The organism is Pseudomonas sp. MWU318 (assembly GCF_016756945.1).
Taxonomy (GTDB): domain Bacteria; phylum Pseudomonadota; class Gammaproteobacteria; order Pseudomonadales; family Pseudomonadaceae; genus Aquipseudomonas; species Aquipseudomonas putida_A.
Genome location: NZ_JAESJL010000012.1, coordinates 1 through 56832, shown reverse-complemented (window position 1 = coordinate 56832; position 56832 = coordinate 1). Strand labels below are relative to the sequence as shown.

General features: G+C 60.0%; 52 protein-coding genes (1 of these 52 only partly in view). 25 read left to right on the top strand and 27 right to left on the bottom strand.

All coding sequences use genetic code 11. From position 1 onward, the window contains the following. From JN524_RS24095 to rpsU, 4 genes are all read right to left on the bottom strand, one after another. On the bottom strand, positions 1-220 hold the beginning of the coding sequence (locus tag JN524_RS24095) for a bifunctional diguanylate cyclase/phosphodiesterase (protein WP_202370956.1). 3527 nt of this gene lie to the left of the window's left edge; only the first 220 of its 3747 coding nucleotides appear in the window; it begins with the start codon at positions 218-220; its stop codon lies beyond the left edge, outside the window. A 126-nt stretch (positions 221-346) separates the two neighbouring features. After that, positions 347-2194: an RNA polymerase sigma factor RpoD gene (rpoD, locus tag JN524_RS24090; RefSeq protein ID WP_202370955.1), complete on the bottom strand. Its 1848-nt coding sequence runs from the start codon at positions 2192-2194 to the stop codon at positions 347-349. A gap of 67 nt (positions 2195-2261) precedes the next feature. After that, a complete protein-coding gene (dnaG, locus tag JN524_RS24085) occupies positions 2262-4226 on the bottom strand; it encodes a DNA primase (RefSeq protein ID WP_007966496.1) in 1965 nt (654 codons plus the stop codon). Positions 4227-4707: 481 nt separating this feature from the next. Then, positions 4708-4923: a 30S ribosomal protein S21 gene (gene rpsU / locus JN524_RS24080; protein WP_002551877.1), complete on the bottom strand. Its 216-nt coding sequence runs from the start codon at positions 4921-4923 to the stop codon at positions 4708-4710. A gap of 199 nt (positions 4924-5122) precedes the next feature. Here rpsU and tsaD point away from each other — a divergent pair, with 199 nt between their 5' ends. Continuing rightward, the gene (gene tsaD, locus JN524_RS24075; protein WP_202370954.1) at positions 5123-6148 is read left to right on the top strand and encodes a tRNA (adenosine(37)-N6)-threonylcarbamoyltransferase complex transferase subunit TsaD; all 1026 of its coding nucleotides are present in this window, start codon (positions 5123-5125) and stop codon (positions 6146-6148) included. 35 nt (positions 6149-6183) lie between these two features. Here tsaD and plsY read toward each other — a convergent pair whose 3' ends face one another. Then, positions 6184-6753: a glycerol-3-phosphate 1-O-acyltransferase PlsY gene (gene plsY / locus JN524_RS24070; protein ID WP_027610711.1), complete on the bottom strand. Its 570-nt coding sequence runs from the start codon at positions 6751-6753 to the stop codon at positions 6184-6186. Positions 6754-6827: 74 nt separating this feature from the next. Here plsY and folB point away from each other — a divergent pair, with 74 nt between their 5' ends. Together folB and folK are read left to right on the top strand one after the other, a co-directional pair. Then, complete coding sequence (folB, locus tag JN524_RS24065) at positions 6828-7184, top strand: dihydroneopterin aldolase (protein WP_103521083.1); 357 nt, start codon at positions 6828-6830, stop codon at positions 7182-7184. Next, positions 7175-7690: a 2-amino-4-hydroxy-6-hydroxymethyldihydropteridine diphosphokinase gene (folK, locus tag JN524_RS24060; RefSeq protein ID WP_202370953.1), complete on the top strand. Its 516-nt coding sequence runs from the start codon at positions 7175-7177 to the stop codon at positions 7688-7690. Before folB ends, folK begins: the two co-directional genes overlap by 10 nt. Positions 7691-7769: 79 nt before the next feature. Here folK and JN524_RS24055 read toward each other — a convergent pair whose 3' ends face one another. The 11 genes from JN524_RS24055 to JN524_RS24005 form a co-directional block, all read right to left on the bottom strand. Next, positions 7770-8993, bottom strand: a complete 1224-nt coding sequence (locus JN524_RS24055; protein WP_202370952.1) for a multifunctional CCA addition/repair protein — start codon at positions 8991-8993, stop codon at positions 7770-7772. A 64-nt stretch (positions 8994-9057) separates the two neighbouring features. After that, positions 9058-10620, bottom strand: a complete 1563-nt coding sequence (locus tag JN524_RS24050) for a SpoVR family protein (protein ID WP_003228850.1) — start codon at positions 10618-10620, stop codon at positions 9058-9060. Then, entirely contained in the window at positions 10617-11888 is a 1272-nt protein-coding gene (locus tag JN524_RS24045; RefSeq protein ID WP_003228849.1) for a YeaH/YhbH family protein, read from the bottom strand. Before JN524_RS24045 ends, JN524_RS24050 begins: the two co-directional genes overlap by 4 nt. A gap of 107 nt (positions 11889-11995) precedes the next feature. Beyond that, positions 11996-13918, bottom strand: a complete 1923-nt coding sequence (locus JN524_RS24040; protein ID WP_003228848.1) for a PrkA family serine protein kinase — start codon at positions 13916-13918, stop codon at positions 11996-11998. A gap of 294 nt (positions 13919-14212) precedes the next feature. Beyond that, positions 14213-14542, bottom strand: a complete 330-nt coding sequence (glpE, locus tag JN524_RS24035) for a thiosulfate sulfurtransferase GlpE (RefSeq protein WP_202370951.1) — start codon at positions 14540-14542, stop codon at positions 14213-14215. 33 nt (positions 14543-14575) lie between these two features. Beyond that, positions 14576-15457 (bottom strand): symmetrical bis(5'-nucleosyl)-tetraphosphatase, encoded by an 882-nt coding sequence (locus JN524_RS24030; protein WP_202370950.1) that lies wholly within the window; start codon positions 15455-15457, stop codon positions 14576-14578. Then, positions 15457-15837, bottom strand: coding sequence for a Co2+/Mg2+ efflux protein ApaG (gene apaG, locus JN524_RS24025; protein WP_134787470.1), 381 nt, complete (start codon positions 15835-15837; stop codon positions 15457-15459). The genes JN524_RS24030 and apaG overlap by 1 nt, the downstream gene beginning before the upstream one ends. 114 nt (positions 15838-15951) lie before the next feature. Next, positions 15952-16770, bottom strand: coding sequence for a 16S rRNA (adenine(1518)-N(6)/adenine(1519)-N(6))-dimethyltransferase RsmA (rsmA, locus tag JN524_RS24020; protein WP_202370949.1), 819 nt, complete (start codon positions 16768-16770; stop codon positions 15952-15954). Further along, entirely contained in the window at positions 16767-17756 is a 990-nt protein-coding gene (gene pdxA / locus JN524_RS24015; RefSeq protein WP_202370948.1) for a 4-hydroxythreonine-4-phosphate dehydrogenase PdxA, read from the bottom strand. Before pdxA ends, rsmA begins: the two co-directional genes overlap by 4 nt. Then, positions 17753-19069 (bottom strand): peptidylprolyl isomerase SurA, encoded by a 1317-nt coding sequence (gene surA / locus JN524_RS24010; RefSeq protein WP_202370947.1) that lies wholly within the window; start codon positions 19067-19069, stop codon positions 17753-17755. Before surA ends, pdxA begins: the two co-directional genes overlap by 4 nt. Beyond that, positions 19050-21851, bottom strand: a complete 2802-nt coding sequence (locus tag JN524_RS24005; RefSeq protein ID WP_202370946.1) for an LPS-assembly protein LptD — start codon at positions 21849-21851, stop codon at positions 19050-19052. The genes surA and JN524_RS24005 overlap by 20 nt, the downstream gene beginning before the upstream one ends. 130 nt (positions 21852-21981) lie before the next feature. On the opposite strand from JN524_RS24005, the gene JN524_RS24000 reads away from it, so the two are divergent. From JN524_RS24000 to JN524_RS23990, 3 genes are read left to right on the top strand one after another with little or no spacing between them, the layout of a single operon-like run. After that, positions 21982-23001 (top strand): aminoglycoside phosphotransferase family protein, encoded by a 1020-nt coding sequence (locus JN524_RS24000; protein ID WP_202370945.1) that lies wholly within the window; start codon positions 21982-21984, stop codon positions 22999-23001. Then, positions 22998-23669, top strand: a complete 672-nt coding sequence (gene murU, locus JN524_RS23995) for an N-acetylmuramate alpha-1-phosphate uridylyltransferase MurU (protein WP_135296680.1) — start codon at positions 22998-23000, stop codon at positions 23667-23669. The genes JN524_RS24000 and murU overlap by 4 nt, the downstream gene beginning before the upstream one ends. A gap of 1 nt (position 23670) precedes the next feature. After that, positions 23671-24438: a TerB family tellurite resistance protein gene (locus JN524_RS23990; protein WP_027610724.1), complete on the top strand. Its 768-nt coding sequence runs from the start codon at positions 23671-23673 to the stop codon at positions 24436-24438. A gap of 101 nt (positions 24439-24539) precedes the next feature. Here JN524_RS23990 and JN524_RS23985 read toward each other — a convergent pair whose 3' ends face one another. Then, a complete protein-coding gene (locus JN524_RS23985) occupies positions 24540-25529 on the bottom strand; it encodes an alpha/beta hydrolase family protein (protein ID WP_202370944.1) in 990 nt (329 codons plus the stop codon). A 74-nt stretch (positions 25530-25603) separates the two neighbouring features. Here JN524_RS23985 and JN524_RS23980 point away from each other — a divergent pair, with 74 nt between their 5' ends. The 10 genes from JN524_RS23980 to trpE all read left to right on the top strand — a co-directional run bounded on the left by JN524_RS23980 (position 25604) and on the right by trpE (position 38099). After that, on the top strand, positions 25604-28000 hold the full coding sequence (locus JN524_RS23980) for a PAS domain-containing sensor histidine kinase (RefSeq protein WP_202370943.1): 2397 nt from the start codon (positions 25604-25606) through the stop codon (positions 27998-28000). A gap of 127 nt (positions 28001-28127) precedes the next feature. After that, complete coding sequence (locus JN524_RS23975) at positions 28128-28757, top strand: response regulator (RefSeq protein ID WP_003228820.1); 630 nt, start codon at positions 28128-28130, stop codon at positions 28755-28757. Between the two features lie 311 nt (positions 28758-29068). Continuing rightward, positions 29069-30193: an ABC transporter ATP-binding protein gene (locus JN524_RS23970; RefSeq protein ID WP_007966453.1), complete on the top strand. Its 1125-nt coding sequence runs from the start codon at positions 29069-29071 to the stop codon at positions 30191-30193. 48 nt (positions 30194-30241) lie between these two features. Next, on the top strand, positions 30242-31285 hold the full coding sequence (locus JN524_RS23965; protein WP_027610727.1) for an ABC transporter substrate-binding protein: 1044 nt from the start codon (positions 30242-30244) through the stop codon (positions 31283-31285). 180 nt (positions 31286-31465) lie between these two features. Beyond that, the gene (locus JN524_RS23960; protein WP_202370942.1) at positions 31466-32713 is read left to right on the top strand and encodes an ABC transporter permease; all 1248 of its coding nucleotides are present in this window, start codon (positions 31466-31468) and stop codon (positions 32711-32713) included. Positions 32714-32725: 12 nt separating this feature from the next. Further along, complete coding sequence (locus tag JN524_RS23955; protein ID WP_041070101.1) at positions 32726-33550, top strand: ABC transporter permease; 825 nt, start codon at positions 32726-32728, stop codon at positions 33548-33550. A 277-nt stretch (positions 33551-33827) separates the two neighbouring features. Next, positions 33828-34976: an iron-containing alcohol dehydrogenase gene (locus JN524_RS23950; RefSeq protein WP_202370941.1), complete on the top strand. Its 1149-nt coding sequence runs from the start codon at positions 33828-33830 to the stop codon at positions 34974-34976. A gap of 80 nt (positions 34977-35056) precedes the next feature. After that, positions 35057-35731, top strand: coding sequence for a ribulose-phosphate 3-epimerase (gene rpe / locus JN524_RS23945; RefSeq protein ID WP_003228808.1), 675 nt, complete (start codon positions 35057-35059; stop codon positions 35729-35731). Further along, the gene (locus tag JN524_RS23940; protein WP_202370940.1) at positions 35728-36546 is read left to right on the top strand and encodes a phosphoglycolate phosphatase; all 819 of its coding nucleotides are present in this window, start codon (positions 35728-35730) and stop codon (positions 36544-36546) included. The genes rpe and JN524_RS23940 overlap by 4 nt, the downstream gene beginning before the upstream one ends. A 71-nt stretch (positions 36547-36617) precedes the next feature. Continuing rightward, complete coding sequence (gene trpE, locus JN524_RS23935; RefSeq protein ID WP_202370939.1) at positions 36618-38099, top strand: anthranilate synthase component I; 1482 nt, start codon at positions 36618-36620, stop codon at positions 38097-38099. Positions 38100-38315: 216 nt separating this feature from the next. Here trpE and estP read toward each other — a convergent pair whose 3' ends face one another. Then, positions 38316-40226, bottom strand: a complete 1911-nt coding sequence (gene estP / locus JN524_RS23930; RefSeq protein WP_202370938.1) for an esterase EstP — start codon at positions 40224-40226, stop codon at positions 38316-38318. A gap of 407 nt (positions 40227-40633) precedes the next feature. Between estP and JN524_RS23925 the strand changes: the two genes are divergently transcribed. The 4 genes from JN524_RS23925 (at position 40634) to JN524_RS23910 (ending at position 43952) form a co-directional block, all read left to right on the top strand. Beyond that, a complete protein-coding gene (locus tag JN524_RS23925) occupies positions 40634-41227 on the top strand; it encodes an aminodeoxychorismate/anthranilate synthase component II (protein ID WP_202370937.1) in 594 nt (197 codons plus the stop codon). 9 nt (positions 41228-41236) lie between these two features. After that, entirely contained in the window at positions 41237-42286 is a 1050-nt protein-coding gene (gene trpD, locus JN524_RS23920; RefSeq protein WP_003228800.1) for an anthranilate phosphoribosyltransferase, read from the top strand. Next, positions 42283-43119, top strand: coding sequence for an indole-3-glycerol phosphate synthase TrpC (gene trpC / locus JN524_RS23915; RefSeq protein WP_096796642.1), 837 nt, complete (start codon positions 42283-42285; stop codon positions 43117-43119). Before trpD ends, trpC begins: the two co-directional genes overlap by 4 nt. 134 nt (positions 43120-43253) lie before the next feature. After that, complete coding sequence (locus tag JN524_RS23910; protein WP_202370936.1) at positions 43254-43952, top strand: lipoate--protein ligase family protein; 699 nt, start codon at positions 43254-43256, stop codon at positions 43950-43952. A 10-nt stretch (positions 43953-43962) separates the two neighbouring features. Here JN524_RS23910 and crp read toward each other — a convergent pair whose 3' ends face one another. Further along, positions 43963-44607: a cAMP-activated global transcriptional regulator CRP gene (gene crp / locus JN524_RS23905; RefSeq protein ID WP_007966430.1), complete on the bottom strand. Its 645-nt coding sequence runs from the start codon at positions 44605-44607 to the stop codon at positions 43963-43965. Between the two features lie 239 nt (positions 44608-44846). Here crp and JN524_RS23900 point away from each other — a divergent pair, with 239 nt between their 5' ends. Further along, the gene (locus tag JN524_RS23900) at positions 44847-45269 is read left to right on the top strand and encodes an OsmC family protein (protein ID WP_003228794.1); all 423 of its coding nucleotides are present in this window, start codon (positions 44847-44849) and stop codon (positions 45267-45269) included. A 237-nt stretch (positions 45270-45506) separates the two neighbouring features. Beyond that, positions 45507-46301, top strand: a complete 795-nt coding sequence (speD, locus tag JN524_RS23895) for an adenosylmethionine decarboxylase (RefSeq protein WP_027610737.1) — start codon at positions 45507-45509, stop codon at positions 46299-46301. Positions 46302-46417: 116 nt separating this feature from the next. Here the strand turns inward: speD and coq7 are convergent, their stop codons facing one another. The 6 genes from coq7 to hemJ form a co-directional block, all read right to left on the bottom strand. Next, positions 46418-47065 carry a 2-polyprenyl-3-methyl-6-methoxy-1,4-benzoquinone monooxygenase gene (gene coq7 / locus JN524_RS23890; RefSeq protein ID WP_202370935.1) on the bottom strand — a complete coding sequence of 216 codons (648 nt, stop codon included), beginning with the start codon at positions 47063-47065 and terminating at the stop codon, positions 46418-46420. 201 nt (positions 47066-47266) lie between these two features. Further along, on the bottom strand, positions 47267-47605 hold the full coding sequence (locus JN524_RS23885; protein ID WP_122594836.1) for a histidine triad nucleotide-binding protein: 339 nt from the start codon (positions 47603-47605) through the stop codon (positions 47267-47269). A gap of 80 nt (positions 47606-47685) precedes the next feature. After that, positions 47686-48474 carry an SDR family NAD(P)-dependent oxidoreductase gene (locus tag JN524_RS23880; protein WP_027610739.1) on the bottom strand — a complete coding sequence of 263 codons (789 nt, stop codon included), beginning with the start codon at positions 48472-48474 and terminating at the stop codon, positions 47686-47688. Positions 48475-48535: 61 nt separating this feature from the next. After that, positions 48536-49483: a DUF805 domain-containing protein gene (locus tag JN524_RS23875; protein WP_202370934.1), complete on the bottom strand. Its 948-nt coding sequence runs from the start codon at positions 49481-49483 to the stop codon at positions 48536-48538. Between the two features lie 79 nt (positions 49484-49562). After that, complete coding sequence (locus tag JN524_RS23870; protein ID WP_047296944.1) at positions 49563-50531, bottom strand: NAD(P)H-dependent flavin oxidoreductase; 969 nt, start codon at positions 50529-50531, stop codon at positions 49563-49565. 35 nt (positions 50532-50566) lie between these two features. After that, positions 50567-50995, bottom strand: a complete 429-nt coding sequence (gene hemJ / locus JN524_RS23865) for a protoporphyrinogen oxidase HemJ (protein WP_202370933.1) — start codon at positions 50993-50995, stop codon at positions 50567-50569. Positions 50996-51129: 134 nt separating this feature from the next. On the opposite strand from hemJ, the gene argC reads away from it, so the two are divergent. Then, entirely contained in the window at positions 51130-52164 is a 1035-nt protein-coding gene (gene argC, locus JN524_RS23860; RefSeq protein WP_202370932.1) for an N-acetyl-gamma-glutamyl-phosphate reductase, read from the top strand. A 168-nt stretch (positions 52165-52332) separates the two neighbouring features. Then, positions 52333-52683, top strand: a complete 351-nt coding sequence (gene erpA, locus JN524_RS23855) for an iron-sulfur cluster insertion protein ErpA (protein ID WP_003228776.1) — start codon at positions 52333-52335, stop codon at positions 52681-52683. 75 nt (positions 52684-52758) lie between these two features. On the opposite strand, the gene JN524_RS23850 is transcribed toward erpA, so the two are convergent. Beyond that, complete coding sequence (locus tag JN524_RS23850) at positions 52759-53850, bottom strand: anhydro-N-acetylmuramic acid kinase (RefSeq protein WP_202370931.1); 1092 nt, start codon at positions 53848-53850, stop codon at positions 52759-52761. 3 nt (positions 53851-53853) lie between these two features. Further along, positions 53854-55278: a peptidoglycan DD-metalloendopeptidase family protein gene (locus tag JN524_RS23845; RefSeq protein WP_202370930.1), complete on the bottom strand. Its 1425-nt coding sequence runs from the start codon at positions 55276-55278 to the stop codon at positions 53854-53856. A gap of 212 nt (positions 55279-55490) precedes the next feature. Between JN524_RS23845 and tyrS the strand changes: the two genes are divergently transcribed. Beyond that, the gene (tyrS, locus tag JN524_RS23840; protein WP_096796636.1) at positions 55491-56690 is read left to right on the top strand and encodes a tyrosine--tRNA ligase; all 1200 of its coding nucleotides are present in this window, start codon (positions 55491-55493) and stop codon (positions 56688-56690) included. Positions 56691-56832 lie beyond the last annotated feature (142 nt).

The window sequence follows — 56832 nt, the reverse complement described above, 5'->3', positions numbered from 1 at the left end:
GGCGCTGGCGGATCACGTCGATGTAGTCGGCGGCCAGGCCCTGATAGCGATTCTGTTCATCGCGGAATTCGAACGGCGGCCACGACGCATCGACACCCAGGCGCAAGTCCGGGTGAGCCGCCAGCCAGCTACGTTCTTCATCGGTCAGAGTCAGCGCGTCAGCCGTTGCGGTCCAGATCATCAGTGACAGCAAGAAAAGCACGGGCGCCAGTCTGGGCATAACCGTCTCGTTATGGCACGGGATTCATTGTTTCGAGTGTAGACGGGGTATGCCGGGGAGGGGTGGTGCGAGGGATTTAATCTGCCGCATAAACAAAACCCCCGGCCTGGGCCGGGGGTTCTGGTGTCACTCGTCGAGGAAGGAGCGCAGATGCTCGCTTCGCGTCGGGTGGCGCAGCTTGCGCAGCGCTTTGGCTTCGATCTGACGGATCCGCTCACGCGTTACGTCAAACTGTTTGCCCACTTCTTCGAGTGTGTGGTCGGTGTTCATGTCGATACCGAAGCGCATGCGCAGAACCTTGGCTTCACGGGCAGTGAGGCCGGACAGCACTTCGCGAGTCGCTTCTTTCAGGCTTTCAACGGTTGCAACATCGATTGGCGACTGCATGGTCGAGTCTTCGATGAAGTCACCCAGATGAGAGTCTTCGTCATCACCGATCGGGGTCTCCATGGAGATCGGCTCTTTAGCGATCTTCAATACCTTGCGAATCTTGTCCTCAGGCATTTCCATGCGTTCGCCCAGCTCTTCCGGGGTCGGTTCGCGACCCATTTCCTGCAGCATCTGGCGGGAAATGCGGTTGAGCTTGTTGATCGTCTCGATCATGTGCACCGGAATACGGATGGTGCGGGCCTGGTCGGCGATCGAGCGAGTGATCGCCTGACGGATCCACCAGGTGGCATAAGTCGAGAACTTGTAACCACGACGGTATTCGAACTTGTCCACCGCTTTCATCAGACCGATGTTGCCTTCCTGGATCAGATCGAGGAATTGCAGACCGCGGTTGGTGTACTTCTTGGCGATCGAGATCACCAGACGCAAGTTGGCTTCAACCATCTCTTTCTTCGCGCGGCGGGCCTTGGCCTCACCGATCGACATGCGACGGTTGATGTCCTTGATTTCAGCGATGGTCAGACCGGTCTCGGTTTCCAGCGCGATCAGCTTCTGCTGGCAACGGATGATGTCCGGCTGCACGCGACCAATGGCTTCGGCGTATTTGCTCTTGCCTTTGGCCAGCGCGTCGGACCAGCTTTCGTCGACTTCATTGCCCGGGAACTGACGCAGGAAATCGGCGCGTGGCATACGAGCATCACGTACACACAGTTGCATGATCGCGCGCTCTTGCTGACGCAGACGATCCAAGGCACTGCGAACACGCTCGACCAGGGCTTCGAATTGCTTCGGCACCAGTTTGATCGGCATGAACAACTCGGCCAGGGCCAGCAACTCGGCAATCGCTGCCTTGTTGTGACGACCGTGCTTTTTCAGGGCCTTGCGGGTGATTTCCATCTGGTCGGACACAGCGCCAAAACGCTGGGCAGCGATGACCGGATCCGGACCGCTTTCGGCTTCTTCTTCGTCATCCGAAGCTTCGGCTTCATCGTCATCGGTATCGTCGTCAGCCTTGGCGGCTTTCGCGTCGATCGGCGGTGGCACTTCGGCAGCCGGCGGCGCGATGCCGTCGTCCGGGTCGATGTAACCGCTCAGAACGTCGGACAGGCGACCACCCTCGGTGGTGACGCGAGTGTACTCGGAGAGAATGTGGTCAACCGTGCCAGGGAAGTGCGCGATCGCGCTCATCACTTCACGGATGCCTTCTTCGATACGTTTGGCGATTTCGATTTCGCCTTCACGAGTCAGAAGCTCGACCGTACCCATTTCACGCATGTACATGCGCACCGGGTCAGTGGTGCGACCGATATCGGTCTCCACCGCTGCCAACGCAGCGGCTGCTTCTTCCGCAGCGGCCTCGTCGGTATCGGCGTCGGCCAACATAAGGGCGTCCGCATCCGGAGCACTCTCGTGTACGGGGATCCCCATGTCGTTAATCATGCGGATGATGTCTTCCACCTGCTCCGGATCTGAAATATCCTCGGGCAGGTGGTCGTTGACCTCGGCGTAAGTCAGATACTTCTGCTCACGACCCAGTTTGATCAACTCAATAATACGAGACTGCTGTTGCGCTTTTCCGGACATAACACCCTATCCACTGAAGGTCTTGGCGGGCAAAAAACAAGCCGAGGATTATACCTGAGCTATGACCTCACGCGCCAGTTGAGGTCGGGTTTGATGCGGAAACATTGCGACTTAAAAGGTCGCGCAGTTGATTTTTCTCTTCGGCGCTCAGTTCGCTTTGACGCGCTTTCCTGAGCAACTGTTCCAGATTTCGCTCGCGTTGGCGGGCTGACAAGCTAGTAATGGTGTCGAAAAACTGTTGTTCAAGGTTTTCTCCGTCAATCAGCCACTCCTTTTCCGCCAGCGCTTTCAACAAGCGACCCTGTTCAGTGCCGTGCCATCGCGCGATCAACTGAAATGAGTTTAGCTTGGGATTCTTCTGTACGGCTTCGAGCAGCGCCACAAGCAACTGTGCGTTGGTCTGATTTTCGTCCGCAATGTGCCCGGCGTCTTCGACGCGCTCTGCCAGTTGCGGGTGGTGCAGCAATGTACGCAGTGCGGTAAGAGTTGGCGATTCGACGCCAATCGGCGTGCGCGGGCGTTGTTGATCGCGATCGCCGCCACGCTTGCCATTCTTGTCCCAGGGCTTCTTGTCCCATTTCTTGCCGCCGGCGCCGGGTTTCTTCGGCGTCCACTCCTGTTGCGGCACATACATGTCCTGTGCCTGCGGCTGATGGTAGTCGCTGTAATCCGGCATTGCGTCGTAATCGATGCCCGGATCGTAGGCGGGCGGCGCTTCCTGCGGCGCGCTTTGCGCCAGCTGGCTGACGGTTTCGCTGCTCAGACCGGTAATTTCGGTCAGGCGCTGGCGCATCAGGATGCGCAGGTTGGCGCCCGGAACTTTGTCGATCAGCGGTGCGGCGAGGGTGGCCATATGGGCCTTGCCTTCGAGCGAGCGCGGATCGGCTTCCTCGGTCAGTTGCTGGAAGAAATAATCGGCCAGCGGCTGCGCATGTTGGTTGATTCGGGCCTTGAAGGCATCAGTGCCTTCGGCGCGAACCAGGGTGTCCGGGTCTTCGCCTTCGGGCAGGAACAGGAAGCGCGCACGGCGACCGTCCTGCAGGCACGGCAGTGTCGCTTCCAGGGCGCGCCATGCCGCATTGCGGCCGGCCTGGTCTCCGTCGAAACAGAACAAGACGTTGGGCACGACACGAAACAGGCGCTTGAGGTGCTCTTCGCTGGTCGCTGTGCCCAAGGTTGCGACGGCATTACGCAAACCCTGCTGGGCGAGGGCGATGACGTCCATGTAACCCTCGACGACAATGATTTCGTCGAGGTTGCGGTTGTTCTTGCGTGCTTCATAGAGGCCGTAGAGTTCCTGGCCTTTGTGAAATACCGGGGTTTCCGGCGAGTTCAGATATTTCGGCTTGTCGTCACCCAGTACCCGGCCACCGAAAGCGATGATGCGGCCGCGGGTATCGCGAATCGGGAACATCACGCGATCGCGGAAGCGGTCGTAGCGTTTACCGGTTTCGGCGTTCTCGATCAGCAGGCCGGCGTCGATCATGGCCTTCTGCTGCAAAGTGTCGCTGCTCAAGTGCTTGAACAGATTGTCCCAGCCCGGCGGCGCGAAACCGAGACCGAAGTCCCGGGCGATCTCGCCGGTCAGGCCGCGGCCCTTGAGGTAATCCACGGCGGCTTTGCGCGCCGGATGGCTCTTGAGTGCCTGGCGGTAGAAGTCGGCGGCGGCGGTGAGCAGCGGGTACAGCGGCGAATCGGTTGGCTGTCGCGGTTTGTGCGGGCGGCCGCTTTCTTCGCGGGGGATTTCCATGCCGGCGGCTTTGGCCAGGTCCTCGACGGCCTGAGGGAAATCCAGGTTGTCGTGGTCCATGAGAAAGCCGAGGGCATTGCCGCCGGCGCCGCAGCCGAAGCAGTAATAGAACTGCTTGTCCGGGCTGACGCTGAACGACGGGGTTTTCTCTTTATGGAACGGGCAGCAGGCGGTGTAGTTCTTGCCGGCCTTTTTCAGTTGCACACGCGAGCTGACCACGTCGACGATGTCGGTGCGGTTCAGGAGGTCGTCAATAAAGCTCTGGGGAATCAGCCCGGCCATGGCGTTCTCGTCTGCGCTGTAATGAGTCCGATGCGAAGGGCGGCCGGACGCAGGTCTTGAGTGAGGCGCACAAAATGGGCGGCTCGACCGGGTTCGGTTGCGTGATCGCTGTCGGGAAGTGTATCTGCCGAAAAACCACTGACGTTAGTACTCATCAGTTTTCGACTATTTGAAAGTGTTGCGCTGAATCCGCTGACGGCCGATAAATGGCCTCGGATAGCTCAATAAAGCGGGCACGCATGCAGGTGCCTTGGGCTGATCGTCGTAAGAGGAATCAGTGGGTGTGCTCGTCAGTAGCCTTGAAAGGCTCGTCAGAAAAGACGTGCACCGCTGGCAAAAGAGCCAGGTCTGACGCGTGAAGCAGGTTTGTCTCGGTCGCGTGTGCGGCTTCGACGGTGAAGCATCAAGCGTTTTACGCAAATGCCATTAGCCCGGCTGAGGGCCGGGCTTAGGCAAGAAGCTTGCTACGATCGTCTGTGTATTAGTACAGACGAACGGCGCGGCGCTGTTCGCGCTGAACTTTCTTGGCGTGACGCTTAACAGCGGCTGCTGCTTTGCGCTTACGCTCAGAAGTTGGCTTCTCGTAAAATTCGCGGCTACGAACTTCAGCCAGTACACCGGCTTTTTCGCAGGAGCGCTTGAAACGACGCAGAGCTACGTCGAAGGGTTCGTTCTCTTTAACTTTGACGGCTGGCATCCAGAGCTACCTTCATTCATTACCGGGGTCAACATCCTCGCGGCAAAAGAGCACTTGAAGACGTCGGTTTTTAAGGGTTGCGGATGTTAACCCCTCATCGCTCGGAATGCAAAGCCTCTGATCGAAAACCGCTAGTCGGGGCATCGCATGGCGACTATTATGCGCGCCTTCGAATTCAGCCTAAACAAGGCGCAAACCCATGCTAGTACTGGGATTAGAAACCTCCTGCGACGAGACCGGCGTCGCATTATACGACAGTGAACACGGCCTGCTGGCCGACGCGCTGTTCAGCCAGATCGACCTGCACCGCGTCTATGGCGGCGTGGTGCCGGAGCTGGCCTCGCGTGACCATGTCAAACGCATGCTGCCCTTGATTCGTCAGGTGTTGGCCGAGGCCGACTGCGTGCCGACCGAGATTGATGCGATCGCCTACACCGCGGGCCCGGGCCTGGTCGGGGCGCTGCTGGTCGGTGCCTCGTGCGCTCAGGCGCTGGCATTTGCCTGGGGCATTCCGGCACTCGGTGTGCACCATATGGAAGGCCACTTGCTGGCGCCGATGCTGGAGCCAAAACCGCCGGAATTCCCGTTCGTCGCTTTGTTGGTTTCCGGGGGGCATACGCAGCTGGTTCAGGTCGATGGTATTGGCCAATACAGCCTGCTCGGCGAGACCCTCGACGATGCTGCCGGCGAAGCGTTCGACAAAACCGCGAAAATGATGGGCCTCAATTATCCGGGCGGGCCGGAAATCGCCAAGCTGGCCGAGAAGGGCGTCGCAGGACGTTTCACCTTCCCGCGTCCGATGTGTGATCGCCCGGGTCTGGATTTCAGCTTCAGCGGCTTGAAGACCTTTGCTCTCAATACCTGGCAGCAATGCGTCAACGCCGGGGACGACAGCGAGCAAGCCCGTTGCGACATCGCGCTGGCGTTCCAACAGGCCGTGGTGGAGACTTTGACCATCAAGTGCAAGCGCGCCCTGAAACACGCGGGCATGAAGCGTCTGGTGATCGCTGGCGGCGTCAGCGCCAACAAGGCCTTGCGCGCTTCGCTGGAAAAGATGCTCGGCGACATGCAGGGCGATGTGTTCTACGCCCGCCCGGAGTTCTGCACCGACAATGGCGCGATGATCGCGTTTGCCGGTTGTCAGCGTTTGCAGGCCGGTCAGCAGGAAAGTCTGGCGATCAGCGTGCAGGCACGCTGGCCGATGGAGCAGCTGTCGGCACTGTGATTGGCGGTGCGATTGGTGGTGTCGGTGAGCGGTATTTAAAAATGCCGTTCGCGCCCGGCAAACAGGTCGCGTAGATTGCCGCGGTGGCGCCAGACGATCAGCAATGTCAATGCGCTCATCGGCAGCAGCGCTTCCGGTTCTTGCCACGCGAGTAAGGGCAAGGTCAGGGGCGTGGCGATCAGCGCCGCCAGCGAGCTGGTACGGGTCAGGTAGAACGTCAGCAGCCAGGCGCACACTGCCAGCAGTGCAGCGGGTGGATACAGGCCCAGCAGCATGCCGGCAGCCGTGGCGACGCCTTTGCCGCCGCGAAAACGGAAATACAGCGGGAACAGGTGACCGATAACGGCGCACACGCCGATCCAGGCCTGATCCTGCAACGAAAGGCCAGCGGCCGCTGCGATCAGCACCGGTACCAGGCCTTTGCAGAGATCACCGAGCAGGGTCAGGATCGCCAGTTTGCGACCGACCAGGCGCAGCATGTTGGTGGCGCCGGCATTACCCGAGCCACTCATTCGCGGATCCGGGTTTCCGGTCAGGCGGCTGAGCAAAATGGCGAAGGACAGAGAGCCGAGCAGGTAGGCGAGAGTCGCCAGTAACCAAAACATGCTAACTATTCCGGGCGAGGACGCCCTGATTCTAACGGCGCATTGCGCCCTTGTCGTGCAGCGGAGAAAAGTGCTTGGACAGAGTGTTTATCGAGGGCCTGGAAGTCGACACCGTGATCGGTGCTTACGACTGGGAGCGCGGCATTCGACAGTGCCTGCGTCTTGATCTGAGCTTCGCCTGGGACAATCGCCCGGCTGCGGCCGGTGACGACCTGACCCTGGCGCTCGATTACGCCAGTGTTTCCACGCGCATCCAGGCGTTTGCCGAGCAAGCGCAATATCAACTGGTCGAGACCTTTGCCGAGCGTCTGGTCGAAGTGCTGATGGCCGAATTCAAGATCACCTGGGTTCGCCTGAAGCTGACCAAGCCGGGCGCCGTGCCGGCCGCCAAGGGTGGCGTGGGTGTGGAGATCGAGCGCGGATGTCGCTGACTCAGGTGTACCTCGGGCTCGGTAGCAATATCGAGCGCGAAACCCATTTGCGCGCCGGACTCGACGCATTGGCGACGTTTCTGGTGGATATCCGCTGTTCGGCGGTGTTCGAGAGTCAGCCGGTGGGGATCAAGAGCGGGCCTTTCTTCAATTTCGTGGTCTCGGCGCTTACCGATCTGCCCTTGATGGAGCTGGATCGGCGCCTGAAATTCATCGAGGCCGATAACGGTCGCTATGCACCGGATCGCAAGGGTTTACCGCTGGATATCGACGTGCTGTTGTACGGCGATCTGACCGGTAACTTCGACGGCTTGATTCTGCCGCGTGCCGAAATCTTGAAAAACGCCTTTGTGCTGTGGCCGCTGTCGCTGATCGCGCCGGATCGAGTGCATCCAGGTGTGGGAAAAAGCTTCGCGACGTTGTGGGCCGAGGCGCAAATTGATCAGGTGTTGGCGCCGGTTGGATTTGAATGGCGTGGCGAACAGCTCACGCCTTTGAACCTTTGAGAGCAAAAGATCGCAGCCTGCACGGGGACGCGCGTTTCCATGTAGGCGCTGCCGCAGGCTGCGATCTTTTGATGTTGCTTTAGCGGTTTTCCTTGTACGCCTTCAACGCCTTGAGGCGCTCACGCTTGAGCGCCTCGCCCAGCTCCGGGCCTTTGAATCCCTTCTCCAGTAAAGGCTGCACTGCCACGCCACGCGCCACGCTGGCCGCACCACGCAGATAATCCGCCTGTGGATAACTGCGCTGCTCGAGGCCCTTGCGCCCGCGGGCATCCATCTCGCAGGCGACAACGAATTCCTCAAAACGCTGCGGTCGGCGATATACGTCAAAGCTCTGCAATAGCTCCAGCAAAGTTGACGCCTTCAGCTCCAGGGCGCGGTGGCCATGGGTGTGGTACTGACCCACCAGCAACGCCAGTTCCTGACAGTCCTTCGGCGCCTTGAAGCGCTCGTTGACCGCTTTGATCAGCTTCAGACCGGTGTGCTCGTGAGCGATGTGCCTTGGCCATTCTTCTTCCGGCGTCAGGCCTTTGCCGAGGTCATGCAGCAGGCAGGCCCAGCGGACCGTCAGCGGCTGTTGGTGCAATGCCGCTTGTTCGAGCACGCTCAAGGTGTGGATGCCGCTGTCGATTTCCGGGTGATGAGCCTCCGGTTGCGGTACACCGAACAGTGCGTCGACTTCCGGCATCAGTTCTTTCAGGGCGCCGCAGTCGCGCAGCACCTGGATGAACACTTGCGGCTGATCTTCCATCAGTGCGCGGGAGATTTCCTTCCAGCTGCGTTCGGCAGTCAGCGCCTGCAGTTCACCAGACTCGCTGAGCTGGCGCATTAGTTCCAGAGTCTCCGTTGCGACAGTGAAGCCAAGTCCGGCATAACGGGCGGCGAAGCGCGCAACGCGCAGAACTCTGAGCGGATCTTCAGCGAATGCAGGGGAAACGTGGCGCAGGATGCGCGCTTCGAGGTCGCGCTGGCCATGATACGGATCGGTGAGGTTCTGCTGGTCGTCCTCGGCCATAGCATTGATGGTCAGGTCACGGCGAATCAGGTCTTCTTCAAGAGTGACGTCAGGGCTGGCGTGAAAAGTGAACCCGCCATAACCACGACCGCTTTTGCGTTCGGTGCGGGCGAGGGCATATTCCTCGCCGGTCTTGGGGTGAAGGAATACCGGAAAATCCGCGCCAACCGGGCGATAACCCTTGGCGAGCATTTCGTCCGCCGTAGCGCCGACCACTACCCAATCAATATCGGTCACCGGTAAGCCGAGCAAGCGATCGCGTACCGCACCGCCAACCTTGAAAATCTGCATAAAAAACCTCCGTTAGCCCAACAGGATAACCCTTGCGTCGGACTTTCGGAGGTCAGAGCCGCTTCTAAAGATGAATCACGGCCAGATCGAGCCGCCCGTAATCGCCTTCGCTGTGTTCACTTCGCGGCGGTACGTGGTGGGTTTTCATGATCTGGTCGCCCTGCAGGGTTTCCAGGTGAATGTCGAAGCCCCACAGGCGGTGCAGATGTTTCAGTACCTCGTCGGTGGAATCGCCCAAGGGTTTGCGGTCGTGTTGTTGATGACGCAGGGTCAGCGAGCGGTCGCCGCGCCGGTCAATGCTGTAGATCTGCACGTTTGGCTCGCGGTTGCCGAGGTTGTACTGCGCGGCCAAGGTTTCGCGGATGATCCTGTAACCGGTTTCGTCGTGGATCGCCGGAACCAGCAAATCGTCCTTCTGATCGTCATCGAGAATGCTGAACAGCTTGAGGTCGCGGATCACTTTTGGTGACAGGTACTGGAGGATGAAGCTCTCATCCTTGAAGCTGCTCATGGCAAACTTGATGCTCGACAGCCAGTCGGATCCGGCGATGTCCGGGAACCAGCGCCGGTCTTCCTCGGTGGGGTTTTCGCACATGCGGCGGATGTCGCGATACATCGCGAAGCCCAGTGCGTAAGGGTTGATCCCGTTGTAGTAAGGGCTGTCGAAGCCTGGCTGGAACACTACGCTGGTATGCGAGGTGAGGAATTCCATCATGAACCCGTCAGTCACCAGGCCCTCGTCGTACAGGTCGTTCATCAGGGTGTAGTGCCAGAACGTGGCCCAGCCTTCGTTCATCACCTGAGTCTGACGCTGGGGATAAAAATACTGGGCGATCTTGCGCACGATCCGCACGATCTCCCGTTGCCACGGCTCCAGCAACGGCGCGTGCTTCTCGATGAAATACAGGATGTTTTCCTGCGGTTCGGCCGGGAACCTGGCGTTGTCCTTGTCGCTGTACTTGTCCGCGCCTTTGGGGATGGTGCGCCACAGATCGTTGATCTGCTTCTGCATGTGTTCTTCGCGATCCTTCTGCCGCCGGCGTTCTTCCTCGGCGGAAATCGGGTAGGGACGTTTGTAGCGGTCGACCCCGTAATTCATCAGCGCATGGCAGGAGTCGAGCAGGTCTTCCACCGCATCGATACCGTGGCGCTCCTCGCATTGCATGATGTACTGCTTGGCGAACACCAGGTAGTCGATGATCGAACTCGCATCGGTCCAGGTGCGGAACAGGTAATTGCCCTTGAAGAAACTGTTGTGGCCATAGCACGCGTGCGCCACCACCAGCGCCTGCATGCAGATGGTGTTTTCCTCCATCAGGTAGGCGATGCACGGATCCGAGTTGATCACGATCTCGTAGGCCAGCCCCATCTGGCCGCGGCTGTAGGATTTCTCGGTGCTGAGGAAGTGTTTGCCGTAGGACCAGTGGTGATAGCCCAGTGGCATGCCGACCGAGGCATAGGCATCCATCATCTGTTCGGCGGTGATCACTTCGATCTGGTTGGGATAGGTGTCCAAGGCATAGCCGGCCGCAATCCGGGCGATTTCGCGGTCGTAGGCCTGGATCAGCTCGAACGTCCATTCGGAGCCGGTGGAAATGGGTTGGCGTTTCTGCTCTTTGGCGGTCATGTCACTAACCTGCGCTGGAAGAGTTCACGGAAGACCGGATAGATATCCCCGGCCGAGACCAGTTGCTGCTGGGCAAACGTGTCGGAAAAGGCTTCGGCGATGCGTTCGTATTCGTACCAGAGGGCCTGGTGTTCGCGCGGGGTGATCTCCACATAAGTGTAGTACTGCACAAACGGCATGATCTGATTGATCAGGATGTCGCGGCAGATCGGCGAGTCATCGTTCCAGTTGTCGCCGTCGGAAGCCTGCGCGGCGTAGATGTTCCATTCGTTGCTCGGGTAGCGCTCGGCCATGATCTCCTGCATCAGCTTCAGGGCGCTGGAGACGATGGTGCCGCCGGTTTCCCGTGAATAGAAAAACTCTTCCTCGTCCACTTCCCGAGCGCTGGTGTGATGGCGGATGAACACCACATCGATCTTGTCGTAGTTCCGCTTGAGGAACAGGTACAACAGGATGAAAAAGCGTTTGGCGATGTCCTTGGTCGCCTGGGTCATCGAGCCGGACACGTCCATCAGGCAGAACATCACCGCCTTCGAGCTGGGGTTGGGTTGCTTGATCAGCAGGTTGTATTTGAGATCGAACGTATCGAGGAACGGCACGCGATGGATGCGCGCGCTGAGTTTTTCGATTTCTGCTTCGAGTTCCTGAATATCACCGAAGTTGTCCGGCTCTTCGCGCTTTAATCGCGCCAGTTCCTCTTTGGCTTCGCGCAGTTTGGCCCGGCTGCTGCCGGACAGCGCAATGCGCCGGGCGTGGGCCGAACGCAGGGTGCGGATGATGTTGATCCGCGATGGGTTGCCCTCGTTGCTGATCCCGGCGCGCACGGTCTTGAACGTGTCGGTACCACTGAGGTTGCGTTTAACCAGGTTCGGCAGTTCGAGGTCCTCGAACATGAATTCAAGGAATTCTTCCTGAGTGATCTGGAAGACGAATTCGTCCATGCCCTCGCCGGAATTGCCAGCCTTGCCGGGACCGCGTCCACCGCCGCCCCCCGGAGGCCTGGCGATATGTTCGCCGGCAGTGAATTCCTTGTTGCCGGGGTGAACCACGGTCTGCTTGCCGCCGCGACCGTGGTGAAGCACCGGTTCGTCGATATCGCGACCGGGAATACTGATCTGTTCGCCGTGTTCCATGTCGGTAATGGAACGGCGGCTGACCGCCTCTTCGACAGCCTTCTTGATGTGATCACGGTAACGCCGCAGAAAGCGCTGGCGGTTTACCGTGCTCTTGTTCTTGCCATTGAGACGTCGGTCGATCACATAGCTCATACGTGGCCCTCCGGGCAGCTTCAAGTTGTGAGCCGCGAGCCGCAAGTAGAAGCACAGGGTTCACATGCTTTTTTCTTGCAGCTCGTAGCTTGAAGCTTGTAGCTGTTTTACTGCGATTTCCGGACCCGTAGGTACCATTCGGACAGAAGTCTTACCTGTTTGTCGGTGTAGCCGCGTTCGACCATTCGAGTGACGAAGTCGTTGTGTTTCTGTTGATCCTCTTTGCTGGCCTTGGCATTGAAGCTGATGACTGGCAGCAGGTCTTCGGTGTTCGAGAACATTTTCTTCTCGATGACCACCCGCAGTTTCTCGTAGCTGAGCCAGGTCGGGTTCTTGCCGTTGTTGTTGGCTCGGGCGCGCAACACGAAGTTGACGATTTCGTTGCGGAAATCCTTCGGATTGCTGATGCCCGCCGGTTTCTCGATTTTCTCCAGTTCTTCGTTCAGGGCGACGCGGTTGAGAATCTCGCCGGTTTCCGGATCGCGGTATTCCTGATCCTGGATCCAGAAGTCCGCATACAGCACGTAGCGGTCGAAGATGTTCTGCCCGTATTCGCTGTAAGACTCCAGGTACGCGGTCTGGATCTCCTTGCCGATGAATTCGATATAACGCGGCGCCAGGTATTCCTTGAGGTAGCGCAGGTAGCGTTCGCGGGTCTCGGCCTGGAACTGTTCCTGCTCGATCTGTTGTTCCAGTACATACAACAGGTGCACCGGGTTGGCGGCGATTTCATGCGGATCGAAGTTGAACACCTTGGACAGGATCTTGAAGGCGAAGCGGGTCGACAGACCGTTCATGCCTTCGTCGACGCCCGCCGAATCGCGGTATTCTTGGATCGACTTGGCCTTCGGATCGGTATCCTTGAGATTTTCCCCGTCGTAGACACGCATCTTCGAATAGATGTTGGAGTTTTCCGGCTCCTTGAGGCGCGACAGCACAGTGAACTGCGCCAGCATCTTCAGAGTGTCGGGGGCGCAGTGGGCTTTGGCCAGCGAACTGTTGAACAGCAATTTGTCGTAAATCTTCACCTCGTCGCTGACCCGCAGGCAGTACGGCACTTTGACGATGTAGATCCGGTCGATGAAGGCTTCGTTGTTCTTGTTGTTGCGGAAGGTGTGCCATTCCGATTCGTTGGAGTGCGCGAGCAGGATCCCGGTAAACGGAATCGCCCCCAGCCCTTCGGTACTGTTGTAGTTGCCTTCCTGGGTGGCGGTCAGCAATGGGTGCAGCACCTTGATCGGTGCCTTGAACATTTCGACGAATTCCATCAGGCCCTGGTTGGCCCGGCACAGCGCACCGGAGTAGCTGTAGGCGTCGGCGTCGTTCTGTGGGTATTCCTCGAGTTTGCGGATGTCGACCTTACCGACCAGCGCCGAGATGTCCTGGTTGTTCTCGTCGCCCGGTTCGGTCTTGGCCACGGCGATCTGGTTGAGGATCGACGGGTACAGTTTGACCACACGGAACTGGCTGATGTCGCCGCCGAATTCGGCCAGGCGTTTGGTCGCCCACGGCGACATGATGGTGTTCAGGTAGCGCCGTGGGATGCCGAAGTCTTCCTCGAGGATCGCGCCATCTTCGGTGGCGTTGAACAGACCCAGCGGCGATTCGAATACCGGCGAGCCCTTGATCGCGTAGAAGGGCACTTTTTCCATCAGCTGTTTCAGCTTCTCGGCCAGGGACGATTTACCGCCACCGACGGGGCCGAGCAGGTAGAGGATCTGTTTCTTCTCTTCCAGGCCTTGGGCGGCATGGCGGAAATACGAGACGATCTGGTCGATGCATTCTTCCATCCCGTGGAAGTCTTCAAAGGCCGGATAGCGACGAATCACCTTATTGGAGAAGATCCGCGACAGCCGCGAGTTGGTCGACGTGTCGAGCAGCTCGGGTTCGCCGATGGCCATCAATAGACGCTCGGCGGCGGAAACGTAAGCGCTGCGGTCCTTTTTGCACAGCTCCAGGTACTCCTGCAGCGAGAGTTCTTCCTGGCGTGTGGACTCGAAGCGTTGTTGGAAGTGGCTAAAGATACTCATGACGTCACCTCGCTCGATACGTGGAGCCGACGCCGGATCACTCAGTCGATGCTGGCAAGCAGCCGCGGTGGCCGCTTGTTTACCCCCCAGAACACTTTCGCGGTCGACAACCTTGAAAGTCACTCCCGATGACCCGTGCGCCGGTGTACCGGCTCTCCCCTGTTTTGGATGGCCTGCGCTTAAGGATAGTTGGGAATTCGAGAGGTAAAGGCGAGATACGTAATTAGTTGTGGCAGACCGTTCGTCTGCCGCGCGCAGGCCCACGGCAGCCGGGGCCTGCACGTGACAAAAAAATTATTCGGCGGTGCCTTGCGCGGTTTCCGCAGGATAAGTCGCACGCCACAGCTCGAAGCCGCCGTCCATGCTGTAGACGTCGGAGAAGCCCTGGCTGATCAGGTACGCCGCTGCGTTCTGGCTGGAGTTGCCGTGGTAACAGACCACTACCAAGGGCGCGTCGAGATCGGCATTGCGGATGAAGTCGGCAATGGAGTGGTTATCCAGATGGGTCGATCCAGCGATGTGCAACGCGGCATAAGTTTGCGGGTCGCGGATATCGACCACCACGGCACCTTGCTCGCGCAGGGCCTGGGCCTGTTCCGGGGGGATTCGTTTGAATTCGCTCATGGCGGGTTCCTGTTGCTCGGCAGAATGCGCAGTCTAACGCGGCGCGCTGACTGGCGAAGTTTCGGGGATAAGTGGTGCGACTGATGGTGCAAGCCCGCCGTGTTCATCGCATTTGCATGACACGCGCTCGCCGCTGTCGACGTTCATCAGGGTCAGGCTGCCGCCCCAGACACAGCCAGTGTCCAGCGCCGAGATGCCCGGTTCGTGAACATCGCCTTCCAGCGCGGCCCAGTGGCCGAAGATGATCCGCAGGCCGCGGGTCTTGCGTTCTTTGTGCTGGAACCATGGCTTGTAGCCCGGCGGGGCAGTATCCAGGCCTTCCTTGCTTTTGAGATCGAGCTTGCCGTCGGCGGTGCAGAAGCGCATGCGGGTGAAATAGTTGGTGATGACGCGCAGGCGGGTCACGCCGGTGAGGTCGCTGTCCCATTTCGCCGGCTCATTGCCGTACATGCCATCGAGGTACAGCGGAAACAGGTTGTCGTCACGCAGCGCGGCTTCGGCCTCGGCGGCGTACTTCAAGGCCTTGCGCAAGGACCACTGCGGTGGGATGCCCGCGTGCACCATGGCCACTTCGCGTTGTTCGTCGTAATGCATGAGTTTCTGCTGGCGCAGCCACTCGAGCAGATCGGCTGCGTCGGGGGCTTCAATGATCTCGCGCAGGGTATCGGACTTCTTCAGGCGCTCAATGTTGTTGGCCGCAGCGAGCAGGTGCAGGTCATGGTTACCCAGTACGCAAACCAGCGAATCGCGCATGCTGTAGAGAAAACGCAGGGTCTCCAGCGATTGCGGGCCGCGGTTGACCAGGTCGCCGACCAGCCACAGCCGATCGAGCTTCGGGTCGAAAGCCACTTGCTTGAGCAGACATTTGAGTGGTTCGAGGCAGCCTTGCAGGTCGCCGACGGCGTACGTCGTCATCAGTGCAAGGCTCCGGGTACAGCGAGGCGGAAAGGCTTGATGATCGCGTCGAAATGCTTGCCGTCATCGGCGACCATTTCATAAGAGCCCTGCATGGTGCCGACCTTGGTGGTCATCACTGTGCCGCTGCTGTAAGTGTGGCTCTTGCCTGTGTCGATCAGCGGTTGCTGGCCGACGACACCGGCGCCGCGCACTTCTTCGACATGCCCGTCACCGTCGGTGATCACCCAATGCCGCGACAACAGCTTGGCCGGGAGCGCGCCATTGTTTTGCACGGTGATGGTGTAGGCGAAGGCGAAGCGGTTGTGCTCGGGTTGCGATTGGTCTGCCAGATAGCGGGTGACGACACTGACATCGACCTGATAGCGAGAATCGGACATGCAAAAGGGCCTTAAGCAAAGCGGAACGCGAGGCGTAGCTGATGGGGAATCAGTCTAGGCAAGTATCGGGCAGTAAACCAGAGTGGCGGCCTGCCCGATAGCGTTCATCGCCAGTCAGTCGGCGGCGGGGGCGGCAGGAACCTGCTCGGCGAGCTTGTCGGCCAGGCGCACGAATGCGGCCAGGTCCAGTTGCTCGGGGCGCAGGCTGCCATCGACACCGGCGGCTTCGATCTCGGCAGCGGTCATCAATTGCTTGAGGGTGTTGCGCAGGGTCTTGCGACGCTGGTTGAAGGCTTCGCGAACGACACGCTCGAGCAGGCGATGATCCTTGGCCGGGTGCGGCAGTAGCGCATGCGGCACCAGGCGGACGATGGCCGAGTCGACCTTTGGCGGCGGGTTGAAAGCGCCCGGGCCGACGTTGAACAGGTGTTCCACACGGCAGTGATACTGAACCATGATCGACAGACGACCCCAGTCCCCGCCACCCGGGCCTGCGGCCAGGCGCTCGACCACTTCCTTCTGCAGCATGAAGTGCATGTCGCGAATGATGCCGGCGTTGTTCAGCAGGTGGAAAATCAGCGGCGTTGAGATGTTGTACGGCAGGTTGCCGACCACGCGCAGGCTGTTCGGCGCGGCGTTGAGGGTGTTGAAGTCGAACTTCAGCGCATCGCCTTGATGCAGGTTGAAGTTGCTCTTGCCGGCGAACTGCTGGTTGAGGATCGGGATCAGGTCCTTGTCCAGTTCCACCACGTCGAGTTGCGCGCCGGAGTTGAGCAGGCCAGCCGTCAGTGCGCCTTGCCCCGGGCCGATTTCCAGCATGCGGTCGCCGGATTTGGCGCTGATGGAGCGCAGGATGCGGTCGATGACGCCGGCGTCGTGCAGGAAGTTCTGGCCAAAGCGTTTGCGCGCCTTGTGTTGGTATTGCTCGGTCATAAACGGGTCTCGGCCATCTGGTAGGCGGTTTCCAGGGCGACCTGCAGGCTGCCGGTGTCGATCTTGCCGCTGCCGGCCAGATCCAGGGCGGTGCCGTGATCGACCGAGGTGCGGATGATCGGCAGGCCAAGGGTAATGTTGACTGCGGCGCCGAAGCCTTTGTACTTCAGCACGGGCAGGCCCTGGTCGTGGTACATCGCCAGTACTGCGTCGCAGTGCTCCAGATATTTGGGGGTAAACAGAGTGTCGGCAGGCAGCGGGCCACGAAGGTCCATGCCCTCGCCGCGCAGGCGCTCTAATGTAGGTTCTATGATGTCGATTTCTTCATGGCCCAGGTGTCCGCCTTCGCCGGCGTGCGGGTTGAGTCCGCAGACCAGGATGCGTGGCTGGGTGATGCCGAATTTGTCTTGCAGGTCGGCGTGCAGAATCCGCGTGACCCGCTCCAGCCGTTCCGGGGTGATTGCATCGGCAATCTCGCGCAGGGGCAGGTGAGTGGTGACCAGGGCTACGCGCAAACCGCGAGTAGCGAGCATCATCACCACTTGGGCGGTGTGGGTCAGGTCGGCGAGAAATTCCGTGTGTCCGGAGAACGGGATGCCGGATTCGTTGATCACGCCCTTGTGTACCGGTGCGGTGATCATCCCGGCGAAGTCGCCGTTCAGGCAGCCGTTGCCGGCGCGGGTTAGGGTTTCCAGAACGAAGGCAGCGTTAGCCTTGTCCAGCTGCCCGGCAACCACGGGGGCGCTGAGCGGGGTGTCCCAGACGTACAGGCTGCCGGCCGCTGCCGGCGCGTCCGGCCATTGACCGGGCGCCACTTCCAGCAAAGTGACGGCCAACCCCAATTGCGCGGCCCGCTCGGTAAGCAGGTCGCGGCTGGTGATGGCAATCAAGGGGTGTGGCTGGGCTTGCGAGGCGAGCAGCAGGCACAGGTCGGGACCGATGCCGGCTGGTTCGCCGGGTGTCAGCGCGAAACGCTTGGGTTTCACTGCGCTGCCTGGTCTGCACCAGGGAGTTTGATTTCTACGTAGGCTTCTTCACGAATCTGACGCAGCCAGTTTTGCAGCTCTTCATCGTATTTTTTGTTACGCAGAACGGTCATCGCTTGTTGCTCGCGGGCCTGTGCGGTGCTGTCGGTGGCGCGGCGGCCAAGGACTTCCAGCACATGCCAGCCGTACTGGGTCTGGAACGGCTTGGACAGCTGACCTTGTGGGGTCTTGGCCATCACTTCGCGGAATTCCGGTACCAGTGCGTTCGGGTCGATCCAGTTCAGGTCGCCACCGTTGAGCGCCGAACCCGGGTCTTCGGAGTAGTTCTTCGCCAGTTCAGCGAAGTCTTCACCGGCCAGGATGCGCTCGTACAGCGACTGCACCAGGGCCTTGGTCTTGGCTTCGTCACGGATCGGGCTTGGCTTGACCAGGATGTGGCGCACATGCACCTCATCACGCATCTGGGCTTCGCCACCACGTTTTGCCAGCAACTTGAGGATGATGAAACCACCCGGAGTGCGTGCAGGCTGAGTGATGTCGCCAACGGCCATGCTGCTCAACTCGCGGTCGAACGGCGGTGGCAATTGCGCGGCTTTACGCCAGCCCATGTCGCCGCCTTCCAGCGCGTTGTCGCTGCCGGACTTGGCAACGGCGAGTTGACCGAAGTCAGCGCCTTTCTTGAGCTGCTGGTAAACGTCCATTGCCTGACGGTAAGCGCTCTGAATCGCTTCAGAATTGGCGCTTTCCGGCGTAGGAATCAGGATGTTGGCCAGGTGCAGCTCTTCGGACAGTTGCATCTTGCCCAAGTCGGAGGCGAGGAAGTTCTTCACTTCCTGCTCGGAGACCTGGATGCGCTCTGCCACACGACGCTGACGCACACGGCTGATGATCATCTCGCGCTTGATCTGGTCACGGGCGTCGTCATAGGACAAACCGTCGTGTGCCAGGGCGGCGCGGAATTGATCCACGGTCATGTTGTTGCGCTGGGCAATCGTACCGACCGCCTGGTTCAGCTCTTCATCGGTAATGCGGATGCCGGAACGCTCGCCGATCTGCAGTTGCAGGTTTTCGACGATCAGGCGCTCAAGCACCTGCTGATCCAGCACACCTGGAGGCGGCATGCCGCCGCCACGCTTGGCAATGGTCTGCTGAACTTCGTGGACGCGCTGGTCCAGTTGGCTCTGCATGACCACGTCGTTATCAACGATCGCGACCACTTTATCGATGGACTGTACTGCGGCGTTGGCCGCAGTACCCAGGAACAGCGCGCCCAGCAGCAGCGGGCGCAGAGAATCAGAAAGCTTGGTCTTCACGTTGACGATAACCTTGGATGCCTTTGTCGAGGAAGCTCTCTACCTTGGCGCCAGTCAGGCCGCCGAGTCCCTTCAGAACAATTTGGAGGAAGACGCCGTGGTCGCCTTTTTCGTTTTCCGGGGCGTTCTGACTGAATTCGTCATAGCTGACCCAGTAACGGTTGATCAGGCGCAGTTTCCAGCAGCAGTTGTCGTATTCGAAACCACCGAAGGCTTCCAGCGTACGGTTGCGGTTGTAGTCGTACTGCCAGCGGCTGATTGCGCTCCACTGCGGAACGATCGGCCAGATGACCGAGAAGTCATGCTGCTGGATCTTGTAGTAGTCCTTCACGTAGCCAGGTTGGCCCGGCGTGCCGTAGTCGCCGCCGCCCACAGCCCACTTGCCGGTGTTCTGGTCGTAACGGATCTGGTCGTTGCGATAGCGATAACCGACGTTGACCACCTTGTTCGGGTTGTCTTCAGGCTGGTAATGGAACATCGCGCTGCCGGAACGCGGGCTGCGGCTGTCCGGATCCCAGTTGTAGTCGGCCGTGGTACGCCAATCGCGGTTCCAGCGGTATTCGTATTCCAGCGCGTATGGCGATACGTCGGACTGGGCATCTTTACGATCGTTGAACGCGATGCCTGGCAGTTGAACTTCGCGATCCTTGAAGTAGTAAGCCTGGCCTACGCTGATGCGCTGACGCTCGAAACCGTTGTCTTCGATCCAGCGGCTGGTCACGCCCAGCGACAGCTTGTTCTCGTCGCCGACACGGTCGGAGCCAGAGAAGCGGTTGTCACGGAACAGTGACGCGTAGTTGAAGGTGTATTCACTGGTGTCGAATACCGGAATGTCTTCCTGATCAACCTTGGGTACATACAGGTAGAACAGACGCGGTTCCAGAGTCTGGCGATAGTTCTTGCCGAAGTACGACGTGTTGCGGTCGAAGTACAGGCCGCTGTCGACGCTGGCGATCGGTACGCCACGGTTCTGGTTGCTGTCAAACTTGCCATTGAGCTTCTGCTGCTCAGGAGTCATCGCATCGATCTGCGACTTGCCGGTGCCGTCCAGATCCAGCTGGTATTGGGTGTACTGGTACTTGAGCGATGGCTTCAGGAAGCCATAGGTCCAGTTCATCGGCAGGCTGACACCAGGCTTCAGGTTCAGACGGTCGCCGTTGGCGCGGGCCAGGCCAGTAACGTTATTGTCGAGGCGTGGTTCGACAGTAGTCCCGTCTTCGTTGGTGAACGTGCCATTTTTCAGATCACGATCAAACCGCACAATCTCGGTCTCGTAATCGAAATTCAACCCTTCCGGGTGATACGGAAGTTGACCATTGAAGGTGATCTGCGGCAGACGGTCATACGGAGTGATGTTCGATACGGTCGCCAGCTGGTAAGCCTGAGCGTTCAACCGCGCGGTATAGCTGTCACCACGATAGGTGACCGAACCCTGCTGGTTCACGAAGTCAGCGCTCTTCACGCCGATCTGATCGGTGGTCAGGTCCTGGAAGTAGTACGGGTCGCTGATCTTGGTGTAGTCAACCTGAGTCATCACACGGGAGTCGAGACCGCCCTTGTGCTGCCAGTTGTACATGTAGCGATTTTTTTCGTAATCGGTCTGCTTGCTGCGATCGGTATCTTCGTCGTTCAGATACGCCGCACCGAACTGGCCTTCGCTGGACTTGGTCAGGTAACGGAACTCGCCTTCGACCAGCATGCCGCGCTTGCTCATGTAGCGCGGGTACAACGTGGCATCGTAGTTCGGCGCCAGGTTGAAGTAGTACGGGGTGACCAGCATGAAGCCGGTGTCGCTGCCGGTGCCGATGGTCGGCGGCAGGAAACCCGATTGGCGACGGTCGTCGATCGGGAAGTAGATGTACGGCGTGTACAGGATCGGAATGTCCTTGACCCGCAGCGTCACGTTGGTCGCGGTACCGAAGCCGGTGGCAGGGTTCAGGGTGATGTTGTTGCCCTTGAGCTGCCAGGCGTTGCTGTTCGGTTCGCACGTGGTGTAGGTGCCGTCCTTCAAGCGGATGATCGCGTTCTCGGCACGCTTGGCGTACAGCGCGTTACCGCGGATGCGCGATTTGTGCATCACGTATTCGGCGTTGTCGACCTTGGCTTCACCGGTATCGAGCTGTACATCGGCGTGGTCGCCGACGATCAGTGCACCGTTGTCGCGAATGCGCACGTCGCCATTGAGTTCGGCGCGGCTCTCGGCCTGGTACAGGCTGGCCTCGTCGGACTCGACCTGCATGCTGCCCTGACGCAGGACCACGTCGCCGGCCAGCGTACCCACCTGATCTTCGGTGTTGTAGCGCGAGGCTTTGGCGCCGATAAAGGTCGGTGCGTCACTTTTATTCGTCTTGTCATTCATGCCAGGACGAATCGGTTCGATATAGGAACCAGAGCAGTAAGGACCGGTCTCGGCCAATTGGGCGGCGGTGAGCTTCTCGCGCGGAACCCAGTCGAGGTGACTGTAGTCTTCGCTACGGGATTTCAGACCGCGGCCCTTGGCTTCGGTGACCAGCACAGGCTTGGCGCCGGTGTCGGATGTGGAACCGTTCTGGGTCGGGGCTTCGCCGGCGGCGCTGACAGCGCTGCCGTCATGCACCGGACGCGGCGGCAATGCAGCTGCCGGCGTCTTGGGCGCACACGCCCAGCCACCCGTTGCCGAGACGGCGCAGTCATACTGCTCGGCGGCAACAACGAATTGACTGGCCAGAGGTTGCATAGCCAGCAGACTGCCGGTTACCAACAACGGAAATTTTTTACGAAACGCGGGGGATTTCAATGCCATCTTATTAGTCCGGGCTTCCTGCGTGCCATCTGCCCGCGGTGTGGGCCGCACGCCTCTCGATGGTCTGAAAAAGATGCTGGATAATAAAGCATGACCCGCTTGACGGCTAGCGCCGTCGGAGACCCTTGCAATGCCTGACCAAGATGTACGCTTGCAACACCTGAAAGTTTGGCTCGATGAGCAGTTGGCAATCCTGTTTGCAGATCAGGGCTGGGGCCCCGTGCCCCTGGCCACGTTGACCGCGGCCAGCAGCGACGCGAGTTTCCGCCGGTATTTCCGTTGGGAAGGCGCGGGTCGCAGTTTCGTCGTGATGGACGCGCCACCGCCCCAGGAAAACTGCAAACCGTTCGTGGATATCGCCTTTTTGCTGGCGAAATCCGGAATTAACGTGCCGAAAATTTATGCAGAAGACCTCGAACGCGGATTTCTTTTGCTCAATGACCTGGGCAACAAGACCTATCTCGACGTCATCGACAGCGAAAATGCCGACGCTTTGTTCAGCGATGCCTTGCAGGCGCTGTTGGCTTTTCAGCAATTGCCGATGGTCGCACCGCTGCCGAGTTACGACGTGGCGCTGCTGCGCCGCGAGCTGGAACTGTTCCCCGAGTGGTACGTGAAGCGCGAACTCGGTATCGAGTTCGACGCGGCACAGCAGCAACAATGGCAAGCCGTCAGCGAGTTATTGATCGACAGCGCCCTGGCCCAGCCGAAAGTGCTGGTGCACCGCGACTACATGCCGCGCAACCTGATGCTCAGCGAGCCGAATCCCGGCGTGCTCGACTTTCAGGATGCGGTCTATGGCCCGGTCACCTACGACGTAACCTGCCTGTTCAAGGACGCCTTCCTCAGTTGGCCTGAGGAGCGCGTGCGTGGCTGGCTGGAAAGCTACTGGCAGCAAGCCTCGGCGCTGGACATCCCGGTGCAGGCCGACTTCGAAGACTTCCTGCGCGCCAGCGACTTGATGGGCGTGCAACGCCACCTGAAAGTCATCGGCATTTTTGCGCGGATCTGCCATCGCGATGGCAAGCCGCGCTATCTGGCCGACGTGCCGCGTTTCTTCGCCTATATAGAAGCGGTGATCGCGCGCCGTCCTGAACTGGCTGACCTGCAGGCATTGCTCGCCAGTCTGCGTGGCGGAGTGAGCGCATGAAGGCGATGATTCTGGCGGCAGGCAAGGGCGAGCGTATGCGCCCGCTGACCCTGACCACCCCCAAACCGCTGGTGCGTGCCGGCGGCGTGCCGTTGATCGAATATCACCTGCGCGCGCTGGCGGCGGCTGGTTTCAGCGAGATCGTGATCAACCATGCCTGGCTCGGTCAGCAGATCGAGGATTACCTGGGCGACGGTTCGCAGTTCGGTTTGAGCATCCAGTACTCGCCGGAAGGTGAGCCGCTGGAAACCGGCGGCGGGATTTTCCGCGCCTTGCCGTTACTCGGTGACGATGCGTTCTTGGTGGTCAACGGCGATATCTGGACCGATTACGACTTCAGCGTGCTGCATCAACCGATCAACGGTCTGGCGCATCTCGTACTGGCGGACAACCCGGCTCATCATCCGACGGGCGATTTCACCCTGACTGACGGCCGGGTACAGGATGGCCAGCAAGGCGCGCAGACCCTGACCTACAGCGGCATCGCCGTCCTGCATCCGCAGTTGTTCGATGGCTGCGCGGACGGCGCATTCAAGCTCGCACCACTGCTGCGCAAAGCCATGGCTGACGGACAGGTCAGCGGTGAGCGTCTGAAAGGTCACTGGGTGGATGTCGGTACGCATGAGCGTCTGGCCGAAGCTGAAGCATTGATAGAAGCGAGTCGTTGATATGTTGTGGCCAGGGACTCTGATTGGAGCCGGAGCGGGTTTTGCGATTGCCAGCATTCCGGGGGCCATGCTTGGGGCATTGTTGGGGCAGGCGCTGGATCGGCGCCTGCACCTGCAAAGCTGGGGGCACTTGCGGGAAAAGCTCGGCGGGCGGCCGATGTTGCGCAACGACGAATTGCTGTTCGTGTTGCTCGGGCGTCTGGCCAAGAGTGACGGGCGGGTGACGGACGGCCACATCCAGCAGGCGCGCCATGAAATGAATGCCTTGGAAATGAGCGAGCCGGCGCGGCGGCGGGCGATTGCTGCGTTCAATCGCGGCAAGTCCGGCGGTGATCGCCTGCGCGGTTATCTGCGCCGCCTGAGTGCTCAGCCGCACGCCGCCGAAGGCGTGTTGCGCGCCTGCTGGCGGATGGTCTGGGCCGACGGTCGTGCGGGCGTCAGTGAGCGGGAATTATTGGCGCAGTGGGGCAAGTGGCTGGGTTGGACAACCCACCAGATTCAGGCGCTGGCCAATGATTACGAGCCCAATAAACGGCCGATTGTCAGTGCCGCGGTGAGTTATCAGGAAGCGATGCGCCTGCTCGGGGTGTCGGCGACCAGCGAGCCGGCGCAGATCAAGCGCGCCTATCGCCGGCTGCTCAGTCGTCATCACCCGGACAAGATCGCCGGCAGCGGCGCGACGCCGGAGCAGGTGCGTGACGCGACCGAGAAAACCCGCGAGCTGCACAACGCGTTTACGTTGATTCGGGCGCGACGGGATTTTCGCTAGCGATTAAAAGATCAAAAGATCGCAGCCTGCGGCAGCTCCTACAGGAAACGCATTCCAAGGTAGGAGCTGCCGCAGGCTGCGATCTTTTGCTTTTGTTTCTATCAGTCAGTCTTCTGCGGATTCAACCAGCCACGCACCCGCCGGAACAGCTGTTCCTGCTCAGCCTTTTTATCCGGTAACGCCTTGAGCGCCACCTGGCTGAAGGTCGAAGTCTTCAAGCGCTTGCTGGCCTGCATGCGTTCCAGCGCCGCGTTGCGATCCAGCGCCTTGTCCATGTAGAAAATATCGGCGGTCGGCAACTTCAAGGTCGGCGTCAGTTCTGCCAGTTGTGGCTTGGCCTTGCTCGGCGTTTGCGCATCGACCATCACCAGCTTCTCGACCTGCGAACTCTGCCGCTCGCTGAGAAAGCGCGCCGCCCAGTACGCGCCCGTACCGTGACCGAGGACCACGACCCGACGTGCGCTTTGCTGCTCGGCGTAGGCGATCGCCGCATCGATCCGCGCAAAGATCCGTTCGGCATCAGCCTTGGATTGTTCTTCAGTCGTTTCGGCGACCACCTGATCCGCCACTTCCGCTTCACCGCCCGCCGCCTGTTCGATCGGTTGCGCAGTGGTGGAATCCTTGCTGCCACTTTCCGGGGCTTTCGGCGCGGCGGCGGGCGCAATCACCCGCGGTGCGATGGCATCGCTTTGCAGATCCGGCAGGGTGATACTCAGGCTGCTCCACTCGACATCGGGCAATTTGCTGCGCAGTGGGCCGATCACTTGCGGCCAGTCAGCGGTTTCACCGGCGCCAGGGACGATAATCACCGCACCTTTGGGCTCGGCAGTGTTGGCCGGTTTCCACAGGGCGAGGAAAGTATCGGCGCCGGCCTGCAATTGCTGCTGTTCTTGTGCCGGGACTTTACGTTCGAGTGCTGCGGCTTCTTCCTGACTACGCTCAAGCAGTGGCTGGCGTTCGGCCGGTTTTTCGGCGGCCGGTTGCTCGGCGTTGGAGGCGGGTGCCGGATCGGCGGCTTCGACGGAAAACGCACAAGGCAGGATCAGCGACAGGCACAATGCTGGCATTGCCAGGCGGTAGACAGAGGGCATCGGTTATTCCAGGCCAGAAAAGTATCCCGGCAGCCTAATGGGTTGGTCAGAATTTGTCAGTGCAAGAGACTTCAATGATGCGTTTTTGCTGCCTGTGGGTTATCGGCTGGTTGTGTTTTCCCTTGATGGGTTGGGCTGCGTCTGCGCCGGCGGCACATGCAGCGCTGTTGACGCCCGGCGAGCAGCAATGGCTGGCGCAACACCGTGAGCTGCGCGTTGGCCTGGTATTACAGGCGCCGTACGCGCAATACGACCGGCGCTTGCAGCGACTGTCCGGGGCCAATGTCGAATTGATGAAGGCGCTGGCCAAGACGCTGAACGTCGAGCTGAGCTGGCGCAATTTTCAGGACCTGGCGCAACTGGAGGAGGCCGCCCGCGAAGGCGAAATCGACATCGCCCCGGGCCTGACCCAGACTCCGGGCGCGCTGCGCCTGTGGCTGTTTTCCGATCCCTACATGCGTGTGCCGCAACTGGTGGTCAGCGACCAGAAGAGCGGCGGCGTGGTCGAGCTGGAAAAACTCGACAGCCTGTCTCGCGTCGCCGTGCGCATGCCCAGCGTCACGGCGGATTATTTGCGCAGCACCTATCCCCATCTGAATCTGCAAGGCGTGCCGCTGGAGCGGCAGGCGCTGCAACTGTTGTTGACTCAACAAGCGTCCTACGCCGTGATAGATGAAGCGCAGCTCGGGCGCTTGTCCGCCGAACCTGAGTTCGCCGGGGTGGCGGTGGTCGGCGATATCGGCTTGCCGCAACTGTTGCGGGTTGCCACGCGGCGCGACTGGCCGCAATTGGCCGGGATCATCGAAAGCGCCTTGCGGGCAATCCCGGCCAAGGATCTGGAGCGCCTGCACAACCAATGGCTGCAACCCAAGTACCCACGGCTGACGGAATCGCCGGGGTTCTGGCAGAACCTCAGCCTGTTGTTTGCGGTGTTACTGCTCAGTTGTGCGGCCATCATCATCTGGCAACGACGCCAGCAACACAGCCTCGAACAGCGTCTGCTGGCCGCCCGGGAAGACATTGCCCTGCGCACGGCCAGCGAAGAAGCCTTGCGCCTGACCCAATTTTCCATCGACCAAAGTACCGTCGGCATTCTCTGGGTCAACTGGGACAGCCATGTGCGCTATGCCAACCGCGCGGCGGAACACATGCTCGGTTATCCACAGGGCGCGCTGATCGAGCGGCCGCTGATCGACTTCGAACCCGGTCTGCACATGGATCGCTGGCTCAACCTGTGGAAGCGCGCGCGGGCCAGTGAAGAGGGCCCGCTGAGCTTTGAAACCAGTTGCGTGCGCGCCGATGGCAGCGTCCTGCCGACGGACGTTTCGTTGAGCTTTCTGCGCTTTCGCGACAGCGAGTATCTGGTGGTTTATCTCACCGACGTCACCGAGCGTCGCCGCGCCCTGGCCGCGTTGCAGGAAAGTGAAGCGCGCCTGCAAGGTATCGCCGCCAACGTTCCGGGGCTGGTGTTCCGCCTGGAGCGGGCGCCGGTGACCGGTCAGATCGATTTCGCCTACATCAGCGAGGGCAGCGAGAGTCTGGTCGGCTATGCGCCGGCCGCCATCGCCCATCGCGACATGGGCTTGCGCAGTCTGGTGCACCCGGACGACAAGGCCAGTTATCACCAGACCCAGGATCAAGCGCTGGACACTGACAGTGACTGGTCGTGGCAGGGGCGCATCCTCACCCGTCAGGGCGAGCAGCGCTGGGCCGAGATCAAGGCAATCACCCGACAGCTGGAGGATGGCGCCTATGTCTGGGACGGCATCGTCTGGGACATCAGCGAAAGCAAGCGCATCGAGCTGGAGCTGGCCGCCTCCCGTGAGCAACTGCGTGAATTGTCGGCCCACCTGGAGAGCGTGCGTGAAGAAGAAAAGGCACGCATCGCCCGCGAAGTGCACGATGAGCTGGGGCAGATGCTCACGGTGCTGAAACTGGAAACCTCGATGTGCGAGCTGGCCTATGCGCAACTCGACCCGGGGCTGAACGAGCGCTTGAACAGCATGAAACGCCTGATCGCCCAGTTGTTCCAGCTGGTGCGCGATGTGGCGACGGCGCTGCGCCCGCCGATTCTCGATGCCGGGATTGCTTCCGCGATCGAGTGGCAGGCGCGGCGCTTCGAGGCGCGCACGCAAATTCCGTGTCTGGTGCAGGTGCCGGACAATCTGCCGGCGCTCAGCGATGCCAAGGCGATTGGCCTATTCCGCATCCTGCAGGAGGCGCTGACCAATGTGATGCGCCATGCTCAGGCGCATACTGTGGAGCTGACGCTGGCGCTGGAAGGCGACGAGTTGTGCCTGACGGTCAGCGATGATGGCGTAGGCTTTGTCGCTGCGGCGGATCGGCCGACGTCCTTTGGCTTGGTCGGTATGCGCGAGCGGGTGTTGATCATGGGCGGGCGGCTGGTACTGGAGAGTGAGCCGGGGGAGGGCACCAGTCTGCATGTGTGGGTGCCGGTGAATGAGGTCTGATGGTTATGTGGTGTTCGGGTCGACGCTTTCGCGAGCAGGCTCGCTCCCACATTGGAATGCACTTCCCTGTGGGAGCGAGCCTGCTCGCGAATGACCTTGGCGCTGAATAAGAATAATGGAGAAGAACGTGATCCGTGTACTGGTAGCCGAAGACCACACCATCGTCCGTGAAGGCATCAAGCAATTGATCGGCCTGGCCAAGGATCTGCAAGTGGTGGGGGAGGCGAGCAATGGCGAGCAGTTGCTCGAAACCTTGCGCAGCGTGCCGTGTGAAGTGGTGTTGCTGGACATCTCGATGCCTGGCGTCAATGGGCTGGAGGCGATCCCACGGATTCGCGCGCTGAACAATCCGCCGGCGATTCTGGTGCTGTCGATGCACGATGAGGCGCAAATGGCCGCCCGTGCGCTCAAGGTCGGCGCCGCGGGCTATGCGACCAAGGACAGCGATCCGGCATTGCTGTTGACGGCGATTCGCAAGGTGGCGGCCGGCGGGCGCTACATCGACCCGGAACTGGCCGACCGCATGGTCTTCGAGGTCGGCCTGACCGACACGCGTCCGTTGCATTCGCTGCTGTCCGAGCGTGAGTTCTCGGTGTTCGAACGCCTGGCCCAGGGCGCCAACGTCAACGACATCGCCCAGCAACTGGCGCTGAGCAGCAAGACCATCAGCACCCACAAGGCGCGACTGATGCAGAAGCTCAACATCACCTCGCTGGCCGAACTGGTCAAATACGCGATGGAACACAAACTCCTCTAAGCACATCCACCCCGTGTAGGAGCTGCCGAAGGCTGCGATCTTTTGATCTTATGAAAACAAGATCAAAAGATCGCAGCCTTCGGCAGCTCCTACAGTGGCATATCCATTAGCGACAACCGCTTTTGCTTGTTCTCGTGGCTTGTCGCTTGGTGCTCGTAGCTCGTTTGCCAAAACGCGCCATCCTTGTAGGGCAATCCCTACCCCCATCCTTCCATCCGGCTGAGGCGATTCTCTCCTGCGCCCCGATTTGCGTGGCTGGCGCCAGCCACTAGGCTTAATCCACAGCAGTTACCAATAACAAAGGTGTGGGTATGAGCCAGGTCGATTCAAACGCAGGGGCCAGTGACGTGCTGGTCAGCTTTCGTGGAGTGCAGAAGAGCTACGACGGCGAGAACCTGATCGTCAAAGACCTCAACCTGGACATTCGCAAAGGCGAGTTCTTGACCCTGCTCGGACCGTCCGGCTCGGGCAAGACCACCAGCCTGATGATGCTCGCCGGGTTCGAAACCCCGACCGCCGGCGAAATCCTCCTGGCCGGCCGCGCCATCAACAACGTGCCGCCGCACAAGCGCGACATCGGCATGGTGTTCCAGAACTACGCGCTGTTCCCGCACATGACCGTGGCCGAGAACCTGGCCTTCCCGTTGACCGTACGTGGCCTGAACAAGAGCGACGTCAGCGACAAGGTCAAGAAAGTCCTGAGCATGGTCCAGCTCGACGCCTTCGCTTCGCGCTATCCGGCACAACTCTCCGGCGGTCAGCAGCAGCGTGTGGCGCTGGCGCGGGCGCTGGTGTTCGAACCGCAACTGGTGCTGATGGACGAACCGCTGGGCGCCCTCGACAAGCAATTGCGCGAACACATGCAGATGGAGATCAAGCACCTGCACCAGCGCCTCGGCGTGACCGTGGTCTACGTGACCCACGACCAGGGTGAAGCCCTGACCATGTCCGACCGCGTCGCCGTGTTCCATCAGGGCGAGATCCAGCAGATCGCCCCTCCGCGTACCCTCTACGAAGAACCGAAAAACACTTTCGTCGCCAACTTCATCGGCGAGAACAACCGCCTCAACGGCCGACTGCTCAGCCAGAGCGGCGAGCGTTGCGTGGTCGAGCTGGGCCGGGGCGAGAAGGTCGAGGCGCTGGCGGTCAACGTCGGCCAGACCGGCGAACCGGTGACCCTGTCGATCCGCCCGGAGCGCGTCAGCCTCAACGGTTCGAGCGACCAATGCGTCAACCGCTTCTCAGGGAGGGTGGCGGAATTCATCTATCTGGGCGACCACGTCCGGGTTCGCCTGGAAGTCTGCGGCAAGACCGACTTCTTCGTGAAACAACCGATTGCCGAGCTCGATCCAGCGCTCGCGGTCGGCGACGTGGTTCCGCTTGGCTGGCAGGTCGAGCACGTTCGCGCACTCGATCCTCTTCTAGAGGCGCACTAAGCGCCCCGGCAATACCAACACCAACCCTGCACGTGGAGAGAACAATAAATGTTGAGATCCCTGAAGTTCACCGCCCTGACCCTGGGCCTGATGGGTGCGGCCAGCGCTATGGCCGCCGGTCCCGATCTGACTGTGGTGTCGTTTGGCGGGGCGAACAAGGCGGCGCAAGTCAAAGCCTTCTACGCACCGTGGGAAGCGGCGGGCAACGGCAAGATCGTTGCCGGCGAGTACAACGGCGAAATGGCCAAGGTCAAAGCCATGGTCGACACCAAGAGCGTGTCGTGGGATCTGGTGGAAGTTGAATCGCCAGAGCTGTCCCGTGGTTGCGATGAAGACATGTTCGAACAACTCGACCCGGCACTGTTCGGCAAGACCGAAGACTACGTCAAAGGTGCGATTCAGCCGTGCGGCGTGGGCTTCTTCGTCTGGTCGACCGTGCTCGCGTACAACGCCGACAAGCTGAAAACCGCGCCAACCAGTTGGGCCGATTTCTGGGACACCAAGAAATTCCCGGGCAAGCGTGGCCTGCGCAAAGGCGCCAAGTACACCCTGGAATTCGCGCTGATGGCCGACGGTGTTGCACCGAAAGACGTTTACAAAGAGCTGGCGAGCAAGGGTGGTCAGGATCGCGCGTTCAAGAAACTCGATGAACTCAAGCCAAGCATCCAGTGGTGGGAAGCCGGCGCCCAACCGCCGCAATATCTCGCCTCTGGTGACGTGGTCATGAGCTCGGCCTACAACGGTCGCATCGCCGCCGTGCAAAAAGAATCCAACCTGAAAGTGGTGTGGAACGGCGGCATCTACGACTTTGATGCGTGGGCCATCCCGAAAGGTCTGGACGCCAAGCGTGCCGAAGCGGCGAAGAAATTCATCGCCTACTCGGTTCAGCCGCAGCAACAGAAGACCTACTCGGAAAACATCGCCTACGGCCCAGCCAATACTCAAGCAGTACCGCTGCTGAGCAAGGACGTGCTGAAAGACATGCCGACCACCCCGGAAAACATCGCCAACCAGGTGCAGATCGACGTCAGCTTCTGGGCTGACAACGGCGAGCAACTGGAACAGCGCTTCAATTCCTGGGCTGCGAAGTAATCCTTCGCCCTGTAGGAGCTGCCGCAGGCTGCGATCTTTTGACTTTGCCTTTGAATATCAAGAGATCGCAGCCTCGTTGCACTCGACAGCTCCTACAGGAGTGAGGTGTTTCTTGTGTGTTGAGGTAATGCGGCATCGTTGTGTGGGGTGCCGCCCATCCAAAGATTTGCGGAGTACGTCATGGCCATCGCCGTTCCCCTGAACGAGGGCGCCAGCCCCACCTTGAAGCAGAAGCTCAAGCGCGCCGAGCGGGTCAACCGCTGGAAGGCCCAGGCGTTGATTGCGCCGCTGGTGCTGTTTCTGTTGCTGGTGTTCCTGGTGCCGATCGTGGCGCTGCTCTATAAAAGCGTCGGCAACCCGGAAGTGGTCGGCGGCATGCCACGCACCGTGGGGGCCATCGCCAGTTGGGACGGCCGCGGCCTGCCGGCTGAACCGGTGTACAAAGCGGCCGGCGAAGACCTCGCCGAAGCCCGCAAAAACCAGACGCTGGGCGATCTGTCCAAGCGCTTGAACATGGAGTTGGCCGGCTATCGCAGCCTGCTGACCAAAACCGCCCGGGCGCTGCCCTTCGCCAGCGAACCGGCCTCCTATAAAGAAGCCCTCGAAGCGCTCGATGAGCGTTGGGGCGATCCGGCCTACTGGCAAGCGGTCAAACGCAACACCAGCAGCATCACGCCTTACTACCTGCTGGCGGCGGTGGATCACCGTATCGATGATCTCGGCGAACTGGCCCCGGCCACCCCGGATCAGGCGATCTACCTCGACATCTTCGCCCGCACGTTCTGGATGGGCCTGATCATCACCGTGATCTGTCTGTTCCTCGCCTATCCACTGGCCTACCTGCTGGCGAACCTGCCATCGCGGCAGAGCAACCTGCTGATGATTCTGGTGCTGTTGCCGTTCTGGACCTCGATTCTGGTGCGGGTCGCGGCGTGGATCGTGTTGCTGCAATCGGGTGGACTGATCAACAGCGCACTGATGGCGATGGGCATCATTGATAAGCCGCTGGAGCTGGTGTTCAACCGCACCGGGGTCTACATCTCGATGGTGCACATTCTGCTGCCGTTCATGATTCTGCCGATCTACAGCGTGATGAAAGGCATCTCGCCAACCTACATGCGCGCCGCCATCTCGCTGGGCTGTCATCCGTTCGCCAGTTTCTGGCGGGTGTATTTCCCGCAGACTTATGCCGGCGTCGGTGCCGGTTGCCTGTTGGTGTTCATCCTCGCCATCGGCTACTACATCACCCCGGCGCTGCTCGGCAGCCCGAACGATCAGATGGTCAGTTACTTCGTCGCGTTCTACACCAACACCAGCATCAACTGGGGCATGGCCACTGCACTGGGTGGCCTGTTGCTGCTGGCGACCGTGGTGCTTTATCTGATCTACAGCTGGCTGGTGGGCGCCAGTCGCCTGCGCCTGAGCTAAGGGGAATTTGAAATGCTGAGTCCTTACATGTCGCCCATCGAACGGGTGTGGTTCTACAGCTTGCGGATCCTCTGCGGCCTGATCCTGCTGTTCCTGATTCTGCCGGTGCTGGTCATCGTGCCGCTGTCGTTCAACTCGGGCAGTTTCCTGGTGTATCCGCTACAGGGCTTTTCCCTGCACTGGTATCAGGACTTCTTCGCCTCGGCGGAATGGATGCGTTCGCTGAAGAACAGCATCATCGTCGCCCCCGCGGCGACCGTGCTGGCGATGGTCTTCGGAACCCTGGCCGCGATCGGCCTGACCCGTGGCGACTTCCCCGGCAAGGCGCTGGTGATGGCGCTGGTGATTTCGCCGATGGTGGTGCCGGTGGTGATCATTGGTGTGGCGAGTTATCTGTTCTTCGCACCGCTGGGACTGGGCAACAGCTTCTTCTCGTTGATCGTGGTGCACGCGGTGCTCGGTGTGCCGTTCGTGATCATCACCGTGTCGGCGACGTTGCAGGGGTTCAACCACAATCTGGTGCGGGCGGCGGCCAGCCTTGGCGCTTCGCCATTGACCACGTTCCGTCGGGTGACCCTGCCGCTGATTGCGCCGGGGGTGATTTCCGGGGCGCTGTTCGCCTTTGCCACTTCGTTCGATGAAGTGGTGGTGACGCTGTTCCTCGCCGGCCCCGAGCAAGCGACCTTGCCACGGCAGATGTTCAGCGGCATTCGCGAGAACCTCAGCCCAACGATTGCGGCGGCGGCAACCTTGCTGATCGCCTTCTCCGTCATCCTGCTGTTAACCCTTGAATGGCTGCGCGGTCGTAGCGAGAAACTGCGTACCGCGCAGGTCTGACGCCCAGAACAAAAGCCACCCCCTCACCCCAGCCCTCTCCCCCAAGGGGGGGAGGGGGAAAGGGAGCAGATCTTCATGCTGTTCAGAATCTGAGTTCGACTCGGTATTGCACGTCGATGGACTTCGAGAGTGCAGCTCGGTCAGTCCCCTCTCCCTCTGGGAGAGGGTTAGGGTGAGGGGCTTTTGCTCTTGATTATTCACCAACTGAATACCAGACAACCCCAAACCCTCAGCTACGCTTGTGCTCAGCTCCCACATCTATAAGAGGCTGCGCACGATGAGTCTGTCCCAGTTCAAAATCGCTCACAAACTGATCACTGGCGCCGAGGCCATCGAGCAACTGGCCGCCGAACTCACCCGCCTCGATATCGACAACCCGCTGATCGTCACCGACGCCGCGCTGGTCAAGTCCGGTACCGTGGAGCTGGCGCTGTGCCAATTGGGCGGGCGCGAATACGAGATTTTTGACCGGGTGCTGCCGGACCCGGAAATCGCCATCGTCGAAGATTGCATGCGCGTGTATCGCGAAGGCGGGCATGACGGCTTGATCGGTCTCGGCGGCGGCAGTGCCATCGATATCGCCAAGAGTGTCGCCGCGTATGCCGGATACCACGGCGCGCTGGAAGACCTGTTCGGCGTCGATCAGGTGCCGCGCAAAGGCCCGCCGCTGATCGCCATCCCGACCACCGCCGGCACTGGCTCGGAAGTGACCAACGTTGCCATCCTCTCCGACAAGGTCGCGCAACTGAAGAAAGGCATCGTCAGCGATTATCTGTTGCCGGACGTGGCGCTGGTCAGTCCGCAGATGACCCTGACCTGTCCGCGCAGCGTCACTGCCGCCAGTGGCGTCGATGCGCTGGTGCATGCCATTGAATCCTATCTGTCGGTCAACGCTTCGCCGATCACCGATTCGCTGGCGCTCGGCGCAATCAGGTTGATTGCCAGGTCGCTGCCCAAGGCCTACGCCAATGGCAGCAATCTGCAGGCCCGGGAAGACATGGCCACCGCCAGCCTGATGGCGGGCATGGCGTTCGGTAATGCCGGGGTCGGCGCGGTGCATGCGTTGGCCTATCCGTTGGGTGGGCGTTTCAACATCGCCCATGGCGTCAGTAATGCCTTGTTGCTGCCGTATGTCATGACCTGGAACAAGATGGCCTGCGTCGAACGCATGCAGGATATCGCCGAGGCCATGGGGGTGAAGACCGCTCATCTGAGCGCCACCGAGGCGGCGGACAAAGCCGTGCAGGCCATGACCGAACTGTGCGCGGCGGTGGAAATTCCGGCCGGGCTGCGCAGTTTCGGTGTGCCGGAAGAGGCGATCCCGGCCATGGCCATGGAGGCCGCGGGAATCGAGCGTTTGATGCGCAACAACCCGCGCAAGCTCAGCGCTGCGGATATCGAGAAGATCTACCGAGCGGCGTACTGATCATCGCGGTCACGGTGCGCGCACGGAAACTTGAGGTATACAATGCGCGCCATCGTGATTTAGCTCAGAAAAGGTGCGTCATGCAGCCCTTCGTAATTGCTCCGTCGATTCTCTCCGCCGACTTCGCCCGCCTCGGCGAGGAAGTGGACAACGTTCTGGCCGCCGGTGCCGACTTCGTCCACTTCGATGTCATGGACAACCACTACGTGCCGAACCTGACCATCGGCCCGATGGTTTGCGCGGCACTGCGCAAGTACGGCATCACCGCGCCGATCGACGCGCACCTGATGGTCAGCCCGGTGGATCGCATCGTTGGCGACTTTATCGAGGCCGGCGCGACCTACATCACCTTCCACCCGGAAGCCACGCTGCACGTTGATCGTTCGTTGCAACTGATCCGTGAAGGCGGCTGCAAATCCGGTCTGGTGTTCAACCCGGCGACCCCGCTGGACGTGCTCAAGTACGTGATTGACAAGGTCGACATGGTCTTGCTGATGAGCGTCAACCCGGGCTTCGGCGGGCAGAAGTTCATTCCTGGCACCCTCGACAAACTGCGCGAAGCGCGGGCGATCATCGATGCTTCGGGCCGCGACATCCGTCTGGAAATCGACGGCGGCGTCAACGTCAACAACATCCGTGAAATCGCGGCCGCTGGTGCTGACACCTTTGTGGCCGGTTCGGCGATCTTCAATGCACCGAACTATCAGGAAGTCATCGACAAGATGCGTTCCGAACTGGCGCTGGCGCGCCCATGAGCGGTTTTGAGCAGCTGTTCCCGGGGCAACTGCCACGGTTGGTGATGTTCGATCTGGATGGCACGTTGATCGACTCGGTTCCCGACCTGGCGGCGGCGGTGGACACCATGCTGCTCTCCCTCGGCCGCAAGCCTGCCGGTATCGAGGCGGTACGCGACTGGGTCGGCAACGGCGCACCGGTGCTGGTGCGCCGGGCGCTGGCCGGTGGCATCGATCATTCGGCGGTGGATGACGTCGAGGCCGAGCACGCGCTGGAAGTATTCATGGAAGCCTATGGCGCGAGCCACGAGCTGACCGTGGTCTATCCCGGCGTGCGGGACACTCTCAAATGGCTGCACAAACAGGGCGTGGCCATGGCATTGATCACCAACAAGCCGGAGCGTTTTGTCGCGCCGTTGCTGGATCAGATGAAGATCGGCCGCTACTTCAAGTGGATCATCGGTGGCGACACCCTGCCGCAAAAGAAGCCTGACCCGGCGGCACTGTTCTTCGTGATGAAGATGGCCAATATTCCGGCCTCGCAATCGCTGTTCGTCGGCGATTCGCGCAGCGACGTGCTGGCGGCGAAAGCGGCGGGGGTCAAGTGCGTGGCGCTGAGCTACGGCTACAACCACGGTCGACCGATTGCCGAGGAATCCCCGGCACTGGTGATCGACGATCTGCGCAAGCTAATTCCCGGTTGCCTCGGTACAGCCGCTGAGATAACGTTGCCCGACGCTGCTCAATCCCATTCTGGAAACGCCATCGTGGTGGTCACCCGCAAACTCTGGATGAAAGTCATCAAGGCCCTGGCCCGCTGGCGTTGGCGCGCCTGACTGATGCCTGGCCGGCTTGCCGGCGCGTTTGCACACCTGACTGATTTGCCCCTCACACCACGAGGCACCCCATGATCCGCGAAGAATTCCTGCGCCTGGCCGCTGACGGCTACAACCGCATTCCGTTGGCCTGCGAAACCCTGGCCGACTTCGACACCCCGCTGTCGATCTACCTGAAACTGGCCGACCAGCCAAACTCCTACCTGCTCGAATCGGTGCAGGGTGGTGAGAAATGGGGCCGTTACTCGATCATCGGCCTGCCGTGCCGCACCGTGCTGCGGGTGCACGACCATCACGTGAGCATCACCGTCGATGGCGTCGAGACCGAAAGCCATGACGTCGAAGACCCGCTGGCTTTCGTCGAAATCTTCAAGGCCCGCTACAACGTGCCGACCATCGCCGGTCTGCCGCGTTTCAATGGGGGGCTGGTCGGCTACTTCGGTTACGACTGCGTGCGCTACGTGGAGAAGCGTCTGGGCAAATGCCCGAACCCGGATCCACTGGGCGTGCCGGACATTCTGCTGATGGTGTCCGATGCGGTAGTGGTGTTCGACAACCTCGCCGGCAAGATGCACGCGATTGTCCTCGCTGACCCGGCGCAAGCCGATGCTTACGAGCAAGGCCAGGCGCAATTGCAGGCACTGCTGGAGAAACTGCGCCAGCCGATCACCCCGCGCCGTGGCCTGGATTTTAGCAAGCAACAAGCGGCTGATCCGCTGTTCCGCTCCAGTTTCACCCAGAGCGACTACGAAAAAGCCGTCGACACCATCAAGGAATACATCCTCGCGGGCGATTGCATGCAGGTCGTGCCGTCGCAGCGCATGTCGATCGACTTCAAGGCGGCGCCGATCGATCTGTACCGCGCCCTGCGTTGCTTCAACCCGACGCCGTACATGTACTTCTTCAACTTCGGCGACTTCCACGTCGTCGGCAGTTCGCCGGAAGTGCTGGTGCGGGTCGAAGACAATTTGATCACCGTGCGTCCGATTGCCGGCACGCGGCCGCGTGGCGCCACCGAAGAAGCGGATCTGGCGCTGGAAGAAGACCTGCTGTCGGACGACAAGGAGATCGCCGAGCACTTGATGCTGATCGATCTGGGTCGTAACGACACTGGCCGGGTCTCGGAAATCGGTTCGGTGAAGCTCACCGAAAAAATGGTCATCGAGCGTTATTCCAACGTGATGCACATCGTCTCCAACGTCACCGGCCAATTGAAGGCCGGGCTGACCGCGATGGACGCGCTGCGGGCGATTCTGCCGGCGGGCACGTTGTCCGGTGCACCGAAGATCCGTGCGATGGAAATCATCGACGAGCTGGAACCGGTCAAGCGTGGCGTGTATGGCGGTGCGGTCGGTTACTTCGCCTGGAACGGCAACATGGACACCGCGATTGCGATTCGTACCGCAGTGATCAAGAACGGCGAACTGCACGTGCAGGCCGGTGGCGGCATCGTTGCCGACTCGGTGCCGGCGCTGGAATGGGAAGAAACCTTGAACAAGCGCCGCGCGATGTTCCGTGCCGTGGCATTGGCCGAGCAAACCCCGGGCGCCTGATCCACGCAAAACCCTGTAGGAGTGAGCCTGCTCGCGATTTTGGTCTGACATTCTCCTTAATGTTGACTGTTTCACCGCCATCGCGAGCAGGCTCACTCCTACATTTGATTGTGTTCAGCCATAAAAAAACGCGGCGCCTGTGAGGGCGCCGCGTTTTTTATGCCTGCGCTAACCCTGTAGGAGCTGGCGCAGCCTGCGATCTTTTGCCTTTGAGCCTCAGAAATCCAGGCTGACCCCGACGTTGACCCCCTGCTGGGTAAAGTCATCATCCTTGCGCACGTTGTAGCTGGCGCGCAACGCCAGATCCTGCGTGAGCTTGTGGCTCACGCCCAGGTTAAGGCGATTGAGGTTGGTTTGCGGCTCGTAGCCTTCAAGGGTGAAACGGTTGCCCGGCAGGCTGTTGAGGTTGATGGTCAGATCCTGGCGGTCGTCGTTGTACTCACGCTCGTGAGCGAATTCGCCGAACACTTCAGTCTGCGCGGTGATCTGGTACTTGCCCTGGATACCCACGCCCAGACGCCGCGAGTTGCGCGACTGGTCATCGAAGGTCAGCGCTGTAGAATCCGCGCCTTTTTCCGAGTAACCGTCCACTTCGGTCTTGCCAAAGTCGGCGCTGACGAACGGCGACAGGTGCCACGGGCTGCTGGCCTGCTGCGCGATGTCGTAGCCGAGGCGGCCGCTGATCGCCAGCACGTAACCGTCGGTATCGCCTTTCTCTCCGCGCTCGTTGACCCCAAGCTGGAATTTACGCTTGAGGCTGTCGTAGTCGAGTTTGCCCGCGGTCATCGCCAGATCGCCCCACCAGCGGTTTTGCTGATACTGGGCGAACGCGGTGCCCATGTAGGAGTTGAGTTTGTATTCCGAGTCGGCGTCGCCGGCTTCGAGTTTCTGGTTATAGAAACCTGCGGCCAAACCGACGCGCCAGGCTTCGTTGACGCGATAGCTGCCGCCGATGTTCAGGTTGTAGCCGTTGCCGTCGGCACTGGCGGCGCTGTGTTGGCCGTCGAAGTCCTGATGTTGACCGCCGCCGGCAACGATGGCGCGCCATTGGCCGACGGCTTGCCAGTTTTCCCAATCGGCCAGCCATTGATTGCGCAGTTCATCCTGATGCGCGCGCAACGAACCCTGGGCCATTTCCGGCAGCAGGGTCAGCTCCCAAGGGGCGGCCAGCAGCGAGTAGGCGTAGTCGGCAATCAAGCGCTGGCCGGCTTCGGTCGGGTGCACTGCGTCGTTGTAGATCAGCTTGGTCGGATCCGGCGTGGCGCTGTTGATGCCGTATCGGGCGTTCTCGGTGCAACTGTTGCCGCTGAAACAAGTGGCCGTCAGGTTCTGGTCGGTCGCGAGGCCGAACTGCGCCGGGTTGGCGAACGCTTCTTTGAGCAGCACCGGGATGTTCAGCGGGATGATTTCGGCGTTGATGCCCTGCAACTGCCTGACCAGCTCGGTGTTGAACTGGGCGCTGAGCTGCGAGGTGAAACCCTGCAGCGGCGAGCCGTTGATGGCTGGGGTCAGGCCGATGTCCGGCAGCAGCCAGACCATGATGTATTTGGCGCCGGCGCCTTGCAGCGTGCGGGCGCTGTCGGCCAGGCGATGGGCTGCGGCGCTGGCCTGATCGAGACTGAGTACGCGGCCTTGAAGGAAATCGTTGCCGCCCCCTGACAGGTAATACAGCGCGTTCGGGTCGGCACGGAAGCCGTTCGACGGCAGGTAACCGCTGCGGGTGCGTTCACCGGTGGCGGACTGGGTGGTGATCGAGTCGAGAATCTGGTCGGTACGGTAGCCGCCCACCGCCCAGTTGTTGCCATCGGCCAGACCTTCACCGGCGCGCACGGCCGAGGACGAGGAGGCGGTCTGGTCGGGGCTGAAACCCAGTTTGCCGCCGATGATCTGGGTGGCGTTGAGGTCACGGTTTTCTCCGGTGCCGTCCTTGTACAGCGGGCCGGTGCGGTTGGTATAGCGCTGCGTGGCGCCGGCCGGGCCGCCGCTGTCCTTGAAGGTCCCGGCATCGTTCAGGCTGTCGCCGAAGACGATGAAGTTCGAATAGGGCGCGGGTGCTGCGTACGCCTGGGCGCAAGCCATGGCGAGCAGGCAACCGGCGAGCGGTACAAACAACGTCTGTTTGATCATGAGCAAGTCCGTTTATTTATTGTTGTAGGTGAACGAAACGACAGTACCAAAAACTCCCGGCGTTTTGCCATCGGTCGCGAAGCCTCCCTTAGTTTTGTCCCCCGTCAGCCCCGCCATATTGCACGCTCCGTCCAGCTAAGTTACTGTGCCGGAACGTATGAACGAGACCTTCCCCGTGTTGATCGTCAGCAAACTTCTGGATCAAGTCATCAAGGCACACGCCCGTTGGCGTTGGCGCGCCTGAATCTTTTCTGCCGGCCCGGCCGGATCTGTATCGCTTTGCCTTCCTTGCCCGTTTGAAATGCCGCTGTGCCGACGCCACCTGCGCGTCCGACATCGTGCAGCGCCCTGCGGGCAAGTCATTCGAAGGCTGTCTTCAAGTCAGAATTCAAGAGGTTCGAAACGCCATGTTGCTGATGATCGACAACTACGACTCCTTTACTTACAACGTTGTGCAGTACCTGGGCGAGTTGGGTGCCGAGGTCAAAGTCGTGCGCAACGACGAACTGACCGTCGCCGAAATCGAAGCGCTCAACCCCGAGCGCATCGTGGTCTCGCCAGGCCCGTGCACGCCGACCGAAGCCGGCATTTCCATCGAAGCCATCAAGCATTTCGCCGGCAAACTGCCGATCCTCGGCGTCTGCCTCGGCCATCAATCGATTGGCCAAGCGTTCGGCGGCGATGTCGTGCGTGCCCGTCAGGTGATGCACGGTAAGACTAGCCCGGTATTCCATGAGGACAAGGGCGTTTTCGCCGGTCTGAATCATCCGCTGACGGTTACCCGCTACCACTCGCTGATCGTCAAGCACGATACTTTGCCCGAGTGCCTTGAGCTGATCGCGTGGACGCAGCACGATGATGGTTCAGTCGACGAAATCATGGGCCTGCGGCACAAGACCCTGAACATTGAGGGCGTGCAGTTCCATCCTGAATCGATCCTGACTGAGCAGGGCCATGAACTGTTTGCCAACTTCCTCAAACAAACCGGCGGCACGCGCTAAGGACTTCCCATGAATATCAAGACAGCCCTGAGCCGTATCGTCGAACACCTCGACCTCAGCACCGAAGAAATGCGCGACGTGATGCGCGAAATCATGACCGGTCAATGCACCGAGGCGCAGATCGGCGCATTCATGATGGCCATGCGCATGAAGAGCGAGAGCATCGATGAAATCGTCGGCGCCGTTTCGGTGATGCGTGAGCTGGCCGATCAGGTCGAACTCAAGACCCTCGACGGTGTGGTCGACGTGGTCGGTACCGGCGGTGACGGTGCGAACATCTTCAACGTGTCGACGGCGTCCGCGTTTGTCGTCGCGGCAGCCGGTTGTACCGTGGCCAAGCACGGCAACCGCGCGGTATCGGGCAAGAGCGGCAGCGCCGACTTGCTCGAAGCAGCCGGCATCTACTTGAACCTGACGCCGGTACAGGTCGCCCGTTGCATCGACAACGTCGGCATCGGTTTCATGTTTGCCCAGACTCATCACAAAGCCATGAAGTACGCCGCTGGCCCGCGTCGCGATCTCGGCCTGCGTACGCTGTTCAACATGCTCGGCCCGCTTACGAATCCGGCCGGTGTCAAACATCAGGTGGTGGGCGTGTTTACCCCTGCGCTGTGCCGGCCGTTGGCCGAAGTCTTGCAGCGCCTGGGCAGCAAGCACGTACTGGTGGTGCATTCGAAGGACGGTCTGGACGAGTTCAGTCTTGCCGCGCCGACTTTTGTGGCTGAGCTGAAGAACAACGAAATCACCGAATATTGGGTCGAGCCGGAAGATCTGGGCATGAAGAGCCAGAGCCTGCACGGCCTCTCGGTCGAAGGCCCGGAAGCGTCGTTGGCGTTGATCCGCGATGCGCTGGGCAAGCGCAAGACCGAGAACGGCCAGAAAGCTGCCGAAATGATTGTGCTCAATGCCGGTGCGGCGCTGTATGCCGCTGACCTGGCGACCAGTCTCAAAGAAGGCGTGGCGCTTGCGCACGACGCACTGCACACCGGTCTTGCTCGGGAAAAACTCGAGGAGTTGGGTGCCTTTACCGCGGTATTCAAAGTGGAGAATGAGGGATGAGTGTACCGACGGTTCTGGAAAACATTCTGGCGCGCAAAGTCCAGGAAGTCGCCGAGCGCAGCGCTCGCGTCAGCCTGAGCGAGCTGGAAAGTCTGGCCAAGGCGGCCGATGCACCCCGTGGTTTTGCCCAGGCATTGCTGGCGCAGGCCAAGAAGAAGCAGCCGGCGGTCATCGCTGAAATCAAGAAAGCTTCGCCGAGCAAGGGCGTGATCCGCGAGAACTTCGTGCCTGCCGACATCGCCAAGAGCTACGAGAAGGGCGGGGCGACCTGTCTTTCCGTGCTGACCGACATCGACTACTTCCAGGGCGCCGATGCCTACCTGCAACAGGCCCGCGCCGCGTGCAAATTGCCGGTGATCCGCAAGGACTTCATGATCGATCCGTACCAGATCGTCGAAGCCCGCGCGCTGGGCGCCGACTGCGTGCTGTTGATCGTCTCCGCATTGGACGACGTGAAAATGGCCGAGCTGGCCTCGGTCGCCAAAGACGTCGGTCTCGACGTGCTGGTGGAAGTGCATGACGGCGATGAGCTGGAACGCGCACTGAAAACCCTCGACACGCCGCTGGTCGGGGTCAACAACCGCAACCTGCACACTTTCGATGTCAGCCTGGAAACCACCCTCGACCTGCTGCCGCGTATTCCGCGCGATCGTCTGGTGATCACCGAGAGCGGCATTCTCAACCGAGCCGATGTCGAGCTGATGGAAATCAGCGACGTTTATGCGTTCCTGGTGGGCGAAGCGTTCATGCGCGCGGAAAGCCCGGGCACCGAACTGCAGCGCCTGTTCTTCCCGGAGCGTGGCGTTCCGGTCAGCGGTTCGACCCTCGACTGATCTGCTTCAGACCGAGTCGCCCCTTTCGCGAGCAGGCTCGCTCCCACAGGAAATGTATTCTTGATGTGGGAGCGAGCCTGCTCGCGAAGGGGTCATAAGATTCACTACAGACTGCTCGTCTAACGGATTTCTTTATGACTCCAGTTTGCCTCCCCATCGAAGCAGGCCTGCAAGCCGAACAAGACTTGCTCGCTTCCGTCTGCGCCGGCGACGCCGAATTCGGCCTGCTGTTCTGGCAACCCAGCGATCGCGCCTTGGTCATGCCGCGCCGCCTCAATCGTCTGCCCGGTTTCGAGCATGCCTGCGAAGTCTCCGCCGCTGCCGGATGGCCTGTCTTGCTGCGGGAAACCGGCGGTGAACCGGTCCCGCAATCCGCTTCAACCATCAACATCGCCTTGGTCTACGCCCCGCCCCGCAGCGAGGGGGATATTAATCGCATCGAAACCGGCTACCGGCGGCTGTGCGATCCGATCTGTGAGTTGCTGGATGAGTTGGGCGGTGTGTCGTCGTTGGGCGAAATCGACGGCGCGTTCTGCGACGGTCGTTTCAACGTCAATCTCGACGGCCGCAAGATGGTCGGCACCGCTCAACGCTGGCGCCAGAGTCAGGGCGGTCAACGTCCGGTGGGCCTGGTGCACGGGGCGATGCTGATGGATAACGAGCGCGAGTCGATGGTTGCAGCGGTCAATCGCTTCAACGAGGCTTGTGGTCTGGAGCAGCGAGTGCGGGCCAAAAGCCACATCGCCCTGCATGAGAAGTTTGTCGCGCCAACGGCTTTGGCGCGTCTGGATGAGCTGTTTCGTCTGATGCTGGCGCAGGTCTACAGCGCCTGATTTTACGAGCTTAGCGCGTGCCGAAGACCACCATGGTCTTGCCTTTCACATCGACCAGGTTGCGTTCTTCAAGATCCTTGAGCACGCGACCGACCATCTCCCGCGAACAACCGACAATCCGGCCGATTTCCTGACGGGTCACCTTGATCTGCATGCCGTCCGGGTGGGTCATCGCGTCGGGCTGCTTACACAGCTCCAGCAGGCAGCGGGCCACGCGACCGGTAACGTCGAAGAACGCCAGGTCGCCGACCTTGCGCGTGGTATTGCGCAGACGTTGGGCGATTTGTCCGCTGAGGACGTAAAGAATGTCTGGATCCTGCTGCGACAGTTCGCGGAACTTCACGTAGCTGATTTCGGCGATTTCGCATTCGACCTTGGCCCGCACCCATGCGCTGCGTTGCTGTTCCTGGCCTGCCTGTTCGAACAGACCCAGCTCGCCGAAGAAGTCCCCGGCGTTGAGGTAGGCGATGATCATTTCGCGGCCGTCGTCATCTTCGATCAAGATGGTGACCGAACCTTTGATGATGAAGTACAGCGTGTCCGAGCGATCGCCGGCGCAGATGATGTTGCTCTTGGCCGCATGGCGACGGCGCTGGCAATGCATCAACAGCTTGTCGAGGTTCTTGATTTTGGGTGTGGGGGTAATAGCAACCATGGTTGTATCCCGAAAAGACTGCACGGTGATGTTTGATTTTTTTATGAGGCGCTGAAGGCGGTCGCTACACAGGCTGACAATTGGCGCCAGCGAATTGGCGCCAGCTTACCAGACACTTCGTCGAAAATTCGAGAAATTACCTACGCAGCTGAGGCATCCGTCCTAGGAACGCCGGGCGCTGCCAGAGCAAAGGCCTGTGCTAAGCTGGCGACCCTTTTTTCTACAGTGGAGTCTTGGCGATGAAGGCACGCATCCAATGGGCTGGCGAAGCCATGTTCCTCGGCGAATCCGGTAGCGGTCATGTCGTGGTCATGGATGGTCCGCCGGACGCCGGTGGTCGTAATCTGGGTGTTCGCCCGATGGAAATGCTCCTGCTGGGCGTTGGCGGTTGCAGCAACTTCGACGTGGTCAGCATCCTGAAGAAGTCGCGTCAGGCGGTTGAAAGCTGCGAAGCGTTCCTCGAAGCCGAGCGCGCGACCGAAGATCCGAAGGTGTTCACCAAGATCCACATGCACTTCGTGGTCAAGGGCCGTGGCCTGAAAGAAGCCCAGGTCAAGCGCGCCATCGAACTGTCTGCCGAGAAGTATTGCTCGGCCTCGATCATGCTCGGCGCGGCCGGCGTGGCGATCACTCACGATTATGAAATCGTCGAGCTCGGTTGAATCGACATTCAACTATCATAAAAGCAGTGCAGACTCTGGCGATCCCTCGCTGACGTCTGCATAATGCGCCACTTTTTTCAGGGCAGTGATCGGTCAACCGACGGATCGTCCGCCTGAACAGATAACCAAAATCGCCATCGCGAAGAGGTGTTAACCGTCCTACGCAGGTGCGTTGTTCGCACTTGACGGGCATGCTTGATCACGCGGCTGCGCCGCATACATAGAGAGTTTTTAACGGTGAAAAGCAAACTCAAGCTCCACGGGTTCAATAACCTGACAAAGACCTTGAGCTTCAACATCTATGACATCTGCTACGCGGAAACCCCGCAAGACCAGCAGGCTTACGTCGAGTACATCAATCAAGAGTACAACGCCGAACGCCTGACGCAGATCCTCACGGAAGTTGTCGAAATCATTGGTGCCAACATTCTGAACATCGCGAGTCAGAACTATGAGCCTCAGGGTGCCAGCGTCACGATTCTGATCTCGGAAGAGCCGGTGACCCCGACTGACAGCCAGATCGAAGAGTCCCCGGGTCCATTGCCCGAAATCATCCTTGCCCACCTCGACAAGAGTCACATCACGGTGCATACCTATCCGGAAATCCATCCGGACGCCGGTATTGCGACGTTCCGTGTGGACATTGATGTGTCGACCTGTGGTGTCATTTCACCGCTTAAAGCGCTCAACTTCCTCATTCACCAGTTCGATTCGGACATCGTGACTGTGGACTACCGTGTGCGCGGCTTCACCCGTGACGTTGAAGGCAACAAGCACTTCATCGACCACGAGATCAACTCGATCCAGAACTACCTTTCCGAAGACACTCGCGACGCGTACCAGATGACCGACGTGAACGTGTACCAGGAAAACCTGTTCCACACCAAAATGCTGCTGAAGAACTTCGAACTGGATAACTACCTGTTCGGCGACGCCACCAGCAACCTGTCCTCCGAGCAGCGTGCTCAGGTGACCGAGCGTGTGAAACACGAAATGCTGGAAATCTTCTACGCGCGCAACATGCCGGCGTAAGATTCCCGGGCACAAAAAAGGCGACTACCGTGCGGTAGTCGCCTTTTTTATTACCGAAACAGAACCCTGTGGGAGCGAGCTTGCTCGCGAAGGGGCCCTGCCAGACAACACTGAAGTCAGATCCTGTAGGTACTCTTGGTCATCACCTTCGCCAACAGACTCATCCCGAACTTCACCGGCGCCGGAAAGCGGAAACCACCCGCATCCAGTGCACTCTCCGCATGATGCTCTTCATCAGTGCGCATCTGCTCCAGAATCGCCCGGGATTTCTCGTCCTCGGCCGGCAATTGCTCAAGGTGTTCATTCAGATGCTTGCACACCTGATGCTCGGTAGCCGCGACGAAACCAAGGCTGACCTTGTCGCTGATCAGACCGGCCACGGCGCCAATGCCGAACGACATCCCGTAGAACAGCGGATTGAGCACGCTGGTGTGACTGCCCAGCTGATGGATGCGCTGTTCGCACCACACCAGGTGATCGATTTCTTCTTCGGCGGCGTGCTCCATGGCAGCACGCACCTGCGGCAACTTGGCGGTCAGCGCCTGCCCCTGATACAGCGCCTGGGCGCAGACTTCACCGGTGTGGTTGATGCGCATCAGGCCGGCGACGTGGCGGGTGTCTTCATCGCTCATCTGCACATCCGGCTGCACGATGGCAGGCGACGGACGGTACGGCTGGCCGCTGAAAGGCAGCAGGGTACGCATCGCGGCATCGGCTTGCAGCAGAAGACGGTCAATCGGCGAGTAGTGACGTTGGGTAGTCATGCTGACCTCCGGGAAAAATCTCGACCGCCAGTTTAACCGAATCGGCCGGGGAAGGTTTGCGCTGGGTCATTTGCCGCTGTGTTGCGCTTGATTTGCTGTATGTAGGAGTTGCCGAAGGCTGCGATCTTCTTTTCTTGCTTCTGATGCTCGAAGATCAAAAGATCGCAGCCTTCGGCAGCTCCTGCACAGGTTTGCTGAATATCAGCCCGGCGGCCAGTTCATCTGGCGCTGACCGAGTACGTGCATATGAATGTGATAGACGGTCTGCCCACCTTTTTCATTGCAGTTCATCACCACCCGGAAGCCTTCCTCGCAGCCCAGCTCCAGCGCCAGACGCTGGGCCGTGAACAGGATGTGCCCGGCCAGTGCCTTGTCGTCTTCGGTCAGGTCGTTGAGGGTACGCACCGGTTTCTTCGGGATCACCAGAAAATGCACCGGTGCCTGAGGGGCGATGTCGTGGAACGCCAGAACCTGGTCGTCCTCGTAAATGATATTGGCCGGGATCTCCCGGTTGATGATCTTGGTGAACAGAGTATCCACTGCTGTTTTCTCCGTTGTGGGGGCTGGCCTGAGTGTACGCATGGGAAATGACCCCGCCCAGTGTTTTGCCGTAGGACAGTTCAGCGCGGGCAGTAAGCCTTGTTGACCATGCCGACGATGGTGCGATTGAGCCAGCGCGAGCCGAGGCGTGGCAGGAAGGCCAGCCAGCGGTTGCGTCGTCCCGGAATGATGATGGCGCGGTTTTTCTCCAGTGCACGCACGGTGTACAGCGCGACTTCCTCGGGACTCATCAGCAGTTTGCTGTCCTTGAGTTTGTCGCTGTTGAGCTGCGCGGTGCGGAAGAATGCGGTGCGGGTCGGGCCGGGGCAAAGTACCGAGACTTTGACCGCGCTCTGTTTCAGTTCAACCCGCAGCGCTTCGGAGAAGTGCAATACGTAAGCCTTGCTGGCGTAGTAAGTGCTCATCCACGGGCCGGGATTGAACGCCGCCACCGAGGCGACGTTGAGAATCTGTCCGCCGCCCTGTAGCGCCATGCTGTTGCCAATGGCGTGGCACAGGCGAGTGAGGGCGAGGATGTTGACTTCGATCAGGTCCTGCTCGGTCATCCAGTCCTGGGCGAGGAACGGGCCGCAGGTGCCGATGCCGGCGCAATTGACCAGCAGATCGATCTGTCGGTCGCCTTCTTCCAGTTCCAGCAGGAAGCCGGACAAGCGCAATGGCTCGCCCAGGTCGCAGGCGCGGAACAACACCTCCACGCCAAAGCGCTGGGTCAGTTCGATCGCGATACTTTCCAGCTGATCACGCTGGCGGGCCACCAGAATCAGGCTGCGACCGCGCCGGGCCAGCGCTTCGGCCATGGCCAGGCCGATGCCGCTGGAGGCGCCGGTGATCAGAGCGTAACGGGTCATGCAATTCTCCATCGCAACAGCTCCGCGCCAGCGACGCAGGTGTCACGGCGGGGAGCGTTGTTCATTCTTTCGCAGAGTCTACAGGGGCCGGGAGCGCTTCGGCTGCATCGTCCACGGAATTCGCCGGTTCAGTCTCGACCTCGACTTCATCAGTGGTGACCGAGCCGCTTTCGTAGCTGCTCTCAAGGTTGCTTTCGTATTCCTGCTGGATCGCCGAGATACCGCCGAGCATGCCGCCGGCAAATACCAGGGCGAAGAACACGATCCACAACGAGCACAGCACTTTGACCGCGGTGCTGTTGGGTGGCGGTGGCGGGCCGTAACGGTTGGCGCCGGTGTTGCCCGGCACGACCATGATCACCAGCGGGAAGAAGCTGCCCACGAACGGCACCAGGTTCAGCAGCCAGAGCCAGCCGGACCAGCCGATATCATGCAGGCGCTGTACGCTGAACAGAATGCTGACAATGATGAAGCCGAGGAACAGGAAGAACGCGAATATCCCGCCAATGATCAGGCCGGTGGTGGAGTCGCCACTGACCAGTCCGAGAGCGAGCAGGGCGAATATGCCCACGATCGGCAGGGTCACCAGGCTCAGTACCATCGTCCAGGCGAGAAACCGCAGGCGACCGATCCGGCCTTCGACGCTGAAGGGCTTGAGCACTAAGAATGCTGGCAGGTTTTCGCCGACGTTGGCCCGAGGTGGCGCATAGGGTGATGCGGGTTCGTTGAAAGTCGCCGGTTGTTCATGCACGTCCGACAGACTCAGTTCGATCGCCGTTTCGCTTTCGATCCGGGCATCGATCCCGGTCTTGCTCAGTGCTTGCAGATAAGTCTGCGCATCGCTGTGGGTCAGGTCGCGTTTGAGGGCGACGGTGCTGCCGTTGAACAGGCGCTCGATGGCGGCAACATCGCTTTTGAACAGGGCCGCCAGATTGAGCTTGGCGGTGGTGAGATCGACACCGGGCTGTAGAGCACCGTCGAAAACGATCTTGTAGCGAGGTTCGCTCATGGCCGAGGCATCCTTGTCGCGAATCGATTGAAGGTCAGCAAGTGTAAGGCCAGTCGGTCGATCACTGGCCTGATTTTTCTCAGCGTGGCCAGCGTTTTGGCAACTGCGCCGCGCGTTCCAGCGCCTGACGATATTCCGCGTCGAGCCGGGCGATCAACTGGTCGACGCTCGGCAGGTCGTCAATCTGGCCTACGCCCTGGCCGGCCGACCACACAGTCTTCCAAGCCTTGGCTTCGTCGTTGATCGGTTTGAGCTTGTCACCGAAATTGACCTCGCCCTTGCCCTGCAGCGCGGCCATGTCGAAACCCGCCGCCTCCAGGCTCTGGCGCATGAAGCTGGCCGGTACGCCAGAGACTGCAGGAGTATGAATGATGTCCGCCGCCTTGGCCGTCAGCAGCATGTCCTTATAGGCGTCAGGCGCATGACTTTCGGTGGTGCCGATAAATCGCGTACCGAAGTAGGCCAGATCCGCGCCGAGCAGCTGTGCGGCCAGGATCTCATGGCCGTGGTTCAGACATCCTGCAAGCAGCAGGGTTTTATCGAAGAACTCGCGGATTTCGGCGATCAGCGCAAACGGGCTCCAGGTGCCGGCATGGCCCCCGGCGCCCGCGGCAACGGCGATCAGACCGTCGACTCCGGCTTCGGCGGCTTTCTCGGCATGCCGGCGCGTGGTCACGTCGTGGAACACCAGGCCGCCATAGCTGTGCACGGCATCGACCAGTTCCTTCACCGCACCGAGGCTGGTGATGACAATCGGCACCTTGTGCTCGACGCAGATATTCAGATCCGCCTGCAGGCGCGGGTTGCTGTTGTGCACGATCAGATTCACTGCATACGGTGCCGGGTTGTCCAATGTCGCCAGGCCCGCTTCAATCTCCTCCAGCCAGGCCTTGAAGCCGCTGCTTTCACGCTGGTTCAGCGCCGGGAAACTGCCAACCACGCCGTTACGGCAGCAGGCGAGCACCAGCTCCGGGTTGGAGATCAGGAACATCGGCGCAGCCACTACCGGCAAGCGCAGACGTTGTTCGAGCAGAGCGGGCAACGACATTGGAAATCCCCCGAGGCGTGATGCCTGTTATGAAATTAGAACGGCTTGACCACGACCAGAATTACGATAGCCAGCAATATCAGAACCGGCACTTCATTGAACCAGCGATAAAAGACATGGCTGCGGGTGTTCTCGCCACGGGCAAAGCGTTTTACCTGCGCGCCGCACATGTGGTGGTAGCCGATCAGCAAGACCACCAGGGTCAGCTTGGCGTGAATCCAGCCGCCCATGCTGAAGATGCCCGGATTGAGGTAGATCAGCCAGCCGCCGAAAATCAGCGTTGCGATCATCGCGGGGCCCATGATGCCGCGATACAGTTTGCGCTCCATGATGCTGAAGCGTTCCTTGCTGATCGCATCTTCACTTTGCGCGTGATAAACGAACAGTCGTGGCAGATAGAACAGGCCGGCAAACCAGCAGACGACGCTGACGATGTGAAACGCTTTGATCCACAGATAGAGCATTTTAGTTATTCCCAGGTTCACGGTAGCCGGGATAGTAGAGGCTTGAGCGTCCGCACGTCACCTTGATGGTTGTCGCAGGGGCGCGCGGCCCCTATTATCGACGGCTTTCCAGTGGGTTCGTTGAGGGCAGGTTTATGGTCAAGGTCGGTATCGTCGGCGGCACGGGTTACACCGGTGTCGAACTGCTGCGTCTGTTGGCACAGCATCCGCAGGCAGAAGTGGTGGTGATCACTTCCCGATCCGAGGCCGGTCTGGCCGTGGCTGACATGTACCCGAACCTGCGCGGTCACTACGACGGTCTGGCGTTCAGCGTGCCGGACATCAAAACCCTGGGTGCTTGCGACGTTGTGTTCTTCGCCACCCCGCACGGCGTTGCCCATGCGTTGGCCGGTGAACTGCTGGCTGCGGGCACCAAGGTCATCGACCTGTCCGCGGACTTCCGGTTGCAGGACGCTGAAGAATGGGCCAAATGGTACGGCCAGCCACACGGTGCGCCGGCGTTGCTGGACGAAGCAGTCTACGGTCTGCCGGAAGTCAATCGTGAGCAGATCAGGAAGGCACGTCTCATCGCCGTGCCGGGCTGCTATCCAACCGCTACGCAGTTGGGTTTCCTGCCGCTGCTTGAAGCGGGTCTGGCTGACACTGCGCGTCTGATCGCCGACTGCAAATCCGGCGTCAGCGGTGCTGGTCGCGGTGCTTCTGTAGGCTCGCTGTATTCCGAAACGTCGGAAAGCATGAAGGCTTATGCGGTGAAAGGTCACCGCCATCTGCCGGAAATTCGCCAGGGTCTACGCCGTGCTGCGGGTAAGGACGTTGGCCTGACGTTCGTGCCGCACCTGACGCCGATGATTCGTGGCATTCATTCCACGCTCTACGCGACCGTGGTCGATCGTTCGGTGGATCTGCAGGCACTGTTTGAAAAACGTTATGCCAATGAGCCGTTCGTCGACGTGATGCCAGCCGGCAGCCATCCGGAAACCCGCAGCGTGCGTGGCGCCAACGTCTGCCGCATCGCTGTTCACCGCCCGCAGGACGGTGATCTGGTGGTGGTCCTGTCGGTGATCGACAACCTGGTCAAAGGCGCGTCGGGTCAGGCAGTGCAGAACATGAACATCCTGTTCGGCCTGGATGAGCGCTTCGGCCTGTCCCACGCCGGTATGCTGCCGTAACAATTTCGGCGGTGCAGCGAAAAGGCCCGTCAAGCGGGCCTTTTTGCATTCTGGGCAGTTGGTCGGGTTTATTGATATACCGTAACAATAGTTGACCGATTTTCTAGGACAAGCGGATAATGCGCGTCATCACGCATTATGGCGGCGTAACGCCGGGAGATAGTCAGCATGAGCGTCGAATCCTTCACCCCCACGGCTTTGCAATTCACTCAAGGTGCTGCGCACAAGGTGAAGAGCCTGGTCGATGAAGAGGGGAATGATCGCTTGAAGCTGCGCGTATTCGTTACGGGCGGCGGTTGTTCAGGGTTTCAGTACGGCTTCACCTTCGATGAGGATGTGGCCGAGGACGACACCATCGTCGAGCGCGAAGGCGTGAGCCTGGTGGTGGATCCGATGAGCTTCCAGTACCTGGCGGGTGCCGAAGTGGACTATCAGGAAGGTCTGGAAGGTTCGCGCTTCGTGATCAAGAACCCGAACGCTACCACGACCTGTGGTTGCGGCTCTTCGTTCTCGATCTGATCGCACCTCGCGGCACACAATAAAACGCCGCAGAGCCTTCCGGTTCTGCGGCGTTTTTTGTTGCTGGCGTTTTATTCAGTTGGGATAGATGGCGCCGAGTACCCGAAGGCCTTTGGCACCGGTGACGCTCGGGCGATTGGAGGCAATGCCTTCGAGGCAGCAATGGGCCAGCCAGGCGAAGGCCATTGCCTCGACCCAGTCCGGATCGACGCCGTGAGTGGCGGTGCTGGCGACGGTAGCGTTAGGCAGCAGGTCGGCAAGACGTTTCATCAGCGTAGCGTTGTGAGCGCCGCCGCCGCAGACCAACATTTCCCGCGTATCGGATTGAGCGCTCTGCAGCGACTCGACGATGGTCTGCGCCGTCAGTTCGAGCAGCGTTGCCTGAACGTTTTCAGCAGCGAAGCTCGGCAAGCTTGAGAGGTGGTGCTCCAGCCACGGCAGGTTGAACACTTCCCGGCCAGTGCTCTTCGGGCCTTTGGTGGCGAAGAACGGGTCGCCGAGCAGAGCTTTCAGCAAGACTGGCTCGACCGTGCCGGTGGCTGCCCACTGGCCGTTGCGATCATAGTTCTCGCCGCGTTGCTGATGAATCCAGGCATCCATCAGCACATTCCCAGGGCCGCAGTCGAAACCGGCTACAGGCCTGGTCGTCTCTATCAGACTGAGATTGCTGAAACCGCCGACATTCAGGACTGCACGGTTACCGTTACGCTCTTCGAACAAAGCCTCATGGAAGGCTGGTACCAGCGGGGCACCCTGACCGCCAGCAGCCACGTCGCGGCTGCGGAAGTCGCTGACCACGGTGATGCCGGTCAGCTCGGTCAGTAGTGCGGGATTGCCGATTTGCACTGTGAAGCCACGAGCGGGCTCATGGCGAATGGTCTGGCCATGGCTGCCGATTGCACAAATGGCCTCAGGCTTTAGTTGCTGCTGATCGAGGAGGGTATGGATGCCCTGTGCAGCGAGTTTGACCCAGTGCTGCTGGGCGATCGCCGAGCGGGCAATCTCGTCGGGGCCGCTGGCGCACAAGCCAAGCAGCTCGACGCGCAGGTTTTCAGGCATGGGGATGTAATACGTGGCGATCAGTTTGATCGCCGAGGTCTGCTCGATCAGGGCGATGTCCAGCCCATCGAGACTGGTGCCGGACATCACGCCGATATAAAGAGCCATGGCTTAGCGCTTGCTCGAAGCCAGCATGGTGGCCTTCTCTTGATCCATGCGCGACATCAACGGCTGGCTCTGCGCGAGGAAACGTGCGCGCTCGGACTTGGCGATCGGATCCGCCATCGGCAGCTTTTGGCCCAGTGGGTCGACGTGAACGCCGTTGACCTGGAACTCATAGTGCAAGTGCGGTCCAGTGGACAGGCCGGTGGTACCAATGTAACCGATCACTTGACCCTGCTTGACGCTGCCACCGGTTTTCACGCCTTTGGCAAAGCCTTGCATGTGGCCATACAGCGTGCGGTAGGTGTTGCCGTGCTGGATGATCACCGTGTTGCCGTAGCCACCGCGGCGACCGGCCAACAACACTTTGCCGTCGCCGGCAGCCTTGATCGGCGTACCGCGTGGCGCTGCGTAATCGACGCCTTTGTGAGCGCGGATTTTGTTGAGGATCGGATGTTTGCGGCCCATGGAGAACTTGGAGCTGATGCGAGCGAAGTCCACCGGCGTACGGATGAACGCTTTGCGCATGCTGTTGCCATCAGCAGTGTAGTAGCTGCTGTTGCCTTGTTTGTTGGTGTAACGCACGGCGGTGTAGGTTTTGCCGCGGTTGGTGAAGCGCGCAGACAGAATCGGGCCGGTGCCAACGGCCTTGCCGTTGACCACTTTCTGCTCGTAGATCACGTCGAATTCGTCACCTTGGCGGATGTCTTGAGCGAAGTCGACGTCGTAGCCGAAGACGCTAGCCATATCCATGGTCAGGCTGTGGGACAGGCCTGCGCGGGCAGCGGATTGTGACAGGGAGCTATTGATCACGCCGTGCACGTAAGCCGTGCGAACGGTCGGCTTGGCTGTAATGCGGTTGAATGCGTAGCCCTTGTCATTCTTGGTCAGGGTAATGGTTTCGACATCGCTGATCTTGCTGTGCAGGCTCGTCAGTTGGCCTTCCGGGTTCAGTTCGAACTCGAGCTTCTGGCCGTGCTTGAGCTGGCTGAATTGTTTGGCTTGTTTGTCGCTGGCCAGCACCTCGTGCACAGCAGCGGCTGGCAGACCGACTTTCTCGAACAGTGTAGAGAGCGTATCGCCCTTGGAAACGACAACTTCGCGGTGCCCCGGGGCTTTTGGTTTCTCGGCAACAGGAGCGGGCGCCGGTGCGGCTTCAGCGGTTTTCGTAGTGTCTTCGGTGCTGTTTTCGATCTGGGCGAAAGGTGAGGCTGCTGGCTCATTTGTGGCTTGAACCGCGTCAGCAGCGTCTTGATCTTGTGTCAGTTGTTCAGCAGGACTTTCCAGTTCAAGGCTCAGGGTCGTCTTTTTGGCTTCAACATCACTGGAAGGAAATACCAGGAGCGCCAAGCTGAGAAGGGCGGCGATTCCACTTGCGGCGAGCAGGTGGGTCTTCGGGTAAAGCGGTGGCGCTTTAGACGGTTCAGTGGTCATAAGTAATTTTGACTTTGAAAAAAGATGAATTGGAAAAGATGAATGACATGATGAAGATGAAATAACTGTATAAAATATAACCAAATCATCCCCGAAGCAAGTCTACAGACACCCTGTCTGCAGATTGGTGTCCGTGCGCCGGGCAAAACTTGTAATTGGTGCACGATCTTGTATGGTTGGTTCCCTTTGAATCTGAGCCTTGCGGGTCTGTTATGAAGTCGGTTGAAGAGCAGCTAGCGCTGATTAAACGTGGTGCGGAAGAACTGTTGGTCGAGTCCGAGCTGATCGAGAAGCTCAAGCGCGGCCAGCCGCTGCGTATCAAGGCTGGTTTCGATCCAACCGCCCCGGATCTGCACTTGGGTCACACCGTGCTTATTAATAAGCTGCGCCAGTTCCAGGAGTTGGGGCATCAGGTGATCTTCCTTATTGGTGACTTCACCGGGATGATCGGTGATCCAAGCGGCAAGAGTGCCACTCGTCCTCCTTTGACTCGCGAGCAGGTTCTCGAAAACGCTGAAACGTACAAGACTCAGGTGTTCAAGATTCTTGATCCGGCGAAAACTGAAGTTGCGTTCAACTCCACCTGGATGGATCAGATGGGGCCGGCGGACTTCATTCGTCTGACTTCGCAATACACTGTTGCTCGCATGCTTGAACGTGATGACTTCGACAAGCGTTACACCACCAATCAGCCGATCGCTATTCATGAGTTCCTCTATCCACTGGTTCAGGGGTATGACTCGGTTGCTCTGCGCGCGGATGTCGAGTTGGGTGGTACCGATCAGAAGTTCAACTTGCTGATGGGGCGTGAGCTGCAGCGTGGTTATGGTCAGGAGGCTCAGTGCATTCTGACCATGCCGTTGCTTGAAGGTCTGGATGGCGTGAAGAAGATGTCCAAGTCGTTGGGCAATTACGTCGGTATTCAGGAAGCGCCAGGTGTCATGTACGGCAAGCTGGTTTCGATTCCGGATGCGTTGATGTGGCGTTACTTTGAGCTGCTCAGCTTCCGTTCGATGGATGAGATCAATGCCTTCCGCGCAGATGTAGAAGCAGGGGCTAACCCGCGCGACATCAAGATCAAGCTGGCGGAAGAGATTGTTGCGCGCTTCCATGGTGAGGAGGCTGCGGCCAATGCTCATCGCGCTGCGGGTAATCGTATGAAGGATGGCGAGTTGCCGGATGATCTGCCAGAGATTGAGCTGGCTTCTGCTGAGGATATGCCGATTGCGGCTGTCCTTAATAAGGCAGGCTTGGTGAAGAACTCGGCAGCGGCGCGTGATCTGTTGGCTTCTGGCGGTGTGCGTGTGGATGGTGAGGTGGTTGATCGCTCCTTTATATATGTACTGGGCGCGACGCACGTTTGCCAGGCGGGCAAGAAGGCATTTGCACGTATTACGCTGAAAGCTGAATAATTTTGAAATAAGGGTTGACGGCGAATTTTAGAAGTCTATAATTCGCCCCACTTCCGGCGCAGTCGAAACGGAAAACTCATTGAGATTCAACGAGTTACGAAGTTTTCGGCAGCGGCTTGCTTCAGTTCATCGAAGCTTGGAA

Coding starts and splice junctions, on each gene's coding strand:
- JN524_RS23980 (WP_202370943.1), top strand. CDS start 25,604: ATGATGCGTTTTTGCTGCCTGTGGGTTATCGGCTGGTTGTGTTTTCCC.
- JN524_RS24000 (WP_202370945.1), top strand. CDS start 21,982: ATGCCTGACCAAGATGTACGCTTGCAACACCTGAAAGTTTGGCTCGAT.
- JN524_RS23950 (WP_202370941.1), top strand. CDS start 33,828: ATGAGTCTGTCCCAGTTCAAAATCGCTCACAAACTGATCACTGGCGCC.
- trpD (WP_003228800.1), top strand. CDS start 41,237: ATGAATATCAAGACAGCCCTGAGCCGTATCGTCGAACACCTCGACCTC.
- JN524_RS23850 (WP_202370931.1), bottom strand. CDS start 53,850: ATGGCTCTTTATATCGGCGTGATGTCCGGCACCAGTCTCGATGGGCTG.
- JN524_RS24055 (WP_202370952.1), bottom strand. CDS start 8,993: ATGCAGATTTTCAAGGTTGGCGGTGCGGTACGCGATCGCTTGCTCGGC.
- JN524_RS23985 (WP_202370944.1), bottom strand. CDS start 25,529: ATGCCCTCTGTCTACCGCCTGGCAATGCCAGCATTGTGCCTGTCGCTG.
- JN524_RS23970 (WP_007966453.1), top strand. CDS start 29,069: ATGAGCCAGGTCGATTCAAACGCAGGGGCCAGTGACGTGCTGGTCAGC.
- apaG (WP_134787470.1), bottom strand. CDS start 15,837: ATGTCCGATTCTCGCTATCAGGTCGATGTCAGTGTCGTCACCCGCTAT.
- trpC (WP_096796642.1), top strand. CDS start 42,283: ATGAGTGTACCGACGGTTCTGGAAAACATTCTGGCGCGCAAAGTCCAG.
- rpsU (WP_002551877.1), bottom strand. CDS start 4,923: ATGCCAGCCGTCAAAGTTAAAGAGAACGAACCCTTCGACGTAGCTCTG.
- JN524_RS24050 (WP_003228850.1), bottom strand. CDS start 10,620: ATGACCGCCAAAGAGCAGAAACGCCAACCCATTTCCACCGGCTCCGAA.
- JN524_RS23990 (WP_027610724.1), top strand. CDS start 23,671: ATGTTGTGGCCAGGGACTCTGATTGGAGCCGGAGCGGGTTTTGCGATT.
- JN524_RS23955 (WP_041070101.1), top strand. CDS start 32,726: ATGCTGAGTCCTTACATGTCGCCCATCGAACGGGTGTGGTTCTACAGC.
- JN524_RS23925 (WP_202370937.1), top strand. CDS start 40,634: ATGTTGCTGATGATCGACAACTACGACTCCTTTACTTACAACGTTGTG.
- JN524_RS24045 (WP_003228849.1), bottom strand. CDS start 11,888: ATGAGCTATGTGATCGACCGACGTCTCAATGGCAAGAACAAGAGCACG.
- erpA (WP_003228776.1), top strand. CDS start 52,333: ATGAGCGTCGAATCCTTCACCCCCACGGCTTTGCAATTCACTCAAGGT.
- JN524_RS23940 (WP_202370940.1), top strand. CDS start 35,728: ATGAGCGGTTTTGAGCAGCTGTTCCCGGGGCAACTGCCACGGTTGGTG.
- JN524_RS23900 (WP_003228794.1), top strand. CDS start 44,847: ATGAAGGCACGCATCCAATGGGCTGGCGAAGCCATGTTCCTCGGCGAA.
- JN524_RS23910 (WP_202370936.1), top strand. CDS start 43,254: ATGACTCCAGTTTGCCTCCCCATCGAAGCAGGCCTGCAAGCCGAACAA.
- rpe (WP_003228808.1), top strand. CDS start 35,057: ATGCAGCCCTTCGTAATTGCTCCGTCGATTCTCTCCGCCGACTTCGCC.
- glpE (WP_202370951.1), bottom strand. CDS start 14,542: ATGAGCGAATTCAAACGAATCCCCCCGGAACAGGCCCAGGCCCTGCGC.
- tsaD (WP_202370954.1), top strand. CDS start 5,123: ATGCTAGTACTGGGATTAGAAACCTCCTGCGACGAGACCGGCGTCGCA.
- estP (WP_202370938.1), bottom strand. CDS start 40,226: ATGATCAAACAGACGTTGTTTGTACCGCTCGCCGGTTGCCTGCTCGCC.
- JN524_RS23960 (WP_202370942.1), top strand. CDS start 31,466: ATGGCCATCGCCGTTCCCCTGAACGAGGGCGCCAGCCCCACCTTGAAG.
- JN524_RS23870 (WP_047296944.1), bottom strand. CDS start 50,531: ATGTCGTTGCCCGCTCTGCTCGAACAACGTCTGCGCTTGCCGGTAGTG.
- tyrS (WP_096796636.1), top strand. CDS start 55,491: ATGAAGTCGGTTGAAGAGCAGCTAGCGCTGATTAAACGTGGTGCGGAA.
- dnaG (WP_007966496.1), bottom strand. CDS start 4,226: ATGGCCGGGCTGATTCCCCAGAGCTTTATTGACGACCTCCTGAACCGC.
- JN524_RS23880 (WP_027610739.1), bottom strand. CDS start 48,474: ATGACCCGTTACGCTCTGATCACCGGCGCCTCCAGCGGCATCGGCCTG.
- crp (WP_007966430.1), bottom strand. CDS start 44,607: ATGGTTGCTATTACCCCCACACCCAAAATCAAGAACCTCGACAAGCTG.
- JN524_RS24005 (WP_202370946.1), bottom strand. CDS start 21,851: ATGGCATTGAAATCCCCCGCGTTTCGTAAAAAATTTCCGTTGTTGGTA.
- folK (WP_202370953.1), top strand. CDS start 7,175: ATGTCGCTGACTCAGGTGTACCTCGGGCTCGGTAGCAATATCGAGCGC.
- rsmA (WP_202370949.1), bottom strand. CDS start 16,770: ATGACCGAGCAATACCAACACAAGGCGCGCAAACGCTTTGGCCAGAAC.
- plsY (WP_027610711.1), bottom strand. CDS start 6,753: ATGTTTTGGTTACTGGCGACTCTCGCCTACCTGCTCGGCTCTCTGTCC.
- JN524_RS23965 (WP_027610727.1), top strand. CDS start 30,242: ATGTTGAGATCCCTGAAGTTCACCGCCCTGACCCTGGGCCTGATGGGT.
- hemJ (WP_202370933.1), bottom strand. CDS start 50,995: ATGCTCTATCTGTGGATCAAAGCGTTTCACATCGTCAGCGTCGTCTGC.
- JN524_RS23845 (WP_202370930.1), bottom strand. CDS start 55,278: ATGACCACTGAACCGTCTAAAGCGCCACCGCTTTACCCGAAGACCCAC.
- coq7 (WP_202370935.1), bottom strand. CDS start 47,065: ATGACTACCCAACGTCACTACTCGCCGATTGACCGTCTTCTGCTGCAA.
- JN524_RS24040 (WP_003228848.1), bottom strand. CDS start 13,918: ATGAGTATCTTTAGCCACTTCCAACAACGCTTCGAGTCCACACGCCAG.
- rpoD (WP_202370955.1), bottom strand. CDS start 2,194: ATGTCCGGAAAAGCGCAACAGCAGTCTCGTATTATTGAGTTGATCAAA.
- murU (WP_135296680.1), top strand. CDS start 22,998: ATGAAGGCGATGATTCTGGCGGCAGGCAAGGGCGAGCGTATGCGCCCG.
- JN524_RS24030 (WP_202370950.1), bottom strand. CDS start 15,457: ATGACGACGTACGCCGTCGGCGACCTGCAAGGCTGCCTCGAACCACTC.
- argC (WP_202370932.1), top strand. CDS start 51,130: ATGGTCAAGGTCGGTATCGTCGGCGGCACGGGTTACACCGGTGTCGAA.
- JN524_RS23875 (WP_202370934.1), bottom strand. CDS start 49,483: ATGAGCGAACCTCGCTACAAGATCGTTTTCGACGGTGCTCTACAGCCC.
- trpE (WP_202370939.1), top strand. CDS start 36,618: ATGATCCGCGAAGAATTCCTGCGCCTGGCCGCTGACGGCTACAACCGC.